Genomic DNA, 56,574 nt, shown 5'->3' on the forward strand with positions numbered 1-56,574 from the left:
ATCCGATCGTCGGCACCACTTGCGATAGGTTCGGCAGCACGAAGGCCATTCTGGGCTGGCTCGCTGTCTCCATCCTCTCCTTTGTCATGCTCATGATGAGCAGCGGCAACTCGACGCTCAGCATCCTCGCAGCAGGCGTGAACGACGTAATGTACGTCATCGCTGGCACTGCCCTGACCGTTTTGGTTATGGATGTCTTTGGCTCCCGCGATTTCGGTCGCATCTTCGCGCTGATCTGCTCCGTGGGCTATATCGTCGGCGCCTTTGGCATGCCCGTTATGATGAAGGTTTATGAGCTTGTCGGCTCCTTCCAGGGCGTCTTCATCTTCTGCATCGCATGCAACGTTATTATCGGCCTGTTCTTGCTGCTGGCAAAAAAGACTGGTAAGAACCTCTCCTGGGACGAATAGTTCGATTCGTCTTAGACATACGCTGTAGGGCTTAACCTGCAGCCGCTTTGGGGCATCGACTAACATCGGTGCCCTTTTTCATCGAATGTGACAAAGGAGCAGCCACTTTGTCACATTGAGTGGCATGTAAATCGAGGTCTAATACTTTTCCGAGAAGTGAACGGCCATACTTGGGCCTCCGAAGCATCGACATTTTTAGACGTCAAACCCGCAGGATTTGGCTGGCAAAACCGCAGGAAATTGCATCTCGAAAGTGCAGATGCTTCGGGGCCCGTTTTCACTCGTTCACTTCTCGGGAAAAGTATTAGACCTCGTTGTATGGGGTGCGGCTGGAGGGTGGTCATCGTTCAGTAGCTACCTCTTCCTTGTGAATCGCCTGAAGCGCAAGGCATAATGCATGTGACAAAGGGACGGCCCCTTTGTTGCGTTGATATGAGAGAAGAGTAGATGATCCTTTCGCTGGCCCCTATGGAGGGGATTACCGGGCATGTGTTCCGTCGCGTGCATGCGGAGTGCTTCGGTGCGCTCGATTGCTATTACACGCCGTTTTTGCCGCCGCCGCGGGTGGGAAACCGCTTTGGCGGCAAGGCGTTTAAGGAGATCGATCCTGCCAATAACCAGGGGCTCAACGTGGTGCCTCAGCTGATGTCCAAGAACGCGGACGAGTTTGTGTGGGCGGCACAGGTGCTCGCCGACATGGGCTATCGCGAGGTCAATCTCAACTTGGGTTGCCCCTCGGGGACGGTTGTCGCCAAGGGCAAGGGCTCGGGTTTCTTGCGTAATCTCGACGAACTTGAGGTGTTCTTGAGTGACGTGTGTGAGCGCTCTCCGCTGCCGGTATCGGTCAAGACCAGGTTGGGGTTGGAGAGCGACGACGAATACGAGCGCGTACTCGATCTATATTGCCGCATGCCGCTGGCAGAGCTGATCGTGCATCCGCGCGTGCAGAAGGACCGTTATGCGGGCTCGCCGCGCAAAGAGTTTTATGGCGAGACGCTGGAGCGTGCGCCGTTCCCGGTTGCCTATAACGGCGATATTTTTGATCTTGAGGATATGGATGCGCTGGTGGAGGCCTATCCCGGCACGCGCCATGTGATGTTGGGGCGTGGCCTGCTCGCGAACCCCGCTCTGGCTCGCATGGTCAAGGGCGGCCCTGCTGCAACGGCTGCTGAGCTGCAGCGCTTCCACGACACGCTGTTTGCGGCATATGCAGAAGAGATTGGCGGCAATGCGGTCTTCCGCATGAAGGAGTGGTGGTTCTACGCCAAGTGCGTTTTCGCTGATCCCGCTACCGTCCACAAGATCGTACGCAAGACCAAAAAGGTCGACGAATACCGCGCTGCCGTCGAGCGCGTCTTTCGCGAACAGCCGCTTGCACCCACAGCTCGCTTCCACGGCTAACTAGTCATCGGGGGCGTTCTTTAACGACTGGTCATTTAAGGACGTCCCCAACGACTATGTAGCAAAAAGCTGTACACCAGCATCCAAAGATGTCGAAAAATGTCGACTTTGGATGCTGGCGTACATGTTTGGGTCCGACGGGGGAGCGGGCCTAGGCAATCAGTGCATCAAGTGTAATGAGCTCTCTGAGCCGCTCCGTGCGTGTTTGCCCATGGCGTTTGGCTTTTTCGTCAAACGCCTCAAGAATCGATTCGCCCACACGTGCTGATATAACGACGCTTGGCTCATCGGAGATCGACGGCCTTCCCAGCTTGATGGTGCGACCCTTCGGCCATTCATCTTTTTCGTATGCCTTCGCGGCTTTCTCCAACTCTCCGGGAGCAAACCCCATCATCTTTTCGAGCTGCTTAGCGTCCATAGCGCCTCCTATCGATCGGCATAATGTCGAGCACAGGTCAACGGATACTCTTTTTGTATACAGTTTTCTATTTAAAAATATAAACAGTTTATCAGGCTAATTAGCTTGTTTTGACCCGCGTGTTCGATAGGAAATGAGCATTGACGGCTTCGATACTCCTTTGCTTTTCAGCTTGGAATTTGGATGCCCATTGAACTTCCGGAGGGGAGCGCTTTATTAAGCTATCGAGATTCTGGGCAGGAGCTCTCACTGGTCTTCGATAATGGGACCAGCTTAATTCGCGACACAGTGTGTCGCGAATGGGAGTAGTCGTTAGGTGTCCTTCAATGGCTAATCATATAAGAACGTCCAAGTGCCGGATTTTGTCATTTAGTGTCGTTCTCAGCGACTATTCTGGAGGGTCGTGGTCAAAAAAGGGCAAATATGAGTACTGTTGCCATTATGGTTGCATTTATTTGCTATAAATTGTAGCTCCTGATGAGATTTGTTCCCATTAAGAGCTACTTTTATTGAACATATGAGGAGAAATAACGTCGTCTGCGGACGAGTGGAACGTTGAATAGTTCCTGAAGTGATCAAAATCGCTGCTACTAAACAGGTAGCAGTACTCATATTTGCCCTTTTTTGACCACAGCCCTCTCGGAAACCTTTCCAGAGGCGTCAAACAGCCATAATCCAAAGGTCTCCTCAAACAATTAGCCGGCCAAGAGCGTCCATGACTACCAAAAAGCTGTACGCCAGCATCCAAAGATGTCGAAAAATGTCGACTTTGGATGCTGGTGTACATGTTTGGGTCGTATGGGTTGGGGCCCTGGACGGACAGAGCGTGCGTACTAGAGCAGGTTTTCCTGCACCCATGCGATGATGTCGCTTGACTCGTAGAGCGGCTTGCCGTCGATGAACAAGCAGGGAACCTGGCGTTTTCCGCCGACGGCGATGAGTGCCTGCTCAGCATCGCCGTCGATCGAGATATTGCGCTCGGGGATGGTCACACCGTTATCGGCAAGGAATCGCTTGACCTTTATGCAATACGGGCAGCTGGTCATAACGTAGAGCACGAGCTCGTGATCAGTAGCCATGGGTCTCCAATCGGTTGAGGTTTCGATTGAAATACCCAAAGCCGCCGCGGTCTATGCACGCGCCAAAGACGACTCGACGGCCTGGACCAGAAACGCCGTAGCTCCGGTGCCGCAGGGCTTGTCGTAGTAGTCGATAAAGCGCTGGTCGGCAAGATAGCCGTGGGCGAGGCCCAGGTACGCTTCGTTCTGGGGTTCGCGTCCCCAGTTGAGACCAATCCAACGACGATGCATCGCGACAAGCTTGCGAGCCTCGCTTCCATTCGCATCGCCATCGCCCATGGCAATCGAGAGTTGGCCCAAAATAGCGCGTTCAAGTTCCTTCATGTCGTTCCATGTCTCGGGGTCCATGTCCAGCAGTGCTTCGTTTGCTGCGTCGATCGCCTCGTCGCCGTAGCGCTTCCGGGCTTCGGCGCCGTAGCGCTCCTCGTTTTCCTGCACGGTGCGCCAGCGCTCCAGTTGCGGCAGGACGGCGCCCATGAGCGAGACGGCTTCGTCAAGCGACATGCCGGTGTTTTGCGCCAGGCGCGGGGCACAGTCCTCGATCATCGCCTCCATGGTGGTGGCGTAGGTGTACTTGCCGTGGTCGTAGCACCACTTGCAGTAATGGTCGGTCGTGGCGCCCGTGGCATCGGTGCCGCAGTCGTCGGGCGTGAGTATCATGCCGCAGCTCTGACAATAGTGCTCGGGCATTTCGAGCAGGTGAGACAGGGGCTCGCCGGTTACGGCGGCAATGAGCTTCATCATGTCGATGCCCGGTGTGACCTCGCCGCGCTCCCAACGGCTGATGGCCTGGCGTGTGACGAAGAGCTTGGCGGCGAGCTGCTCCTGGGTAAGGTGATGGGCGCGACGGACGGCGATGAGCTTTTCTGCAAAGGCCATAGCGGCTCCTTTCTGCTGGTTGATGGCTTAAGCATACGCGGCAGCAGGTGCCCTTCCAAGCAACCGTTGGTTGCACGACGGAGGACCGCGGCGAAGAATTGCGCGCAACGCCCCACGCCTCCATGCCGTACAATGACCGGCATGGAACCTATCGCACACATACATACCGACCTGCCGCAGAAGTTCGGCATTCCGCGCAACAGCTTTTTGGCGCCTCATCTGCAGGGACGCATCGTCTTTGAGCCGGAATTTGCCTCCAACGCAGCGGTTGAGGGCCTGGACTCCTTCTCTCACCTATGGCTGTTGTGGCGCTTCGAAAACGGAACGCCCGGCGGCACGGCTAAGGACATAGCTGCCGATGCCAAGACGCAGGACAGGTCCGGCACCAATGCCAAGTGGTCGAAAACTGTGCGCCCGCCGCGTCTGGGCGGAGCCGAGCGCGTGGGCGTCTTTGCCACGCGCAGCCCGTTTCGCCCCAATCCCATCGGACTTACCTGCGTAAGGCTCGATCACGTTGAGCTCACCGCCGACGGCCCCATCATCCATGTGCTGGGGGCCGACCTCCGTGACGGCACGCCCATCTACGATATCAAGCCCTACATCCCGTTTGCGGACTGCCACCCGGATGCGACCGGCGGCTGGATTGAGGATGCTCCGTGGCAAGAGCTCGATGTTGAGTTTCCGCAAGCTCTGCAGGATATGGTCCCGCCCGCAAAGATTTCTGGCTTGGTCGAGGTTCTACGCCAAGATCCGCGCCGCGCGGGCAGCAAGCACGAGCCAAACCGCGTCTATCACCTGGCTTACGCCGGGCTCGACATATCGTTTTCGGTCGACGAAACCCAGCTAACCGTAATCGCCGTCAACGACGCGCAAGACTAAGCAGCCATTCGTCCGCACCCGTCAAATTAAGCGCCAAACTCCGCGCCAAAATCGCCCGTGCTGGTGGACAATAACGCCTACCAAAACAATCACTTTGCACGGGGGCTCAGCATGAAATACGACTTTAGCTCGCTTATCGACCGCCACGGCATGGACTCCATCGCCGTTGACTCCTGGGGCGAGATCCCCGGCATGGCTCCGAACGCACCCGACGAGGGCTTCGACCGCATTCCCATGTGGGTGGCCGACATGAATTTTGCCACGGTGCCCACGGTCCAGGAGCACATCATTCAGCGCGCTCAGCATCCCATGTTTGGCTACTTTAACCCGCGCCCCGAGTACTTCGACCGCATCATCGAATGGCAGAGCCGCCGTAATGGCGTCGAGGGCCTGGCACCTGAGCATATCGGCTACGAAAACGGCGTGCTGGGCGGCGTCGTGTCGACGTTGCGCGCGTATGTCCAGCCGGGCGATGCGGTGCTGGTCCACAGCCCCACCTACATTGGCTTTACCAAGTCTATCGAAGCCGCGGGCTATCGCATTGTCCACAGCCCGCTTAAACTCGACGACCAGGGCGTGTGGCGTATGGACTTTGAGGACATGGAGTGCAAACTCGCCCAAAACCACATCCATGCCGCGGTGTTCTGCTCGCCGCACAATCCCTGCGGCCGCGTATGGGAGCGCGACGAAATCGAGCGCGCCATGGACATCTATCGCCAGCACGATTGCGTGGTGATTTCGGACGAGATTTGGTCCGATATCATCCTGCCGGGGCACAAGCACATCCCGACGCAGTCGGTGAGCGAGGATGCCCGCATGCGCACGGTTGCCCTCTATGCGCCGAGCAAGACGTTTAACCTGGCGGGCCTTGTCGGCAGCTACCACATTGTCTACAACGAGACGCTGCGTGACCGCATCTGCGCCGTGTCCAACAAGACCCACTACAACGAGATGAATGTCCTCTCCATGCATGCGCTTATCGGTGCCTACCAGCCGCAGGGCTACGAGTGGGTGGACGAGCTCAACCAGGTGCTTGCCGGCAATATCGAGTACTTCTGCGATTACGTGGACGGGCATTTTGAGGGCGTGTCCTATTCGCGTCCGCAGGGCACGTACATGGTGTTTCTGGACTGCACCGAGTGGTGTCGCGAGCATGGCCGCGATATTCAGTGGCTGCTCGACGAGGGGGCGCGCGTGGGCGTGGGATATCAGGACGGCCGCCCGTTCCACGGGCCCTGCCACATTCGCGTGAATCTGGCGCTGCCGCTTTCGCGCGTAAAGGAAGCGTGCGACCGCCTGGACCGCTACGTTTTTAATGCACGGTAAGTGAGCACTGCATGCGGGGCCTTCTGCCAAGTCGGCTGGAAGGCCCCACACGGTAAAGCGTCTGTAACAATTGGGTGCTCGTGTGGTTTTGTTTGCTATTATCTTTAACCATTTCAGTCTGTAAACAGGATCGTATGGAGCTCGATGAAAAGATCCCGTCGCTCGGTTGCCATTTCGTTGTTTGTTGCGCTTGCAGTGGCGAGCGCTTTTGTCGTAGCGATAGCTGGCTGCTCCGGGTCGAATGACGAGGCATCGACGTCTGCATCAAAAGGCCTGGAGGCCTCGCAGGTCCAGGACGACAATCTTAAGACGCTCAACGTTGGCAGCGACCTCTATCCACCGTTTGTGTATACCGATGAGTACGGCGATATCGTTGGCCTGGACGTCGAGATATTAACCGAGGCTTTGGCCCGCATTGGTTACAAGCCAAAATACCAGATGATCGATTGAGAAAAGAAGAAAGAGCTGCTGGCGAGCGGCGAACTCGATTGCGTCATGGGCAGCTTTAGCATGACGGGTCGCGAAAACGAATATCGTTGGGCCGGCCCGTACCTTGCGAGCCGCCAGGTGGTCGCGGTCGATCCCCAGAGCGATATCTACACGCTTGCCGATCTTGAGGATAAGATCGTGGCGGTTCAGTCCACCACCAAGCCCGAGGGCATTTTGCTCAATTGCACAAATGAAAACGTTCCGCAGATCAAGGAGCTCTACAGCTTTTCGGACGGTTCATATCTGAACCCGGCGCTCGTCGAGGGCCTGGTCGACGCTGTCGCCGCGCATGAGTCCTCGCTGCTCACCTACGAAAAAGACTATGGTGTGACATATCGCATTTTGGATGAGCCGCTGCTAAAGGTTGGTTTGGGCACCGCTTTCGATATCAACGATACGCGCGGCATCGACGTCAAGCTCACTCATGCCTACCAAGAAATGCTTGCCGATGGCACCATGGAACGTCTGGTGTCAAAGTACTTTGATGACCCTTCGCCATTTTTGAATATGGAGGGCCTGTCATGATCGATGCGCCCGACCACGCCGCTCAGGAGCGGGGCAATCGTTCGACAGGGGCATGGCTCCTTGTCGCTCTGCTGGGGATAGCGCTCTCGGTAGTTGCCGGCATGATGAGCTACGGTTACACGACGGCCCAAGCCGAGCAGCGCTTTGCCGACGTTGTCGATTACGTGGCGACGCAGAGCCTTTCCTACGACGCGTTCAACAGCGCCTATGCGACCAAAAACCTGATTCGCGTTATGGAGATTGCCGGAGAGGCTGCTCGCGATATGGAGCGCGACGGTTCGGTGGATAACGCCATGCTGGAGCAATACGCCGACCAGTTCAACGTGAGCGCGCTGATTGTGACGGATGCATCGGGCAATTTGGTGTCCGAGTCCTCGACGGGCGATGTGGGCTACGAGTCGCTCGCTACGTATCTCAAAGAATCACCCGTGCTGGAGGTGGCAACTCATCCGCTTAAGTCCTATACCGCCCGCATCACGCTTGCGGATGATTCGGTTGCAGACATTGGTTGCGTGACCCGGCGGGATGGCGAGGGTATCGTTATCGCGGTAAGGCATCAGAGCGCGAAGGCGGTTGCAAGCAATACGCTCAAACTGCAGAGTTTGCTCGAAGGCTATGAAACCATCGATAGCGGCAATATCGTGATCGAAAGCGACGGCAAGGTCGTTGCGACCAATGCCGTTGAACCCACCGTATTGGGCGTGTTCGATCTGCCTGCGACGGACGTCTTCATTGTCGATGGTATTAAGGATCGATGCCTGGCTGGTAAGGTCAGATTGGTTAACGCCGACGGCGAGTGGTATTTGGGCACATTTGGAAAAGCGCACAAATTCTATGTGTACACCTATGCCTCGGCGCAGCGCTACTTTGAGGTTGTCGCGGCTGTTGCTGCCGGCGTGCTGGTGCTCTACGGCGGTGTTATAGCCGTTGTTGTGATGGTGCGCCGCCGCGCTGATCGTCGACGTTTGACGGACTTGCTGCAGCAGGAGCGCGACTATGGAGACAAGCTGGCAAAGGCGGCGCGTGAGGCCTCGTCTGCCAACTCGGCAAAGACGGAGTTTCTGCGTCGCATGAGCCACGATCTGCGCACGCCCATCAACGGCATTCGCGGCATGGTCGAGGTTGGCGATGCCAATGCGGACGATCTGCAAAAGCAGACCGAGTGCCGCTCAAAAATCTGGACGGCATCGGGACTGCTGCTCGACCTTGCCAACGAGGCACTCGATATGAGTCGCCTGGAGAGCGGGCAGGTCGACCTGGAGCTTGTTCCCACAAACTTGGTGACCCTCAACCACGAGGTACGCGATATTCTGGAGCGCCAGGCCGAGGAGCGTCTGGTGACAATTATCTGCGACCAGCAGACGCTTAATCATCCCTATGCGCGGGTGAGCGTGACGCACCTCAAGCGCCTGTTGCTCAATATTGCCGGTAATGCCGTCAAGTACAACCGCCAGGGCGGATATGTTCGCCTGGTGTGCCGCGAGGTGGAGCCAGCGGATGGCGTCCCCGTCTATGAATACACGATCGCCGACAACGGTATTGGCATGAGCGAGGAGTTCCAACAGCACCTCTACGAGCCGTTTTGCCGCGAGGAGCAGCAGGTGGAAGGCGCTTCATCGGGAACTGGCCTGGGCGCGCCTATCGCAAAACAGCTGGTGGAGCTTATGGGCGGAACCATGAGTTTTACGAGCGTCTTGGGGCAGGGGACGACGTTTACCATCCGCCTGCCGTTCGAGAAATGCAAACGCTCCGAGATTCCTCAGGCAGTTCGCGCGGATGCGGGCGATGGCGATGCGCTCCAGGGCTTGCGCGTTTTGCTCGTAGAGGATAACGATCTGAATGCCGAGATCGCGCAGTTTACACTCAGCCGCGCCGGCGCCGTCGTGACGCATGCTAAGGATGGTGAGTCTGCCGTCGAGATGTTTGCCGCGAGCGCGCCGCACGAGTACGACGTGGTGTTGATGGACATCATGATGCCCGGTATCGATGGCCTTGAGGCCACGCGTCGGATTCGAGCGCTCGATCGCGAGGATGCCGCGCTCACGCCGATTATCGCCGTGAGCGCCAACGCCTTTGCCGACGACCGTAGGCTTTCGCGCGAGGCGGGCATGAACGCGCACCTGAGCAAGCCTGTGAGCTCGCAGGAGCTCGTTGAGGCGCTTGCACACATAGCCGCCGACGCTTCATAAGCATATGGCTCGGTTCCAAGGTGGGTTGGAACCGAGCCATATTGCTCTTGATGAGGCCTGATGAGGGGCTTACTTTTCTTGAATCTGCTTGCCGCAGAGATGCTCAATCGTAATCTCGTAGAGTTGGACGCCCTTAATGTCCTTGGCGATTTCCTCTTCGACTTCCTCGGCAGAAGGGTAGTACTTAAGCGCGAGCTGGCGGACTTTATCCTCGATAAACGCGGGAGTGTCATTTGCCAGGCGACAGCGGCCAAAGACCACGGTACTCATAACGTACGGAGCCCAGTCGCCGTCCTGGTGCCACTCGTTGCCGTAAACGGTAAAGCAGACCTTGTCATCGCGCTTAAGTGCGTCGACCTTGTGGCCAGCCTTGGCGCCATGGAAATAAATCTTGTCGTGCTCGGCGTCAAAGAAGTAGTTGACGGGAATGGCGTACGGGTAGCCATCGTCGCCGTTGACGGCAAAGACGCCGCGCTTGCAGGTGGCGAGCAGTTTGCGCGCTTCCTCGTCGGTGATGGCGCGTTTCTTTCGACGTAAGGGCCTAAACATCGTTGGCTTCCTTTCTGGTCGTGCGTGGTTGCTGCAAAAAACTATAGCGAAACGGATCCGTTTTTCTTGATGCGGGCGAGTATGTTTTTGAGCTTGTTAAAGTCGATCGGTTTGGACAGATGAGCGTTCATGCCGGCAGCGTGTGCCGCCTTGGCGTCCTCGGCAAAGGCATTGGCGGTGAGCGCGATGATGGGGATATCGGCTGCATCGACCTTCTCGCTCAGACGAATCGCGCGGGTTGCCTCGTAGCCGTCCATGCCCGGCATCATAATGTCCATCAGGATCGCATCGAAGCTGCCGGCGGGATGCGACAGGTACAGATCGACGACTTCGTTGCCGTTGGCGGCGCGGGTGACCACGACGCCTTCGGATTCTAGCAGCGCCTGGGCAATCTCGGCATTCAATTCGTTGTCTTCGGCGAGCAGCACGTTCATGTTGGCGAGCGAGCAGTCGAGCGCTCTCTCGACCGTATTCGCCCGCGCCTGGGGGTTCTTGTCGATATCGAGCGGAATCTCCACGTAGAACGAGGTGCCCGCATGGAGCTCGCTGGTGACTTCGATGGTGCCGCCCATTAGTTCAATAAGCGACTTGACGATTGGCATGCCCATGCCGGTTCCTTGGAACTTGCTACGCGCATCGTTACCTTCTTGGGCAAACGGCTCATAGATATGTTTTAAGAATTTGGGAGTCATGCCAATGCCGGTATCCGAAACGCTAAAGCAAAAGAGCGCGCGCCCGTTATCGAGTGGCTTGGTCTTTGAGCTAAAGGTGACGGAGCCGCCGTGCTTGTTGTACTTAATGCTGTTGTCTAACAGGTTGATCATGATCTGTCGGATATGGGTGGGACTGCCGACCATGTATGGCCCCGTGGTGTATGGCAGACTATTGTCCTGCATGGTGATGCCGTTATCGGATGCGCGGAGCTTGCACAGAACCAGCGTATTGTCACAGAGCTCTTTGAGGTTAAAAGGCGCATGTTCCAGTGTTATCTTGCGGTCTTCGATTTTGCCCATCTCGAGGATGTCGTTAATCAGCGAGAGCAGGTGATTGGCGGCAACACGAGCCTTGGCGCGGCTTTCGCGGGCGACCTGGATATCGCCTTCCTTCAATTCCTCGATATCGATAAGGCCCAGGATGCCGTTGAGCGGCGTACGGATGTCGTGGCTCATGCGCGTGAGGAATGCCGTCTTAGCGGCGTTGGCGGCGTCGGCTTTTTCGCGCTCGGTTCGAGCGCGCACGAGCGCCCAGATGAGCAGGACGATGCTGACCGACAACATACCGATGAGGGTGGAGGCAACGGCGGTGCGGTTGCGATAAAGGAATTGAAGCGTGTTGGATTCCTGGGCCGTGTACGACGTAGAGGAGTAATTGCTTGCGGAGAGCGATTCTCCGGCATTGATGATGCCCTTGTTGATGATTCCCAGCAGCTCGGGCTTTCCGCGCGAAATCCAGCACGAGAGCTCGCAGGTGTCAGGGAGCTCGACCGTCTCGCAGCCCTCGAGATCATAACGATCGCCGAGGGTTTTTACGCGTGAACTGGGAGCGACGACGCAGCGCGCCGTTCCCCTCCTGAGGGCATCGAACGCTTCATCGTCGGATCGGTATTCGGTCACGGTCGCTGTGGGGAACAGACTTTCAAGTACGTTTCGGTTGATAAACGATGATTTGGTACAGGCGATGTTCTGAAGATCTTTGTTCAGGTTGCTTCCGCTGTGGATGGCGGTGAGGGATATGGTCCCCAACGATACCGACTGCACAACGCCTGATTGCTCGGCAAACCAGTAATCTCGGTATACCGGCAGCGCGACGTCTATGCTTCCCTTTGACAGGGCCTTTGACATCATCTTGTAGCTATCAAAGGCGACGGTTTTGACCGTAATGCCAAATTTATCGTGCAACGTCGTCGCAAGCGATGCGAGCGAGCCTTCCATTTTGCCGTCTTCGTCTTCGTTGCAGTAGGGGAGTTTGCCCGTAATGTAGCCGAGCGTGATGGTGTTGCCATTTGCTTTGAGCCAGGAACGTTCGGGGCCGTTGAGCGATGATGAACCGCCGTTTTGGGCCGAGTAGTTAGATTTGACTTCGTCGATATAGCGTGGGTTGACGCGGGCGATTGCCGACATGGCGGTATTGATGTCGTCCATCAGGTCGGGGCGGCTTTTGGGGACGGCAAAATAGTAGTCGCTCGAACCAATGTAGAACATGGGGGAGGCGCTGGGCGACGAGGTCGTGTCGTTCATGATGATGGCATCGACCTCGTTGTTTGCGAGCGCGTCAAAGAGGGCACCGCCAGTGTCGATTTCTTTATAGGTGCAGGTAATGCCTTCGTTGGCGAGCCACTGCTGGCCAACGAAGGTTTGCATAACGCCGGGGTTGCAGCCGATGGTAAGGCCTTGGAGTGCTTGGGGGTCACCCTTGGCCAGATCGTCGCGATCGGGCTTGGCATAGATGAAGTAGCGCTCGGTGCCCTCGGGGTTCGAGGAAAAGAGCAGCTTTTGGGCGCGTTCCTCGGAGTAGGAGATGTTGGGCATGAGGTCAATCTCGCCCGCCTCGAGCATGTCCATAAGCTCGGTGAAGGTGCCGGAGACGTATTCGTACCGCCAGCCGGGCGTGTAGTACGACAGGGTCTGGAGGTACTCGTAACCCCATCCTGAGAGACGCTCGCCGGGGGTGCCGTCCTGGAAGCCCTCGTTGTTGACGAGCCAACCAACGCGGACCGTCTTGGCCTGCTGATCGGAGTCGGCGGCAAAGACAGGGGCGGGCGCGACGGCGCTCAGTACGGCGAGCGCGGCAAGCGCGACGGCCAGGGTGCGATATATAACTGAACGAAGGACAGCGGCAGCTCTCACATGCAATCCTAACGAATTGAGACATTACCGCATAAGGATACCAACTCAGCCTGCTTAGTCAGCCGCCACACCGCTAAACGGTTCCGCCCGGCAGTTGGGGACAGTCCCTTTCTGCCGGCACAAAAGGAACGTCCCTAACTGTCGGTTGTGGGACAATACCGAGCGAACGTGATTGGGCGTCTGGGAAAAGGGGTCGCGATGAACAAGTTGAGGACGCTTGCCGATGTGCTGCGACAGGCTGGCTTTGCGCGCATCACGGGCCTGTTTCTTATCTTTTACTTGCTGTGCTCGACAGCTGTCTGGCTGTCCGAGCCCACGACCCTCACCTTTGGCGATGGACTTTGGTTTAGCTTTGAGACAGTCTCGACCATCGGCTTTGGCGACATTCCGGCCGAAACACCGGTTGCCCGCGCTATTACCGTCGTCTTGAGCGTTATCAGCATCTTCTACATCGCCATGCTCACGGGCGTGGCGGTGAACTACTGCAATACGCTCATCAAGATGCGCCAAAAGGACACCGTGGCGCGCTTTATGGACGATCTTGAGCATTTGGAAGAGCTCGATCGCGACGAGCTTGCCGATCTTTCGCGCCGCGTGCGCGAATATCGGCGTCGCCAACGCTAGAGCGGGCGCCGCGCGTCACGATGAGGGGGACAAATATGAACATCACCGTGTACCTGGGTGCCAACACTGGCAATGACCCGGCATTTCTGCCCGCGGTGCAGGAGCTGGGCAACTGGATTGGCGCCAATGGACACGCGCTCGTATACGGCGGGTCCAAATCGGGCCTGATGGGTGCGCTCGCTGATAGCGTGCTCGATGCTGGCGGACACGTGACGGGTGTGGAGCCGAGCTTTTTTATCGAGGCCGAGTTTCAGCACGACGGCATCGACGACCTTATCGTGACGAGTGATATGGCCGAGCGCAAGGCCAAGATGATCGAGCTCGGCGATGCGTTCATCGCATTTCCGGGCGGCACGGGCACGCTCGAGGAGATTGCCGAGGTTATGTCCGCGGTGTCGTTGGGGCACCTGAGCTCTCCGTGCATCCTGTATAACCTGGACGGTTACTACAACGACCTCAAGGCGTTGCTCGGGCACATGATTGATAAGGGGCTTTCGAGCCCGAGGCGCCAGCACGGCATCTACTTTGCCGACGATTTGCGCGAGATTGCCTCGATTATCAACGGATGAGTCTTGAGCTTGCCCCACTATGGCTCCCAATGGTGCCGTTCGCGGCGCAGACGGTTGGCTCGTTCGGGCAACGCTCGCTCTACAATAAAACGTATCTATGTCGACTTTGACCGCGGGAGGACCCGATGGATAACCTTGCCAAACCCACGAACCGAGCGCTGTTTTTGGTCAGCGTCGCCGTGACCGGTGCACTCGCGGGTGCCGCAGTCTGGCTGTTCTTTTTTGCGATGGAGCACGGTATCGACTATCTATGGACCGAGATTCCGCACGCGCTGGGCGTCGCTTCGCCCGAGCTTGCCAGCGGCCCGTTTGGCTTTCTGCCGTACCCGTTTTTTGTCTGCCTGCTGGGCGGCCTGTTAATCGGTCTGTACGAAAAGATGACAGGCACCAAGACCGATGACCTCAACCAGGTGATGGCTAAGGTTAAGCAAGACGGGCGCTACCCGTACGACAACCTGGGCAAGCTTTCGCTCGCGGCATTGCTGCCGCTGCTGTTTGGCGGAAGCATTGGACCGGAGGCCGGCCTGACCGGCGTTATCGCCGGTCTGTGCAGCTGGGTCGGCGACCGCATGCGTCGCTTTGGCGCCGAGTTTAGGGAGCTCACGTTGCTGGGCACCCAGGCTGCCCTGACGGCGCTCTTTACCGCGCCCGTCTTTGGCTTTGTGGCGCCGCTTGCCGGTAGCACCGACGGCCAGGGTGAAGACGCCGACGATGAGTCCGCGTCCGGCGAGATCACCATCAAGCTGCCCAAGACGCAAAAGACGGTGGTCTACGGTATTGCGATTGCCGGCGGTCTGGGCACCTACCTGCTGCTTGGACAGCTTGTGGGCGGCGGCATGGGCATGCCCAGGTTCGAGTCCGCCGAGGTGGGCAACCTAGAGCTTACCTGGCTCGTCCCTCTGTCGTTGATCGGCACCGTCTGCGGCTGGCTGTACTTTGTCTCTGAGCATGCAAGCGAGGCACTGTCCCATGCAATAGGGGAGCGTCCTGTCGTCAAGGCCATGCTGGCCGGTCTGGCACTCGCCATCTGTGGCACGGTCCTGCCCTATACCATGTTTGCCGGCGAGACCCAGGCCGACGTGCTCATGGAAACCTATCTGACCATCCCCGCCGGCGTGCTTATTTTGACCGGTCTGGTCAAGGCCATGCTGACGCCCGCCCTCATCAACCTTGGTTGGCGCGGCGGTCACTTCTTCCCGGTTATCTTCTCGGGCGTAAGCCTGGGCTATGGCCTTGCCATCCTCACCGGCGCAGATCCGGTCTTTTGCGTCGCCGTCTGCACGGCATCGACGATGGGCGCCGTCATGCGCCAACCCGTTATGGTCGTGGGCTTGTTGCTCATGTGCTTCCCGCTCAAAGGCATCGTCTGTATGATCATCGCCGCCGTCATCGCTGCCGGTATTCCACTGCCCAAGCCGCTGCGCAAGTAGTACAGTGGCGCACGCCGGGGACATGCCCTTTGCCACGGATTTGCGGGGAGGGGCGGCGATCGCGTCCTTCGCGGATTGAGACTCGTGTGGCTACAGATCGCGTACTCGATAAACCTTGGTGCTGACGGTGCAGCTGATTGCGCATAGTGCGAGCGCCAGTACGGCAATTCCTGCACACAGACAGCCAAGGACGGCAGGATCGGGATTCGCCCCGGCAATCGACATAAGCCAGTTGCTGATGGGGTTGGAGGAGCTCAGCGCTGCCATGGTAAGGCATCCGAGTAGGGCAAACAGGCCAACGGATAGGCGCAGTGCCTCCATGTGTCCAAATCGGAAGAACAGCGGCTGTGCCAAGAACACCATCATGAGGGAGATGAGCATCGATGCTGCCGAGGCGGTTGCGATTTCAAAGATCGTCTGGCATGTCGAAGGGATGCCCATGGGGTCGAAGAGCGGAAGGGCGAGGATGTTCAGAAGCGTAGCCGCGCATGCCATGACGATCGAGAAGACAACGATGCACAGGTAGCGTGCGCAAATAATGTCTTTGCGCGAGAAGGGCAACGTTGCTCGATAACGTTCCCAGCCGTTTTGGTTATCGTAGCCAGCTAGCGAGTTCATGATTATGATGGGCGACATTGCGCTGACCGCACAGGCGCCGGCGCTCATGCCGGAATCGCCGTCTGTCGCGTTGGCAAGGGTCAATACGACGAATATGAACAGGCCGACGCCCGCGATGCTCGGGGCGAGCGTGCGAACGATGGCGGTCTCGGACATAAAGGCGCGTTTCATTTCGAAGCCCCTTTCAGCGTGAGGCGTAGATAGTCGTCAATGGTTGCCCGATCGCAGGGAATCTCGGGGAAGGCCTCGAGCGTTTCGCGACGGTTGGGCACGAGCACGTCCACGCTATAGGCGTGGTGGACGGCACGGGCGCCTTCGACGCAAGCCATAAGCTCGGCGGCCTGTGCTTGGGTGCAGTGGGCGATGCCGGCGCGGTCGGTAATGTCCTCGCGCGGCAGGTCAAAAATAATCGAGCCATTATCGATGCAGATGACGCGGTCGGCGGTGCGATCGAGGTCGGACGTAATGTGGCTCGAGAGTAACACGCTGTGCTGGCCGTCGGCGACAAAGGCAAGCAGCTCATCAAGCAGTTCCTCGCGTGCCATGGGATCGAGGCCCGCGGTGGCTTCGTCCAAAACGAGCAGCTTGGCATTGTGGCTGAGTGCACAGGCAAGCTGCAGTTTCATGCCCATGCCGCGGGAGAGGTCCTTGACCTTTGTCTTGGGATCGAGGCCAAATTGGCTGATGAGGTCGGCGAAGGTGCCATGGCTCCAGGCGGGGTACGCCGGTCTTACGAGTGCCTCAACTTCGGTCACCTTGAGTGTGGAAGGGAAAGGACACGTGTCCAGCACGAGACCGACACAGGTGCGCAAGCAGCGCTGCGCTTCACCGGGTGCGTCGGCGCCACAGCGCTGCCCAAACAGGTGCACCTCGCCGGCATCGAGTTTGATAAGCCCAAGCGCGGCTCGAATCGTCGTTGTTTTGCCGGCACCGTTGGCACCCACAAAGCCGACAATCTGGCCGGGCTCCACAGCGAGCGTGACATCACGCAGCGAAAAACGGTCGCTCACACGGCGTGAGATGCCTTTGAGTTCTAGCAAGTTTTGCATGGTATAGCCTTTCTTGCAGATGGCTACTGCATGGTTTCGGGGGCTACCAGGTCGAGCATCTCGTGCAGTTTGTCGCGCGTGACACCCAGGGTTTCGGCTTGGCTTGCCGCTTTCGCAAGCAGATCTTCGATATGGCAGAGCTGGTTTTCGCGCAAGAGCTCTTGGTTGCCCTCGGCGACAAAACAGCCCTTGCCCTGCACGGTGCAGATAAACCCGAGCTGCTCCAGGTCGGCGTAGGCGCGCTTGGTGGTGATGACGCTCACGCCAAGATCGCTCGCGAGCGCACGGATGCTGGGGAGTTTGGCGCCCGCAGCGAGCGTGCCCGAAAGGATCTGAGCTTTGACCTGCGAGGCTATTTGCTCGTAGATGGGCTTATCGCTCGAATTGGATAGGATGATGTCCACAGCGGCTCCTTAGCTGATGGGCTACACGTGTATATAACCGGTAAGCACAGTATATATACACTATGCACAGTTATGCAAGAGGTAAATACGGATTGCCCGCTCGTTCGTTCATCTCAATCTGTAACATCTGGAACCGATTTGGACGGCTACCTGTTATAGATTGAGATTTTGCTGGCGGGCCCCACCTGGTTGTCTCAATCTGTAACAACTGGAGAAGTTTTTGGCTGCTATATGTTACAGATCGAGACATTGGCCACCCGTCTATCCTTATATCTCGATCTGTAACAGATGGACCCGTTTTAAGTGGCTAGATGCTACAGATTGAGATCTTTCTGGGACGCCCACCTGTTTGTCTAAATCTGTAACAGGTATAGGTTCAAAAACCGTCTAGATGTTACAGATCGAGACAAATTGCTGCGGAGTGCCGCCATCGATTGCTACTCAGGCCCCAACTGATGAATTTGTCCTGATAGGCGCCCTAGAGCGAGGTTTCGCGGCTACAATAATGCGGTTACAACGACGTAATGCACTCAATGCAAGAAAGGATCCGCATGGCAAGCCTGTCGGATGAAATCTCGTCGCGCCGCACATTCGCGATCATCAGCCACCCGGACGCCGGTAAGACCACACTTACCGAGAAGCTGCTGCTCTATACCGGCAGCATTCAGACCGCCGGCTCCGTCAAGGGTAAGAGCTCGGCCAAGCATGCCGTCTCGGACTGGATGGACATCGAGAAGGAGCGCGGTATTTCCGTTACCTCCTCGGTGCTGCAGTTCACCTACAACGGCGCCTGCGTCAACATCCTCGATACCCCCGGCCACCAGGACTTCTCGGAGGATACCTACCGTACCCTTATGGCCGCCGACGCCGCTGTCATGGTCATCGACGGCGCTAAGGGCGTCGAGGCCCAGACCAAGAAGCTCTTTAAGGTCTGCACGCTGCGTCACATTCCCATCTTCACCTTTGTGAACAAGCTCGACCACGAGGCTCGCGATCCGTTTGAGCTCATGGAAGAGATCGAGAATGTTCTGGGCATCAACACCTATCCCATGAACTGGCCGATCGGCAGCGGCCGCAATTTCCGCGGTGTGTTCGATCGTCAGACCCGTCGCGTTATCGCCTTTGAGGGCGACGGTCACGCCAACGCCACCAAGAAGGTCGCCGAGGTCGAGGCTGAGCTGGGCGACCCCTCCATGGACGAGCTTATTGGCGAAGAGAACCATAAGAACCTGATGGACGACATCGAGCTGCTCGATGGCGCCGGCGACGAGCTCGACTTGGATGCCGTGGCCTGCGGCAAGCTGAGCCCGGCGTTCTTTGGCTCGGCGCTCACCAACTTTGGCGTGGAGCCCTTCCTCAAGGAGTTCCTGCGTCTGGCCCCGACGCCGCGCGCCTATACCGATACGCTCACCGGCGAGCCGGTCGATCCCTGCCGCGACGACTTTAGCGGCTTTGTGTTTAAGATCCAGGCCAATATGGACAAGAACCACCGAGATCGCATCGCCTTTGTGCGCATTTGCTCGGGCAAGTTCGAGCGTGGCATGGATGCCTTCCACATGCAGGGCAACCGTAAACTCAAGCTGGCCACGGGCACCTCGATGATGGCCGATGACCGCGCGATTGTTGACGAGGCGTACGCGGGCGATATCGTGGGCCTGTTCGATCCGGGTATCTTTAGCATCGGCGACACCGTGTGCTCTGGCAAGCGCCACGTGCAGTATCCGCAGATCCCGACGTTTGCCCCCGAGATGTTCGCTCGCATTACGCAGGTCGATACGCTCAAGCGCAAGCAGTTCGTCAAGGGTATGGAGGAGCTTGCCCAGGAGGGTGCTATCCAGATCTTCCGCGAGTTGGGTGCCGGCATGGAAAGCGTCATTGTGGGCGTGGTCGGCGTGCTGCAGTTTGAGGTGCTCGAGCGCCGTCTCAAGGCCGAGTACCGTGTTGAGGTTCGCCGCCAGCCGCTGCCCTATACGGACATCCGCTGGATCCAGAACGACCCCGACACTATTGATATCCCGGGCCTTTCGCTCACGCGCGACACGCTGCGTGTCGAGGACATGCGCGGCGGTAAGCTGCTGCTGTTTACGAGCCCGTGGAACGTGGATTGGGCAACCGACCACAACCCCGACCTGATCCTGTCGGAGTTTGGCAACGTAGCCTTTTAACGTATCGGCGCGGTGGTCCTGCGGGGCTGCCGCGCCGTTTGCTTGCCTTATGCCGTGTGAGCGGCTATTATACCCACCGTCGTCTCAAGACCGGGGCGTCCGAGCAGTTCGGGTCCGATATCCTGCTCGTTAAACCTAAAACCAAAGGAGTACATAATGATCAAGAAGGTCATGGAGGACTACAAGGTCCTGTTGCGGAGCATTCCCGCGGCAACGGTTTCGCTGTTTTTCGTGAGCGTCATCATGATGAACCTGCTGGCCAACAAAGAGCTTATCAGCCTGCCGTATCTGGCACTCGATTGCGGCTTTGTGGTGAGCTGGGTTTCGTTTTTGTGCCAGGACATGATCTGCAAGCGCTTTGGCGCCAAGGCATCCATCAAAATCTCTATCCTCGCGCTGCTGGTCAACCTGGCCGTGAGCCTGTGCTTTTGGGCATGCTCGCTCACGCCCGGTATGTGGGGCGCCTACTACGACACCGGCATGATCGAGGTCAACACCGCCCTTAACGCCACCATCGGCGGCACCTGGTACGTGGTGCTGGGCTCTTCGCTGGCAATGCTCGTTTCTGCCGTGGTTAACTCCACGCTCAACCAGTCGCTCGGCCGCATGCTCAAAAAGAATAACTTTGCGAGCTTCGCCTTCCGCTCCTATGTGTCCACGGGTGTTGGCCAGTTTATCGACAACTTGGTCTTTGCCATTGTGGTGAGCCACACGTTCTTTGGTTGGACCTGGGTGCAGGTCCTTATGTGCTCGCTGACCGGCGCTGTTGCCGAGCTGCTGTGCGAGGTTTTCCTGAGCCCCGTGGGCTACAAGGTCGTGCGCGGCTGGGAGCGCGAGAATGTGGGCTCCGAGTACCTCGAGCGCCACGCAACCGCCTAAGGAGCAAGTATGCGGGTTTTGATCACGGGCGCTTCGGGCGGTATCGGAGCCGCATGCGTGCAGCGCTTTTTGGACGAGGGCCACGAGGTCGTGGGCTTTGATCTGCTGCCGGCGGTGATCGAACACGAGCGCTATCGCCATCTGATCGTTGATGTCCGCGAGCCTGACTCGTTTCCAGGCGACCTTGAGCCTCAGGTAATCGTGAACGTTGCCGGTACGCAGGATTCGGCCGACGACATTGCTGCCAACCTGTATGGCACCATCAACGTGACCGAGCGCTACGCCTTTGTGGGAGAGGGGCTTGCCGCCAAGCCGGCGCCGGCTATCAAATCCGTGGTCAATGTGGGGTCGGCGAGCGGGCATACGGGATCGGAGTTTCCCGCCTATGCTGCCAGCAAGGGCGGCGTTATCGCCTACACCAAGAACCTTGCAAACCGTCTGGCGCCGCAGGCCATCGCCAACAGTGTGGACCCGGGTGGCGTTATCACGCCGCTCAACCGTTGCGTGATGGAAGACGAGCACCTGTGGAACCAGATTATGGAGCTCACGCCGCTTAAACGCTGGGCTACCGCTCGAGAGATCGCTGAGTGGATCTACTTTGTGGGCGTGACCAACCGGTTTATGACCGGACAGAGTCTGTTGATCGATGGCGGCGAGGCCGGCCGCACCCAGTTTATCTGGCCCGAATAGGAAACGCGCCCGATGGAAAGCCGTCGGGCGCGTTTTTGATGTCTCGATTTTTAGCCGAGGCAAGTCCAGTTGACGGGGGTCGAGCCGTGTTGTTCGAGTAGCCGATTGGCGGCAGAGAAGGGGCGCGACCCCATAAAAGCGGGGAGTTCTGCCGTGGCACGGTTGGCCGAAAGCGGCGAGGGGTGCGTAGAGGCCAGGCAGAACTTGCCGGTTGCCTTGCCCGCGCCGGTAGCGGCGAGCTTGCCTTCGACCATCTGCTGGGCAAAGCGACCCCATGCCAAAAAGACGACCGGCTGGGGCAGCTGGCAGCAGCGTTCGATAACGTAGTCGGTGAGCGTGCTCCAGCCTAGTTTGGCGTGTGAGTTGGCGGCATGCTCGCGCACGGTGAGCGTAGTGTTGAGAAGCAGGACGCCCTGTTGTGCCCATGGGGTTAGGTCTCCCGTGGCGGGAATGGGGCAGCCCAGATCGGCTTTGAGCTCATTATAGATGTTGCGCAGGCTCGGCGGCAACTTGGTTTGCGTCGCGGGGACCGAGAACGACAGCCCCATGGCCTGGTTGGGTCCGTGATAGGGGTCCTGACCCAAGATGACAACTTTGACCTGGTCGGCCGGGGTGTAGGCGAGGGCATTGAGGATGTCGTCTTGTGCCGGGTAGATAGTCTGCTCGGCACGCAAAAGGGCGATGCGCTCGAGCAGCTGGTTCGTAGTGTCACGTACCGGCTGCGGCGCATTGCCCAACCAAGTTGCTATGTTGCGGTCGCGGGTTGCGGTGTCCATGGGGCTCCTTTATGGCAGATGCTCTGTTGGCATCTATTGTAAAGGCGCACCGGTTGCCTTTATGCCGCGGCTGCATGAAGAGCGGGGTCTACGAGGCGCGCTCGGGCGCTCCTGCCATACGAGCGCGTCCATGTGCGCGGAGGCGCGGAAGCTCGACGGTTGCCGCCATGACGCCGGTGAGGATGAGAGCTGCACCCAGGAAGGCGATGGGGCTCAGGACCTCGCCGACTAGGAAGAACGAGAAGACAGCGGAGCAGACCGGCTCGAGCGAGAAGGCAAAGCCGGTGGTCTCGGCGGGCACGTGGGGCTGCACGAGCGTCTGGGTGATAAAGCCGTAGGCAGAGCAGATGAGTGCGAGCGCGACGACAACGACGATCTCGCTGGGCGTGCTGGGAAGCGTGAAGCCGCCAAAGGTGAATGCCGCGACGCCCGAGAACAAACCGCCAAAGCCTAGCTGCCAAACGCCCAGAGCCAGCGGATCGACTTCTTCGACAAAGCGCTTGGCCACGATAATGTGGCTGGCATAGATAAAGGCCGAGAGCAGCATGATGATTGCGCCGGGATTCAGGCTGGTAAAGTCGGCGCCCGAGAGCAGCAGCATGCCGCAGGTGACGATAGCCGTGCCGATGAGCACCTTGCGCTCGGGGGCGCGACGCAGCAGAGCTGCGTTGGCAAACGGCACGATCACGACCGTCAGGCTCTGCAAAAAGCCGGCGGTGGAGGCAGAGGTGAGGCTGGAGCCCAGGCACATGCAGGTGAGCTCGGTTGCCATAATGGCGCCGATGATGGCGGCACGGACCATAAGGTCGCGGTTAATGCGCAACGCGTGCTTGTGGAAGAGCAGCAGGCAGACCACAAAGGCGATGATGCAGCGTAGCGCGACGATGCTCGTGGCGTTCATGCTGTCCATGCCGATCTTCATGAGGGGATACGAAAAGCCCCATGCGACGGGAACGGAAAATGAGAGCGCGATTGCTTTTTTGCGATCCATGGGACTCCTTTTGTTACAGAACGGTTACGCAAAAAGGATTCTGCTCCCAGATGTGGATGTAGTAAAGCGAATGTATCTTCAGTATGATTAAGAAATACTAATGTAGGCAGAAAAAGCCCCGGCAAAACGTTTTACGGCTGCATTGATGTGGAGGCACGATGGCATCGCGGTATCAGATTGTTTGTATGGTGGTCGATTGCGGCAGCCTGAAACGTGCGGCCAACGAGCTGGGCTATACGCAAAGTGCGGTGAGCCAGGCCGTCAAGGCGCTCGAGCGTGAGCTGGGTACCACGCTTATTGAGCGCGGTAAGCAGGGCGTGTCGCTTACGCGCGACGGCAAGCAGTATCTGCCGTACCTGCGCCAGATCGTGACCGCCGAGGCCGAGCTCGAGAGCAAGCGCCAGGAGCTGCTGGGGCTTTCGTCGACCGATATTCGCATTGCGACGTTTACCAACGTGAGTCGAACCGTGTTGCCGCGCGTGATTCGCGACTTTGGTGCGCTGCACCCGGGCGTGCACTTTACCCTCAAGCAGGGCGATTACACGCGCAACGCCCAGTGGGTGCACGATGGCGTGGTTGATTTTTGCTTTACGGCGCGCGGATTTACCGCGGGGCTCGAGAAGCGCGTGGTCTATCACGACGAGTTGGTGGCATTGTTGCCGGCCGCGCATCCGCTGACGGCAAAGGAAAAGGTGACACTCGCCGACCTGGCGTCCGAGCCGTTTGTGCTGCTGGATGAGGGCGAACAGAGCCTGGTGCTCGATGCATTTGCGGCGCATGGGCTGTCGCCGCATGTGACGAGCGAGGTCACCGACGACTACACCATCATGGCGATGGTGGAGGAGGGCCTAGGCGTGAGCATGCTCTACCGTCGTACTGTGGAGGGCATGCGAGCCGATATTCGTGTGCGGCCCATCGTGCATGCCCCCTCGCGCGACGTGGTGGCGGCCTGGCGCAGCTGGGACACCATGCCTATCGCCACGAGGCGCTTTATCGACTATATGAGCTCGCATATTGTCAATTAATGACTGGCGTGGCGTTGGGTGCGGTGTTTAGCGGGCTGTCGCTTTGGCTTGGGTGGCGCGATAGGTGCGTGCCGGGTGGCAGAGTAGCACCGCCACGACCATAAAGAACGCCGTGGTGCCCAGGCTGATGGGGTAGACCATCATGATGTTCGCAAAGGTGCGGAAGTGCGGGAACACGCAGAACACCCAATAGAAGCGGATGCCGCAGACGCAGATCATGGTGATGAGGGCGGGCGTGAGCGAGATACCAAAGCCGCGCAGGTAGCCGGACATGTTTTCGTAGAACATGCTAAAGGCGTACGCCGGGAAGATCGAGCACACGCGGATATAGCCGATCGAGACGATGTTGGGATCACTGTTGAACAGCGACAAGATCTCACGCCCCAGGCCGACAATAACGATAATTGTGGTGAGCGCGACGATACCGCCTTCGACCAGGCAGACCTTGAGCGTTTTGGTGCAGCGGTCGATCTGGCGGGCACCGTGGTTTTGTCCCACAAAGGTGGTGCAAGCCTGGCTAAAGCTGTTGAGCAGGTTATAGCACACGTACTCCAAGCTCATAGCGGCGCTCGATGCCGCCATGACCTCGGTGCCCAGGCTGTTGATGGCGGACTGGATGATGATGTTGGCGACGGCAAAGACGGCGCTTTGGATGCCGGCGGGCAGGCCGATCTTGACGATGCGCTTGAGGGCGACGGGGTCGATAGCCAAGTCACGCGGGGTGACGCGGACGACAGAGTCGGTCTTGAGCAGGCGGATAAAGAGCGTAGCGGCGCTGACGGTGTAGGCGATGGCGGTGGCGATGGCGACGCCCGCGACGCCCCAGTGAAGTACGGGGACAAAGATGAGGTCCAGGCCAATGTTGAGGACGGTGGACACGGCAAGCGCCTGCAGCGGCATGCGGGTGATGCCGACGGAGCGGAAGATCGCGGCCTCAAAGTTGTAGAGCAAAATCGAGGGCATGCTCAGCAAAAAGACGCGTAGATAGAGTGAGGCGAGCGGCATGGTCTCGGCGGGAACGTTGAGCGCGGCGAGCATGGGCTCGGCAAAGATCTCGCCCAGAGCGATGACGACAAAGCCCACGAGTGCCATTAAAATCGAGGTATGGACGGCGCGTTTGACCATGTTCTGATCGTTGCGGCCGATAGCGTTGGCGATGACCACGTTGGAGCCAAGCGACATGCCAATAAACAGGTTGAGCATAAGACTGGTAAGCGGAACATTGGAGCCGACCGCCGCCATGGCGAGGGTTCCCTGGTCGCTCGAGAAGTTACCGATAATGACCGTGGCGATGAGGTTCGACAGCTGCTCCAAGATGCTCGTGGCGGCCACGGGGAAGGCGAACAGGGGAATATTGCGCCACAGCGAGCCGGTGGTCATGTCAATGTGCTTAGATACGGTGTCAGCCATACGCTCTCAATCTCTAACATGCTCTTTCGTGCTTATTTGCGCAGATGATGATACTCCTAATGCAACCAGTCGGCACTTGGGGACGTTCCTTTTCTGTCGGCAGCTGGGGACACTCCTTATCTCTTCTAACTAGTCATTCAAGAACGTCCCCAATGACTAGGTGGGGAAGGCGTGAGACAATGGTGGGCGTTGTGTTGTTCGCGCTAAGGAGTTGCCATGTTGTTGTGTCCCGTTTGCCATGAACCGTTGGTGGACGATGAGCGTGGGGCCGCATGTGCGGGCGGACACCGGTTTGACCGTGCGCGCGAGGGTTATCTATATCTACTGCGCTCGTCCAAGAGCGGCGACTCCATGGGCGATCCCAAGTCGCAGGCACGCAGCCGTCGTGACTTTCTAAACCGTGGCTACTATGCGCCGTTGCGCGATGCAATGGTCGAGCTGGTGCGTGAGCGGGCGGCTGGGTGCGCTGCGTCTACGAACGGCCCCATGACGTTGCTCGATATTTGCTGCGGCGAGGGCTACTACACCAGCGCCATGGGCGCGGTGCCGGGCGTGGATGCTTACGGCTTTGACCTGGGCAAAGAGATGGTGCGCCTTGCCGCCAAGCGCGGCGATGCGACCTACTTCGTGGCCAACATGAAGGACATCCCCGTGGCCGATGGCGCCTTCGATATGGTGACCGAACTCTTTGCTCCCTTTAACGAGCGCGAGTTTGCCCGCGTGCTGGCGCCAGAGGGTTCACTCTATACCGTGGTACCGGGTGCTCGTCATCTCTTTGGGCTCAAAGAGGTGCTCTACGACACGCCGTACCTTAACGATGAGAAGCTGCCGAAGACCACCGAGCTCGAGTTAGTCGGAACGCAGCGGGTGTCTGCGCACATTACGCTCCAGACTCAGGCAGACATCGAGGCGGTGTTCCAGATGACGCCGTACTACTACCGCACGCGCCCTGCCGACAAAGAGCGCCTGGCAAACTTGGACACCCTTCAAACCGACATCGACTTCATCATCGCCGAGTACCGCCACAGCTAACAACCTGCCAAAAAGGGACAGGTTTATTTTGGTAGGTTTTATCTGGGCAAACGTAAAGGGCCGACCGCGGAGATGCGCGATCGGCCCTTTTTAGCTGCTTGATAGCAGGGGCTATGGGAGACAGGTGCCTACAGGCGGTCCTTGTTCTCGGCCTTAACGGCGTGTGCCTGCTGAACAAAGAACAGGTCGTACACCACGATGACAAAGGCGCCAAAGTTGATGGCGTCGCCGCCAAACGCGGGAAGCGTGAGCACCGCTTGGGCAAGCGTGGCGACCGCGGCAACAATACCGAGCTTAAACGCGCCGTCCACCTGCGAAGGCTTGTTGGCGCCCTTGATACCGGCGACGCCTGCGGCAAGGTCGACGAGACCCTTGGCGATAAGCACGACCGCTGCGAGCGTGGCGTACGAACCGTACGTGGAATCGAGACCGCCCGTGGCGATACCGACGCCGGCGGTGACGAGGCTGGCGATGCCCAAAACAAAGTAGATGAGAGCAAGGATTTTGAGAGTCTTGCGAGTGAAGCTCATGGCTGGTCCTTTCGATACGAGTACGCCAACTTGGCGCACCCAATGTACTGCACATATCGTGAAGCACATTGTAATTCAACGGGGCGATGCATGCGTTTGAAAGCGTCTCTTGCCCGCACGGTCCAACCTTTCAAAAAAGAAAGCTGGGCGTAAGTCAAATCGATGGCAGCGTATGCGCGGCGCTGCGATGATGGGTCCATGGTAAGAGCTGGTCTCAAGGAGGAGCCATGATGTACGGAGCAGGGCAAGTGCATGAGCCGCGGTCGTTGGGAAGGCGCATGGGTGATTCTGTGATCGCTGCCGTGTGCACGGGATTGATGGCGGTGCTTTGCATTGGGATGCTGTGGGCCATGTCGCATGTGGGACAATAGAGGACGGTTGGGTGCCGACATAAACGGCGCTCGCGTATTCGTTTTGCTTGTTAAGGAGTACCCATGGGCGTCGTCGATCCCTTTTCTGTTGCTCGGTCCGCGGGGCTTGAGCTAATCGGGAAGCCCGAGGGCCTCACGCTTACCGACGGCACGATGGAGCTGCGTGCCGATTTTGGCCGCATGCTTCCACGGCTCAAGCAGGGCCGTCTGCAGCAAGAACTGCTGGTAAAGGCTGCGCGCGCAAAAGGCATCGAGAGCCCATGGGCGATTGACGCCACGGCAGGCTTTGGCGAGGATTCGCTGCTGCTGGCGGCCGCGGGCTTTAGCGTCGATCTGTATGAGCAGGATTGCGTGATCGCGGCGCTCCTCAAGGATGCCTTGGATCGCGCGGCAGATGATCCGGCGCTTGCGACAGCCGTGGCGCGCATGCGCTTACATGCGGGCGAGGACAGCATTGCCGGCCTTCGCCATACAGCTGAGCTGATCGGGCAGGGCGAGCTCACCGCTCCTGACGTGGTGTATCTGGACCCCATGTTTCCCGGACGCACCAAGAGCGCGGCGGTTAAAAAGAAGTTCCAACTCTTGCATCATCTGGAGCAGCCGTGCGCCGATGAGGAGACGTTGGTCGAAGCTGCGCTTGCGGTTCACCCGCGCAAGGTGGTTATCAAGCGGCCGGTGAAGGGGCCACTGCTTGCCGGCGTTAAGCCGAGCTATCAACTTGCGGGCAAGGCCGTTCGCTACGATGTTTTGGTTCCGCCGCGCCCGTAGCTTGCGTGCGATGGTTGGCGCTCCGTCAGTGCCGTGCCGATGCGGAGTCTATTTCCAAGGATGCGACGTCAGATGCCAGCCGCCGCAGTACTCGCATTTGTAGCAGGCCAAACCACGTCGCCCGCGGTTTTCGCAGTCGGCCATAACGGCCTCGGCCTCGGCGCGCGTGTCGTAACGGTTTTTTCGCTCGCACGACTTGTAGCGCCAGGCCTCATCTCGCTCGGCGTCCAGGGCGTCGCGGCGCTCATCCTCGCGCGCAAACAGGTCGCTCATATCGCCGCCGGTGGCAGCGCCCAAAAACTCGCTTTTGGCCTTTGACCAGGCGGCTCGCTTTTTGCTCCCCATCTGCTTCGCGCCCTTCTCCAAACGTTGGTATCATTGCTCAATCAAAGTGATACCAATAAACGTGAGGTCGCCGCGTGATGATCAGAAAAACCCTCGATACCGACATTCCCGCCGTCATGGCTATCTATGACGCGGCCCGCGCCTTTATGCGTGCGCATGGCAACGCCACGCAGTGGCCCGAGGGCACGCCTTCTGCCGAGCAGCTGGCTGCCGATATCGCCGCCGGTGGCAGCTATGTGTGCGAAGTCGACGGCCGCGTGGTGGCGACGTTTGCCTTTTTACCGGGCCCGGACGAGTGCTATGACGTCATTGAGGACGGTCAATGGCGTAGCGACACTCCGTACGCCGTGCTGCACCGTGTGGCATCCGACGGCACCGTGCACGGTATCGCGGCTGCGATGTTTGCCTTTGCCAAAGAACGTGCCGATCACCTGCGCATCGACACGCATCAGGATAACCTGCCCATGCAGGGTGCGAGCATTAAGGCGGGGTTCGAGCGTGCCGGCGTCGTGCATGTATCGGACGGCACACCGCGCGTTGCGTTCGATTGGTTGCGCGAGGCATAAGATCGAGGGCGCGCATCAACAATTCGTGCGAACGAAAATGGCCCCGGGTGGGGCTATTTTCGTTCGCTGCGCTGTTTTGCAAGCCGGCTTTCGCAAGGCGCGAACCTACGAAAATCGCCGCGCGGCAACGCGGGGCGATGAGCTCGGTCGGGGGATAGGGCCCGCTTCGCCCGCCGGCACGCAAATTGTATCATCCAGTGTGGAACGAGGACGCCCGTTGCCGCGTGCGATGGGCTTGTAATAAGAGGAGAGCCATGTCGAAGCAAGCGGTCGTTGGAATCTTGGCGCATGTCGATGCCGGCAAGACCACGTTGGCCGAGGCCATGCTGTTCAACGCGGGTCGCATTCGCAAGCGCGGCCGCGTGGACGATGGCGATTCGCATCTGGATACAAACGCGATCGAGCGCGAGCGTGGCATCACGATTTTCTCGTCGCAGGCCGTGCTCGACCATGGCGATGCCCACGTCATGCTCGTGGATGCGCCGGGGCATGTCGATTTTTCTGCCGAGGCGGAGCGCACGCTGCGCGCACTCGACTACGCGATTTTGGTTGTAGGCGCCAACGACGGCGTGCAAGGACACACCGAAACCCTGTGGCGCCTGCTTGCGCGCTATGACATCCCGACGTTCATCTTCATCAACAAAATCGATTTGGAGAATCCCGGCCGCGATGTTTTGCTGGCACAACTTGGGCAGCGTCTTTCCGAAGGCTGCCTGGATGCCAACGAACTGCTGGCGGGCGGCGCCGTTCAGGAGGACGCTGCTGCGTTGGACGAGGCGGCGCTCGAGGAGTTTTTTGAAGCGGGTGAGCTTTCCGTCGCGACGCTGCCGCGCATGGTTGCCGAGCGCAAGCTCTTTCCCTGTTTTGCCGGCTCGGCGCTCAAGGACCAAGGCGTGGACGAGCTGTTGGATGGCATATGTGCGCTGATGCGTGAACAGGCGTGGCTCCCGGAGTTTGCCGCGCGCGTCTATCGTGTCAGCCGAGGGGATCGCGGCGAGCGCTTGGCTTGGGTTAAAGTGACCGGCGGCACGTTGCATGCCAAGCAGATGATTGACGGACGTTCCGGTGCCGAGGCATGGGAGCAGAAGGTCGATCAGGTACGCATCTATAACGGCGAAAAGTATGAGCTTGCCCAAGAAGTTGCCGCTGGCGGCATCTGCGCCGTGACGGGCCTTGCACACGTTCGCCCGGGTGATGCCCTGGGCGCGGAGCCCGCGGGCAATGCACCTGTCATTGCGCCAGTCCTCACCTATACGGTGCTTCCGGGCGAACACGATGTCCATACGGTGTTCCAGGCACTGGCCGAGCTTGCCGACGAAGATCCCATGCTCGGCGTAAGCTGGAATACGCATCTCGAGCAGATTCATTTGCAGTTGATGGGCGCCGTGCAACTCGAGGTCGTGCAGCGGGTGTTGGCCGATCGTTTTGGCCTTTCGGTTGCGTTTGAGTCTGGCGGCATTCTCTATAAGGAGACTATTTCGCAGCCAGTCGAGGGCGTGGGCCACTTTGAGCCGCTGCGCCACTATGCCGAGGTACATTTGCGCCTGGAGCCGTTGCCAGCGGGTTCGGGCGTGCAGTTTGGCACCGTGACCTCGACCGACGAGCTCGATCTTAACTGGCAGCGTTTGGCGCTCACCAACGCCATGGAGCGCGATCATCTGGGCGTGCTGACCGGCTCGCCCATCACCGATGTGCGCATTACGCTCACGGGCGGCCGCGCGCATGCCAAGCACACCGAGGGCGGCGACTTTCGCCAGGCCACGTACCGCGCGATTCGCCAGGGGCTCATGCAGGCGCGTGAGGCCGGCGCGGCAGTGCTGTTGGAGCCGTGGTATCGCTTTGAGCTCGAGGTGCCGGGGGAGTGCGTGGGCCGGGCGCTCTCGGATGCCACGCGCATGGGTGCCGAGTACGAGTCGCCGACGATGGCGGGAGACCGGGCGAAGCTTGTGGGTCGCGTGCCGGCTTCCGAGGTGCAGGATTACGCGCTGGAGGTGGCTGCCTACACGAGCGGTCGCGGGCATCTGTACCTGGAGTCCGCCGGCTATGCGGCTTGCCATGATGTCGAGCACGTAATCGAGACGGCCGCCTATGAGCCCGAGGCCGATCTGCCCAACACGCCCGACTCGGTCTTTTGCTCTCACGGCGCCGGTTACACGGTCAAATGGTACGACGTACCCGCCGCGGCGCACGTAAAGATCGATCCCGCCACCTTCCGCCCCTGGCGAGCAGCAGACGCCGAGTTTTTCGGCCACATGTGACAAAGGGACAGTTCCTTTGTCACATGCTATTGGTATAACTCGGTATAAGTTGGTATAACTATTACCAGGGTTTGCCAATCCGAGGAGGCCGACATGAATCCAAATCCCTTTAAGCCAACGGCAGGCAAGCGGCCTCCGATGCTCATTGGTCGCGAGTCGGTCATCGAAGATTTCGAGGAAGGGCTCGATAACGGCGCCGGAGCGCCGGGCAGGCTCATGCTCATTACGGGAAACCGCGGCTGCGGCAAGACAGTTCTCCTGCGGGAGCTGCAACGTCTGGCCAGCGAGCGCGGATGGGCGGTTGTCTCCGATTCCGCTTCGCTTGGCTTATGCGACCGCTTGGCCGACGCGCTTCGCTCGAATAAACCCGTTGTGACGTCAATGGAGTTCGGTCCGTCGTTTGGCCGGATGTCGGTCGAGGCGGCGCGAGCAAAGGGCGAGACGTTGCGAGGGCTGGTCAACGAGCGTCTCAAGAAGCTCAGTCCAGGCAAGGGCATACTGTTTGCGATTGACGAGGCGCAATCGGCGTCTATCGAGGAACTGGCGGCTCTTGCCGTTCTCTATCAGCAGGTGCTCGGAGACCAGGATGCTACGGGCTTGCCCGATAGCGACCAGCGCGGTCTTGCGCTGGTGTTCGCCGGCTTACCCAGTATGGTTGACGACCTGCTCGAAGAGCCGAGCGTGACGTTTTTGCGGCGTGCCCAGCAGCGTACGCTGGGGGCGATATCTTTGCCCAAGGTGCGCGATTCATATGTCCAGACGGTCAAAGACGCTGGTCTTTACGTTGACGCGGAGACAGCGGACCTTGCGGCGCGCAAGAGCATGGGGCATCCCTACATGGTTCAGCTGGTGGGCTATTACATGTGGCGGTCTGCTGTCCGGCGTGGCTCGCAGGTCATTGAAGAGCGCGATGTCGAGGATGGTCATGCGGATGCCGTCTCCGAGTTCTACGAAGCGGTTGACGCGCCCCTGTATTACGGGCTGCGCAGTCCGCAACGCCTCTTTATCGAGACTATGGCTGCTGATGAGGGTAAACCGACGCGCATGGCGGATATCATTGAGCGCTGTGATCGCACCCAGAGCTGGGCGAGTAAATATCGCGCAAGCCTGATTCGCGAGCGCGTCATCGAGGCTGCCGGATATGGCCTCGTCCGGTTTACCGTGCCCATGCTGGGCGAGTATATCCGCGACCGCATTTTATGGCACGAGTAGGGTGATAAAGGTGACGGAACAGAAGATGAGCCCGCAGGCTATCGAGGTGCGTGGCGCGCGCGTCCACAACCTCAAGGACATCGATATCGATATTCCGCTGGGAAAGCTCGTGGGTATTGCCGGCGTGTCGGGCTCGGGCAAGAGTTCGCTGGCGCTGGGGGTTCTTTATGCCGAGGGCTCGCGTCGCTACCTGGAGGCGCTAAGCACCTATACCCGCCGTCGTCTAACGCAGGCCGAACATGCCCAGGTGGACGAGGTGCTGCACGTGCCGGCGGCGCTCGCATTGCATCAGCGCCCCAGCGTGCCGGGCGTGCGTTCTACCTTTGGCACCATGACCGAGCTCAACAATAGCCTGCGTCTGCTCTTTAGCCGTTGCGCCCATCACGTATGCCCGCATTGCGGGGCGCGTTTGGAGCCGAGCCTTAACGTGGCCGCAGGCCTGTCGCTCACGTGTCCGACGTGCGGCCGCGAGTTCTACGCGCCGAGTGCCGAGGATTTGGCTTTCAATAGCGGTGGTGCGTGCCCTATCTGCGGCGGCACCGGTGTCATGCGCGAGGTGGACGAGGCGAGCCTGGTGCCCGACGAGTCAAAGACCATCAACGAGGGCGCAGTGCTTCCCTGGGGTACGCTTATGTGGGATCTGATGAAGCAGGTGGCCGGCGAGATGGGCGTGCGTACCGACGTGCCGTTTAACCAGCTCACGCCTCAAGAGCGCGACATCGTGTTCCACGGCCCGGCGGTTAAGAAGCACATTCTTTACGTTCCCAAAAACGGCGAGGGTGCCACGCCGCTCGACTTCACCTATTACAACGCCGTCTATACCGTCGAGAATGCGCTCGCCAAGGTCAAGGACGATAAGGGCTTAAAACGCGTTGCGCGCTTTTTGCGCGAGGGCCCATGCCGTGATTGCGACGGTACGCGTCTCTCCGAGGCTGCGCGCCAGCCCCAGGTGCGCGGTATCAATCTGTCACAGGCGGCGGCCATGACGCTTGGTGATGCGATTGAGTGGGTGCGCGGGGTGCCCGCATCCTTGCCGCCCGAGATGCGGCCCATGGCAGCGGATATCTGCGATTCGTTTTTGGGCACGGCTCGTCGTCTGGTCGACCTGGGTCTCGATTACCTTTCGCTCGATCGCGCCGGTGCCACGCTCTCCACGGGTGAGCGTCAGCGCGTGCAGCTCGCCCGCGTGGTGCGCAACCGATCGACGGGTGTGCTTTATGTACTGGACGAGCCCTCAATTGGCCTGCATCCTGCCAATGTCGACGGATTGGTGGGTGTGATGCGCGACCTAGTGGGCGACGGCAACACCGTGGTTGTTGTCGACCACGATACGCGCGTGTTGGCGGAGGCTGATTATCTGGTTGAGATGGGCCCCGTTGCCGGAGCAGGCGGCGGCAATGTGATCGCCGCTGGTACGGTTGACGAGGTCGAACAATCGCAGGGCAGCCGCATCGCACCGTTTTTGCGCGCAGACCCCAAGCGTTTGCGCCCGCAGGTGACTGACGAGGAAATGTTTGATCAGGGCCACATCCGCATGGCAACTAATGCCATCCATACCGTCAAGCCGCTCGAAGTCGATATTCCGCGCGGCCGTCTTGTCGCGGTGACGGGCGTTTCGGGTTCGGGCAAGACGACGTTGGTGCTCGAGACGCTCATTCCGGCGCTTAGAGCCCAGGCAGCTGGCGAGCGCCTGCCAAGCCATGTGCGCTGGGTCGACGCCGAGGGTATCGCACGCGCCAACCTGATTGACGCCACGCCTATCGGCGCCAACGTGCGCTCGACGGTGGCGACCTATGCCGACATCCATGATGAGCTGCGCCGCGCCTTCGCCCGTACGCCCGAGGCCAAGGCAGCCGGCTACAAGGCGGGTGCCTTTAGCTACAACACTGGCGCCTTGCGCTGCCCTACGTGCGATGGCACGGGCTCGATATCGCTCGACGTGCAGTTTCTGCCCGACGTCGAGATCGTCTGCCCGGCATGTCGTGGTTCGCGTTATGCAGACGCGGCTTCGCATATCCATCGCGAGGGCAAGGACGGGAGTCTGCTTACGTTGCCGCAGCTCATGGACATGAGCGTGGACGAGGCCATCGACGCCACACTGGGGCTCAAGAAAGTTCAGACGCGCTTGCAGACCTTGCACGACCTGGGATTGGGTTATCTCACGCTTGGTGAGCCCACGCCGGCGCTTTCGGGCGGCGAGGCGCAGCGCCTTAAGCTTGCGAGCGAGATGGGCCGCGTGCAGGACGATGCCGTATTCGTATTTGACGAGCCCACGATCGGACTACATCCGCTCGATGTTCAGGTGCTGTTGAACGTGTTTGACGGCCTTGTTGCCAAGGGCGCCACGGTTGTCGTGATCGAGCACGACCTCGATCTTATCCGTAACGCCGATTACGTGATCGACATGGGCCCGGGCGGTGGCGACGCGGGCGGGCAAATCGTCTGCGCCGGCACGCCGGGCGACATCGCGGCCTGCTCCAAGAGCATTACCGGCCGCTATCTATAGGCGATGCGACAAAGGGGCACCCCTTTGTCGCATTGACTTCTATTTCACGCATTGAGCTGCGAGATAGTCGCGGAAGAATGGCAATTCAAATGCGACGAGCCCTCGTCCTCGCTCCCCGATGATGCCGGCGTCTATCATGCGGCGTCGGTAGCGGGAGACCTGCTGCGGCGAACGCTTAAGGCGCTCGACAAGGTCAGCGGTGGTGGACTCTTCCTCGTCATCGAGCATGGCGATGAGGAATCGCTTGTCCTCTGCCGTGAGTTCCCGATAGGTTGCCGCGAGGATTCGGTCGTCCATCTCGTCGCGCGCGATTTTGATTCCCAGGTCAAAGTCGCGTGACGAGATTTCCTTCGAATCGCTTGTGAGGTCCCAGGCACGGTAGCCTACGAGTTGCAATAGGAAGGGAAAGCCAGAGATCGAGCGAACGGCTCGATCGATTCCCTCAGCATCTGCCAGGCGATCGTTTTCCTGGATTGTGCGAATCAAGGCCTCGCGCACGTCATAGTCGGCAATGCGGCCCAGATGATATTGTTGGGCGCGGCGAAGGAACGAGACCGTCTTGTGGTTCAGTAGCGTCGATACGTTGTTGGGAAGTCCCGCCATGAGCAGGGCGACGCGTTTCCCATCGGTCACAAAGTGCTGATACGTCGCTGCGAGCTGAATCATCTCGTTGAGTGTCGGGTCCACCTCGTCAACCGTGACGAGCAGACCGGTGCCCGCCTCGTTGAGCTGGTCGATGATGTCGCTCATGCGATAACGCCAGGTTGAGGCATCGTGAACGCGATTGACCTCGATGCTGCCGAGCGGTGCAATTCCGAGACCGGTGACTTCGAAGTGGCTGGACGAGTCGATGAGATGGGCTGCGGCGCGTTTCGCCCCGAACTCGATTTCCTCAAGCATTCCCGGGAGCGCGGTCGTCTTTACGGCTATCCAGCCGTGGGATTCCGCCCTTGTCGCGAGCGACGACATGAGAGCGGTTTTACCGGTTCCACGCGCGCCTGAGAAGATCGAGGTCAATTCTGGGCGCCTGCGCTGGCTCAAGAAGGCGCGGTCCAAATCCCGAATAATCTGTTGTCTGCCAGCGAGATGGGCAGGAACCTCGCCAAAACTGGGGGTAAATGGGTTCTCGAGATATTTCACAAGGCTCTCCTTTCACACCGTCGTTTAATTTCATTTTACTTTAGTTAATTCTGATTAAAAGTGACGGCTCGTTATCTAGAGCATTAATTAGGTGTGTGCCGTCGGCGTGGCGCTTGAATGTGACAAAGGGACAGCCCCTTTGTCACATTCCCGGAAAGCCTGTTTGGCGCAGCGCCTCGTAGAGGACGATGGCGGCGCTGTTGGAGAGGTTGAGTGCGCTGATACGATAGTCGTCCGGATTGACGAAGTTGCCGCAGATATCCTGCTGAAGGATGGCCTCGTGGCTGTCCTCGGTATGCCCGAGCGATTCCTCGTGAGCTTCCCAAGCTTCGGCGTTATCGAGTGAGTCGCAATCGCGCAGCATGGGGATGCGCTCGCAGCGCTCGGGCGCCGCGGCAAGCAGTGGCTCGGGAATGCCCGAGCTCTCGCTGCCAAAGACCAAATAGTCACCGTCGCGGTAGGTGCTTTGCGCATAGGTGCGGCGTGCCTTTTTGGTCAGCAGATGCAGGCGGCCATCGGCGGGGGAGAGGCCGTTGCGCGCAAGGAAATCCTCCCAGTCGGCATAGGTCGTCACGTCCAAGTTTTGCCAGTAGCCCAGGCCGGCGCGACGTACCGTCTTGTCGTCGAGCGAAAAGCCCAGTGGCTCCACCAGATGCAGACGGGCGCCGGCGACCACGCAGGTACGGCCGATATTGCCCGTATTGGCCGGAATCTCGGGCGCATACAGCACGATATTGAACATGAATCTCCTTGGCTCAGAACGAAAAACCACCACGAAGGGGACAGGCACCTTCGTGGTGGTTTGGCGGTTACGTAGGCGGAAAAATACCCGCTTGGATAAACCTAGGCGCGGTGCCAGTCGGTCAGGCAGGCATCGAGGGAGGCGATGAGCGCATCCTTGTCCATGTGACGGCCGATGATGCACAGGCTCGTCATGCGGTCGCCCGTCTCGTCGTCCCAAATCTGCATGATTTCGGGGTTCTCGTCGATGATCTTCTGCTTCTCGCCCTCGGGCGCCGAGTCGACAAACAGGCCGTTCTCCATCAGGCGCATCTGGTGGCCGGCCTGCTCAAACATGTAGCACATGTCCGGATCGCCAGTCTGCCACAGCGGACCTTTGACGCGGATGACCTCGTCGGGCCACTCCTGCTCAACAAAATCGGTGAACTTCTGCAGGTCAAACGGCTTGCGGCGCGAGTACACAAAGGTCTCGATGTCGTACTCGAGCACCTCGGGGTCGTCGTGCTCTTCGGGATGCTCCATGGCCTCGATCCAGGCGGCGGAGTTGTAGGCGCGCATAAAGTCGAAGCGGTCGGTATCGAGCAGCTCCTCCATGGGGACCTCGCCGTTTTGGGCCTCGACGATCACGGCGTCTTTCTGCAGGCTGCGCACGATGGCCTTGAGCTCGGCGATCTGCTCAGGGCTCACGGTATCGGTCTTGTTGAGGATCAGCGTGGAGCAAAACTCGATCTGCTGGATGAGCAGGCTCTCGATGTCGTCCTCGTCGATATCCTCAGCCAGCAGGTCGCGGCCGCCGTTGAACTCGTCGTACATGCGGGCGCAGTCGACCACGGCCACGATGTTGTCGAGCGCGAGCTTGGGCTCGCCGCCCACCTTGGCCTCGTCGCAGAAGCTCGAGATGGTGTAGGCGATGGGGATAGGCTCGCAAATGCCCGAAGCCTCGATGATGATGTAGTCGAACTTGCCCGAATCGGCGATGCCCTGCAGCTGGTTAGCAAGGTCGTCCGAAAGCGTGCAGCAGATGCAGCCGTTGGTGAGCGGGATGAGGTCGTCGGTCTCGGAAAGGCCGCCGTCGGCGATGAGGCTGGCGTCGACGTTGATCTCGCCGATATCGTTGACGATCACGGCGGCGCGGATGCCGCCGTCGTTAGCGAGGATGTGGTTGAGCAGCGTGGTCTTGCCGGCACCGAGGTATCCGGTAAGCATGATGATCTTCACGGGTTTGTTGGGCATGTGCCCTCCTTTGTTAGACATGGCTTACAGTTGAATCTTATGCCAAACGCCTGCTCTTATACCCACGCGCCGGCAAATAACACAAGCTACTCCCAGGCTCCCCATACATCGGGGCAATAACCGACGGTGGCCTTTTTGCCGTTGCGCACGATGGGCTCGGCTAGAACCTGCTGGTTCTCGAGCAGCTTGTCGAAGCGCTGACTGGGGGTAAGGTGCTGGATGAGCGCGAGCGTCTCCTCGTCCTTGGTTTTGGGATTGAGCAGCTTGTCGATGCCGCCGACCGCCTGCATCACGCTCGTGAGCTCGCCCTTGCTCATCTCCTTTTCCTTAAGGTCAATAAACTGCACCTTAATGCGGCGCTCCTTAAAAAAGCGCTGCGCCTTCTTGGTATCGAAGGACTTTTTGGTGCCAAAAATCTGCACGTTCATGTATTTGTTCCGCCGTTCTACCTGATGAAGTTGGTCGTTGCTCGATCTGCCTCGGGTGCGTTGATGCCGGCGGCCTGTCCTGCCTCGATACAGCGAAGGAGCCAGGCCATGTTTTTGCCGATGTTGCGCATGGTGGCAAGGCCCTCGGCGTCCCCATTGGCGTCGCCGGGCACGCGACCAAACACGTTGTTCCAGTACGTGGAGGCAACCACGGGCATCTGGTTGATGGTGAAGTACTTGTTGAGTACGTCGAAGGTCGTCGACGTGCCGCCGCGACGGGCGACGGCGATGGCAGCGCCCGGCTTGTGCGCAAAGGCCTTGCTGCCGGCATAGAAGGCGCGATCGAGGGCCGAAAGGATGCGGCCGCTGGGGTGCGCATAGTAGACAGGTGAGCCAAAAACAAAGCCATCTGCCTGCTCGGCGGCAGCGATGAGCTCGTTCACTACATCATCGTCAAAGGTGCAGCGACCGCCAAGCTTGCCGCACTGGCCGCAACCGATGCAATCGCGAATGGGCTTGGCGCCCAGCTGAAACACCTCGGTATCAATGCCTTCGGCATTGAGCTGCTCGGCGACCTCGGCGAGTGCGCGGGCGGTGTTGCCGTTTGCCTTGGGGCTGCCATTGACCAAAAGAACCTTCATCACAAACTCCCTCTGCTTTTGGTGACTTCTGCAGAGGATTATCGCACGATGGGGGAGGCGGCGCGGGCGCGGTGCTAATCCAGTTTGGTACCTGGCACCTGCACGGCTTTCCCGAGCAACGCTTTGAGCTCGTTCAAAATGGAAACGGGCTGTCGGTCAACGCTGTTCAGATGGAGCGTGGCCACGCGAATGGGCGGCTGATATTCAAGCGAGCCGATGAGCACGGGAGAACCCAGGAATCGTTCGATTTCGTTTGCGAGCTCGTCGATTGCCTCGGGGCCGAGCTCATCGAAAAGCGCCACGAACATTGGTCCCGTCGAGCGGAACAGGCGACCCTTGCCGCGCGAACAATCCATGAGGCAGGCGGCGCTTTCGGCGAGCACGCGGTCGCCTGCATCGAATCCAAAGCGGGCATTGACTTCGGCGATATCGTCGACCTTAATGGCAATAAAGCCTGCCTTGCGCGGCACGCGACGCATTTCGCCAATGGCGTTGACCAGGGCGTGAATATCGCCCAGGCCGGTCACGGAATCGGTCGTATCTGCCAAGCTTCGGTTGATGATAATGCCCACATACATGTTGGGCTCGGTATCGGTTCCATCCAAGCGGTAGCCCGTGCAGTCGCAAAGCACGTATTTTCCAGTGGCATCCATTACGCGATACTGCATGTAGTGGAAGTGCCACGTGCCGTTTATCACCATGTCGAGCTCGGCGCGTACGTTGTCGCGGTCCTCGGGATGAACGCGGGCAAGCCACATATCGACCGAGTTAAAAGGGTGCTGGGAGGGCAGGTCAAAATCGCGCACGGCGTTGACCGACCATTGCGATTCTCCCGTATCGAGGTTAAGGATGAACGGATAGCGCGTCTCGGAGCTCATGGAGATCGCTTGGAACACTCGGTCGTTGCAGGGAAGCTGATCGACGATTGGGCGTTGCGGCGCATCATTGTCTTTCGGTTGCTGCACACGATGCATAAGCTTATAGCGATACATCTTGCAATCGGCATCCATCGTCATCTGGCGACGCGTGTCGCCGGCAAGTGGATCGACGCGCGAGCAGCCAAAGCTAAAACTGCCGATCATGGGCGCCTTGCCGCCTGAGCTCGCCTCGATCAGCCCGGCACGTACCTGCTCCAAGCGCTGCTCGAGTTCAGCCTCGTTTGCGGAGGGCGAGATGAGCACAAACTCGTCTCCACCGATACGGAACAGCATCTCATCGTGCTCCATGGTTTCGGAGAGCGTGCGGCAGATGCTCAGAATATAGCGATTGCCTTCGGCGTGGCCAAACCTATCATTGCAATGCTTGAGATGGTCGATGTCAATATAGGCGCAGGTGAAGGGGTCGCCTTTGCGCCAGAGTTGCTCGACGTGACGGTCGAGTCCGCTGCGGTTGCCCAAGTTGGTGAGCGGATCGATATAGGCGTTGCGCTCAAGCAGCTGGCGCTCTTGTTGCAGGATAGCATGCGTCTTTTGCAGTTGCTCACCAACGGCGCGTAGCTCAGCAGGCAGCGCGGCAACATCGAGTTCGGCGGTCGAGATGCCATTCGCAAGTCGCTGAAGATAGGCAATAATCAATTGCTCACCCAGGCGATATGACTCGTTCATGATGGATAACCTCCTTGGGCGGAACAATGGTTTGTATCATATCCCCAATTCGGTTTGAATTGGGGATATAAGTTAGCTAATGGAGGCAAATTCCCCCTTCGGCGGTGGCGTTTTGCGCGCGAACGTATCAGTTGTTATTGCCACCATCGAGCAATGCCTCAAAATCCTTCGCCGGCATGGGGCGGTAGTAGAGGAAGCCCTGAGCGTAGCGGGCGCCCATTTGTCGTAGCATGTTCGCCTGCTCATTTGTCTCGACGCCTTCGACCTCGACGGGTAGATGGAGCGACTGCGCCATTTCGAGCATCGATGACACGATCTGCGTACTGCGGCCTTGATCGCGGTCGGTGGGTACAAAGGCGCGGTCGAGCTTGATGACGTCGACGTTGACGTTCTTGAGCATCGCGAGCGTGGACTGACCGGTGCCAAAATCGTCCATATAGGTCGAGAAGCCGCGGGTGTGCAGGTCGGCCGTCAGTTTGTCCACGGCCTCGGACTCTTCCGTATAAGCCGTCTCAGTGATCTCGATACGCATGAGCTCGGGCGGTAGGTTGTATTGGGCGGCAAGCGCCCCCATATGTTCGGCAACGTCGCAGGCAAGGATATCCACACGCGACACATTAAGCGAAACCGGAACCACACGAAGTCCTCGATCGATGCGCTTGCGCAGCCACGAGGCGACACTCTGCCAAATGTACTTGTCGAGCGTCACCACAAAGCCACTTTCTTCGAGTGCGGGGATAAACGTTGCGGGCGAAATGAGAGAGCCGTCCTTGTCAATCCAGCGGGTGAGTGCTTCGGCGCCAATAATCTTACCGGTTTCCATATCGACCTGGGGCTGCAAGTGGTAGGTAATACGACCATCTGAGAGCGCGTACTGGAATTCGGTCAGCGTGCGGTGGAACGCGACTTCGCGCTCGTACTCCGCGGGGCAGAAAATGGCAATGCGCTCCTTAAAGTCGTTTTTTGCGCGTCGATTGGTAAACATGGCCTTCGCCTGCGCATCGATGGTGATCTCCCCATTGGAGTCGATGGGGTAAACGCCCATGGACGGCCAAAAACCTACGCCGTCGTTGTGCTTGGCTACAGCCTCGCGCACGCGCGCATAGACTCGGTGAACGAAATCGTGCTCAAAGGGTATGAGCAGACAAAAGTCGTCTTGTCCCCAGTATCCCGCGACACCCATGTCGGCGTTCTCGATATCCTTGAGCACCGTGCCCACATCGGCAAGCATACGGTCGCCTTCGGCCTGTCCATACCATTCGTTAAATAGGCGCATGTGGCCCATGTCGACGGTGGCGATACACCAAGCGCCGTCGCGCCTTGCCTCGAGAAATGCGTTGGCGCGTCGCATAAACTCGCTGGGTCGATAGGGGCCCGTGAGCGGGTCGATACGTTCGGCGATGGCGCTTTTGCGCTCCGCCTCGGGTATGGGGAGGCTGTCGTTGGGAACAAGCCCGCCGGCCGTGCGAAGGCGACGCTCGAGTTCGCCTAAAACGGCGGTCGCTTGATGGGTTAAGTGCTCGTAGAAGGCTGGGACGACAAGACAGACGGGAGTAATGGTGTCGCCCGCGATTTGAACAGGAGCGAAAACGGCCTCTTTAAGGTGGCGGGTCAGTTGCTCGAATGCCCCGTGGTCCAAATCGTTGCTGAGCACGACGAACTGGACACTTCGTGAACGGAAGACGCGACTCCTACCGCGGGTGATCGACAGCATGCGGCCTGCGTATTCGGCGAGCATGTTGTCGACAGCCTCGGCCCCGTAGAGCTCGTTGAGCTTTGTCGTGCCACGAACGCGCACCGCTATAAGGCCCGTCTCGCAACGGTCGCAACGGCAGGCGTCGATGGCGTTGGCCAGCATGCGCTGCGTTCCGAGGCCTGTGGCGGCATCGACGGTTTCGGCAAGTGAGTGGTTGACGAGCTCGCCGACATAGAGCGAGGGGACATTTCCGTCGCCGTCGATACGAAACCCGCGAGCACGGCAAAGGACGTAGTCGCCGACGGCATTGCGCACACGATACTGCATGACGCGACGGTGCTTGGTGCCGTTATAGACTTGGTCGATGTCGTTGATGTAGGCCTCAAGGTCATCGGGATGGACGCGCGTTTTCCAGTAATCGCGGCAGTTGTCTATGTGCTCCGAGGGAAGGCCAAGATCGCGCAAGGCGCCTTGTGACCAAAGGGTGCGATGTTTGTCCAAGTTCTCGATAAAGAAATAGCGGCCCTCGTTGAGCATCGAAAAGGCGTCGAAAATACGATCGCTTATTTCGAAGTCGTCGGCGTGGACTTGCGTGATATTGCGTCGATCAAGGTGCATGGCATGACGTAGCTTGTAGTCGTACATGCGATGGTCGGCATCGAGCGTCATGCGATTGGGGGCTTCGCCCAGGGCGGGGTCGGCATGCGACACTCCATAGCTAAACGAGTGAGGCATCTCGGAATCGTTGTTTTTGAGCAGGACCGTTCGGCAGTGCTCAAGACGCTCGGCGAGGTCGTCCTCGGTCGCAACCGTAGATAGGATGGCAAACTCGTCGCCGCCTATGCGAAACGCCGCCTCGTCCACCTTCATATACAGCTTGAGATAGAGGCTTACCTGCAAGATATAGCGGTTGCCCTCGTCATGTCCAAAGATGTCGTTGCAGTGCTTAAGGTTATCGATGTCGATAAACGCCATGGTCACGGGCAGTTCCTGCTCCCAGATTTCCTCTAAGGAACGGGCAAAGCCGCCGCGGTTGCCAAGTCCGGTAAGCTGGTCGGTAAAGGCAGTCCTAATCAGATCATCCTGACGCTCGAGAAGGTCGCGAACGGTCTTTTCGAGCGTTTCGGTGTAATTGCTGACAGTATCCATGTCGTAAGCGGCTTTCTGAGGTCGGGCGAATTGCGTCGGGCGAGCTCGTTGTGCACACGCGTTGTTGTTCGGCGCTTTGCGTGTATCCAGGCCCCCGCCTCGCTGCGTTGTTGGGCTAATTTACCGGCTAATGTTCGCTGTTGATAACTACTGCGTAGTATAAACAACAGCACACAATTATATATGGGTGCACATGCTGTGGGCGGCCATTATTCGACAAACGGCAGCGCGACGATGCGATGTCCGATAAAAATGCGACTGAGACGATATATGTTGACGGGTATACTTGTCCCGGTTTTAAACGCAGGAACGGAGATGGTCGCATGGCACAGCCGGATACGACGCGCACGGTGGGACTCGCGCTCGAGGGAGGCGGCTACCGCGGTATGTATACGGCGGGCGTGCTCGACGTTTGGATGGAGCACGGTTTGACCTGCGACCATATGGTGGGTGTCTCGGCGGGCGCGGCGTTTGGCTACAACTTTAAATCGCGCCAGATCGGCCGCGCCATTCGCTACAACAAGGCCTATTGTGCCGACAAGCGCTATGCAGGCGTGGCCAGCTGGCTGCGAACCGGCGATATGTTCAATGCCGACTTTGCCTATCACGAGGTGCCCATCGAGCGCGATCCCATCGACCTGGAGACATATCGCACCTGCCCCATGCGGTTTACGTGCGTGTGTACCGATATCGAGACGGGCAAGGCCGTCTACCACGATCTGCCGTATGGCGACGAGAGGGATATCGAGTGGATCCGGGCGTCGTCGGCAATTCCCGTGGCGACGCGTCCTGTCGCCATTGAGGGCCGTAAGTACCTGGATGGCGGCGTGGCTGATTCTATTCCCAGTGCATGGCTGTTTGCGCAGGGGTATGACCGCAATATCGTGGTACTCACGCAGCCGGCGCGCTTTGTGAAGCAGCCCAACAGCGTGATGCCCATGCTACGTCGCGTGTTCCGTCACTATCCGGAGTTTGTCGCAGCGCTTGAGCATCGGCATGAGGTTTACAATGCCACGCTCGATGACCTGGCACGTCGCGAGGCTGCCGGCGAAATTTTTGTGGTGCGTCCGAGTGAATCGGTGAAGGTGCCGTCGCTGTGCCGCGAGCCCGATGAACTCGAACGCATCTACCAGATCGGTCGCCGCGATGCGGAGGCGACCTTGCCCACGCTGGAAGCGTATCTGGCGGGGTAAGGGTCGCATGCGGAAAGCGCGCCCCGGAATGGAGGTCCAAGCTGGGATGCGCTTTCCGTTGCTGAAGAATATGAGGCTGCGAATCGGCTGCTCGGCTTATGCCTATGCCCGCTGCCAGGTATCGACGAGCTCCTTGGCTGCGGCGTAGGGGTCGTCGGCACTGCAGACGGCGCTCACCACAAAGAAGCCATCGACGCCGGTGGCCTTGAGCTGCGGCAGGTCGGCCGTCTTGACGCCGCCGCCCACCACGATGGGCACGGGGCTTGCCGCGTGGAGTGCGGCCAGATCCTCAAAGCTTTTGGTGATGATGGAGCCATCGGCTGCGCGTCCGCAATCGCGTTTGGTCTCGGTCTCGTGGAGCGGGCCGATGCCCAGGTAGTCGACCAGGCTCATGTCGGCGGTCTTGACGTACTCGAGCATCTCCTCGCAGCGTGCCGAAAGGCCCACGATGGCATCGGGGCCCAGAAGCTTGCGGCAGACCTCGACGGGAATATCACTCTGGCCCACGTGCACGCCGTCGACAGCAATACCCTGCTCGCGCGCGGCGAGTACGCAGTCCAGGCGGTCGTCGATTAACAGGGCGACCTGACCGGTCTTGCCAGCCTGTGCGATTGCCTGCGCGGCGTCGCCGGTCAGTGCGATGATCTCGCGGGCGCTTGCCACCTTGGAGCGCACCTGGATGCAGGTAAAGCCTGCGTCGAGCGCCTGGGCCACCACATCGCCCACGGGACGTCCCAGCGTGTTTTCGGGGCCGAGTACTAGATAGGCCGAGATATCAAGGTTGTCGCGGATGCTCATCGTGCTTCCTCCTGCTTTTTGATCTGTGCTTCCATGCGCTCGAGTTTGCCGGTCATGGTGTCGGTAAATCCGGGTCGAATATCGGCTTTGAGCACGACTTCGGTGCGGATGCCCTTGCTCGCCAACACAAAGGTTGCGTCGCGCACGACCTGCATGACCTCGTCCCAGTCGCCCTCGATCTCGGTGAACATCGAGGTGGTGTGGTTGGGAAGGCCACTCTCGCGAATGACGCGCACGACCTCGGCGACCTCGGCGGACAGTTCATCGCCGGTGCCGCACGGGGCGATGGCCACGGCGACGAGTGTGTTCATGCCGGCATTGGTTGCGGGCTCGGACATGGCTTATGCCTCCTCGAGCTCGAGTTGGTTATCGGCAATATCCTGGGCGGTCGCGCGGTAGAGCTCGTCGATAAAGGCGACCTTAAAGCTTGCCGGGGCATCGGCGACAGCGGCGGCACGCGTGCCGGCAACGTTGTAGACGGCGGTGCCGCAGATGGCTGCCGTAAACGGATCGGCAGCGCAGGCGTACACAGCCAGCACGCCACCCTGCGAGCAGCCGCAGCCGGTGATCTTGGACATGAGCGGACTGCCGCCGTGGGACTTGGCCACCGTCGTGCCGTCGGTAATCAGGTCGACTTCGCCCGAGACCACTACGGCTCCGCCGGTGTAGCGGGCGAGCGCCACAGCGGCATCGCGGGCGGCGTCGACCGTGTCGGTGGTATCGACACCGCGCACGCGGCTCAGATCAGCTGCCTCGCCCTCAAGACCCCACAGGCCGGCGAGTGCGATGATCTCGGAGGCGTTGCCGCGCACGATGGCAGGCTTGTACTGCTTGAGCTCGTTTACCAGCTGGGTTCGCAGGCTACCGATGCCCAGGCCCACCGGATCGAGCACCCAGGGCTTGCCGGCGTCGTGTGCCGCCTTGGCCGCGCGGGGAATCGTCTGCTCGTAGATGGGGAAGAGCGTGCCCATGTTGAGATAGATGGCGCCGCCGCCGGCAACGAGCGCCTCGCCCTCGTCGGGCAGATAGACCATGGCGGCCGAACCGCCCACGGCGAGCTGAGCATTGGCGACAAAGTCGATCGTCACCGTGTTGGTGATGGAGCCGGCCATCGGATTGGTGGCGCGAATCTCCTCCACGGCCTTGACCACATTTTGCTTAAGCTGTTCCGAATCAATCACTGCACATGCCTCCTTGGCATAGAAAAGGGGCGCTGTGCATAGACAGCGCCCCTGTAAAGGCGGCATGCTCCCTACGCCAGCATTAACTGACAGGTTCAAAGGATTGGGCCCCATGCCCTCTCAGCCTTGTGGTTTGCACCGCCGGCACTCCCGCATCGAATCTGTTGTTCCCTATACTAGCGCACCTGCCAAAAAGGGACAGGTTTATTTTGGCAGGTCGTTACAATAGGTAGGACCGATACGAATGGGGGCCTTATGATTAAACTTGTGCTGACCGATATGGACGATACGCTGATTCCAGCCGGGCATGACGGCGCCAGCGACTACGCCATCGAGGGCATTCATGCCATGCAGGCGGCGGGTCTGCACTTTGGCCCGGTTTCGGGTCGCCAGCCGTCCGCGATGGGCTGGATGTTCCGCAATTGCGTCGAGTGCTTCTCGACCGGCGCGTTCTGCAACGGCCAGGTAATGTTTGTCGACGGTCAGGCGGTCGCTTCGCGCGCGACCGACAACGCCGCCCTTATGCGTTTGGCTGACTACTTGGAGCAGGAGACCGACGATACGTATCTGAAGGTCTACAGCCTGGGTGATGACTTTTGGAATAACGATGCCTACTGCGTGACGAGCGATCCCGAGCGCGTACGCCGCGCCATGGAGTCGGGCGGCAACGCGTGGCTCAAGGGCGAAGAGGCCCCGTGCCGTCCCGTCGTCGATGATGCGCCGGTGTTTAAGGCGAATATTTGGAGTGCCCGTTCACGTGAGGAGCTCGTGGAGCTACGCGAGCGCGTTGCCGCTGAGGTGCCGGAACTCTCGCTTGTGTTTCCCAACAATCGAGTGCGCCTGCTTGACATCCTTCCGGCCGGTTGGGACAAGGGCTGCGCTGCACTGGAGCTGGCGCGCGCTTTGGGCCTGACGACCGATGAGGTGGCCGTATTTGGCGATTCCGATAACGATCTGCCCATGATCGATGCCGTTCCCAACTCCGTTGCAGTCGCCAATGCCAACGAGGCCGTCACGGCTGCCGCGCGCTGGCATATCGGCGCTGCGGCAGACGATGCGGTTGCCGGGGCTCTGCATCAGATTGCCGCCTGCGCCGCGACGGGGGAGATGCCGCCGTTTATGCGTCAGATGGATGCGACGGGTTTCGACGTCACGAACGTCTAGGGAGAAAGCCATGAAGCTTCAGCAGCTCAGGTATGTCGTCAAAGTTGCCGAATGCGGCAGCATCACCGAGGCCTCGCGCCGGCTCTTTGTGTCGCAGCCTTCGATTACCGCATCAATCCGCGATCTCGAAAACGAGATGGGCGTGCACATCTTTGAGCGCACCAACAAGGGCGTCATTGTGTCCGAGGAAGGCGAGACCTTCTTGGGCTACGCGCGCCAGGTGCTCGACCAGGCCGACCTGCTCGAGGGCAAGTACAAGGGCGCGTCCGAGCAGGTGCCGCACTTTAGTGTGAGCTGTCAGCATTATTCCTTTGCCGTTAATGCGTTTGTCGATGTGATCCGTGAGTTCGATGCCGCGCGCTACGACTTTACCCTGCGCGAGGAGCAGACTCACGAGATTATCGAGGACGTCGCGCATATGAAGAGCGAACTGGGCATCCTGTACTTATCCGAGCACAATCGCGAGGTTATCGAGCGCATGCTGGCGGCCAACGAGCTCGTGTTCGAAGGACTATTCTGCGCCACGCCACACGTCTTTGTGTGTGCCGACCATCCGCTGGCGGGCCGCTCCAGCGTGACGCTCGAGGACCTGGAGGACTATCCCTTCCTGTCCTACGAGCAGGGCAGCTACAACTCGTTTTACTATTCCGAGGAACTGACCTCGACGTTTGAGCGCCGCAAGAATATCCGCGTGCGCGACCGTGCGACACTGTTCAACCTGGCCATGGGCCTCAACGGCTACACGGTGTGTTCGGGTGTGATCAGCCATGAGCTTAACGGTCCCGGCATCATCTCGATTCCGCTTGATGTAGACGAGTACATGGAGATTGGCATCATCACGCGCAAGAACACGACACTTACGCGCTACGGGCAGGCCTATATCGACGCGATTCGCCAGCATATCTAGGCTGCTGTGCTCCGCGCGGGTCAAATCTCTTTATGGCAGTCCAGACTGATATAGGAAACGTCTATATCAAACTGATATAAACGTATATTTTACGATGTCCATATGAGCGCTCATACTCTGTCCCAGTAAAGCAACCAATGCAAAGGGAGATATCTATGAGCACTTCAATTCAACCGAACGCGCCGTTTCGCGCCGATATCGTCGGCAGCTTTCTTCGTCCGCAGGCCGTAAAGGACGCCCGCGCTGCCTATGCGGCAGGCACGCTTGATGCCGAGGGGCTTAAGGCCGTCGAGGACGATGCCATTCGCGATTTGGTGGCAAAGCAGAAGGCCGCCGGTCTGCAGGTCATCACCGATGGCGAGTTTCGCCGCAGTTACTGGCACCTCGACTTTATGTGGGGGCTCAACGGCATTGAACGCCGTACCTCGCGTACGGGCTATATGTTCCACGACGAGGAGACCACGGCCGATACCGCCGTGGTAACCGGTCCCATTAGCGGCGAGAACCACCCATTCGTCGAGCACTTTAAGTTTGTCAAGGCGCTTGAGGGGGAGGGTCAGGTCGCACGTCAAACCATTCCGGCGCCGATCCAGACGTTCTCTGAGGTCACGCTCGATCGCTGCGACGGCCAGCAGGAGAGCCTGCGCGCTGTCTATAAGACCGATGAGGAGCTTGCCGACGCCATTGCAGCCGCTTATCGCACGGTGATCGCCGACCTGTACGCTGCAGGCTGCCGCAACATCCAGTTTGATGACTGCACCTGGGGCATCTATTGCGATACCGACTTTGTGTCCAAGACCGGAATGAGCCCGGTTGATCTGCAAAAGGTGAGTGAGCTGGGCGTGGCGCTCAACAACGCCGCCATCGAGGGCAAGCCCGACGACCTGGTCATTAACACGCACGTGTGCCGTGGTAACTACCACTCTACCTATGCCTTTGAGGGCGGTTACGATCCCATCGCGCCGTACCTGTTTGCGCATGAGAATGTCGATGCGTTCTATCTGGAGTTCGACACGCCGCGCGCCGGCGGTTTTGAGCCGCTCAAGTACGTTGCCCCGGGCAAGAAGGTCGTGCTGGGCTTGGTAACCACCAAGGCGGCAGAGCTCGAGAACGAGGATGCCATCGTCGAGCGTATCCGCGAAGCTGCAAAGTACGTGCCGCTCGAGAACCTGTATCTGTCGCCCCAGTGCGGCTTTGCCAGCTGCGAGATTGGCAACAAGCTGACCGAGGACGGACAATGGGCAAAGATCGCGCTGGTCAAGCGCGTTGCCGAGCGCGTTTGGCAATAGCGGTAACGTTCGCAGGTGACGGCGCGTGCGAGACATGGCGCATCGCGTACAATGGTTCGGATCGTATCGTTCGGGCAGGTAATCCGCTATGCCCGATCGCCCCTCCATTCGAAAGGACATCCATGTCCCAATCCTCGACGCCCGCTGTCGCCGATGCCATCTACGATGCGTCGTCGCTTGGCCGACCGCGCATGTTCCTGCTCGGCCTGCAGCATCTATTTGCCATGTTCGGCGCCACGGTGTTGGTGCCCGTGCTCACCGGCCTCTCGGTCTCGGCAACGCTGTTGTTTGCCGGCTTGGGCACGCTGCTGTTCCACTTCTTGTCGCGTGGCAAGGTGCCGGCATTTTTGGGCTCATCGTTTGCCTTTATTGCCGGTTATGCCGCAATCGCGCCCAACGGCGAGACCGAGCTTTTGCCCTACGCCTGCCTGGGCGTAGCTTGTGCCGGTCTGCTCTATCCGGTGCTGGCGGCGCTCTTCCGCGCGTTTGGCGCCAAGCGTGTCATGCGTTTCTTTCCGCCGGTGGTGACTGGCCCCATCGTCATTTCCATCGGCTTGATCCTGGCAAGTTCCGCTATTGCTAACTGCCAGACCAACTGGCTTGTGGCTGTCATTGGCGTTGCCGTTATCGTCATCTGCAACATCTGGGGCCGTGGCATGGTCAAGATCGTGCCGATTTTGCTGGGCGTTGTGGTGAGCTATGCCGTTGCGGCTGCGCTCGGCGAGGTTGATTTCTCGGGCGTTGCCGCCGCTCCGTGGGTCGGTCTGCCCATCGTGTGGGACAACACCGTGTTTGCACTCTTTGGGCCGCAGTTCGATAGCGGTCTTGCCACGACGGCCATCATCACCATCATGCCGCTGGCCTTCGCGACCATGATCGAGCATATCGGCGATATCTCTGCTATCGGTTCGACTTGCGAGCGCAACTACATTGCCGATCCCGGTCTGCATCGCACGCTGCTCGGCGACGGCCTTGCCACGATTCTGGCTTCGCTCTTTGGCGCTCCGGCCAACACTACGTATGGTGAGAACACCGGCGTGCTCGCCCTGACGCGCGTGTTCGACCCGCGCGTAATTCGAATTGCCGCGTGTTGCGCCATCGTGCTTTCGTTCTGCCCCAAGTTCGCGGCTGTCATTGCGGCCATGCCGGCGTGTGTGATCGGCGGTGTGTCGCTCGTGCTCTACGGCATGATCAGCGCTGTGGGCGTCCGCAACCTCATCGAGAACCAGGTCGATTTCCAGAACAACCGCAATGTGCTGGTGGCGGCTCTGGTGCTCGTGCTTTCGCTCGGCATTGCTTACAGCACCGCCAGTGCCATCGTGCTGGAGCTGGGCGGCGTGACCATTTCGCTGTCCGGCATTGCCGTGGGCTCACTGGTGGGCATTGTGCTCAACGCCATCCTGCCGGGTAACGACTTTGAGTTTGATGTCTCCGAGCTTGAGGAGGCTGCTGAGTAGCAGCTGCGTTCAGCTAAAACAAGATATGGTGCCCATGCGTATATGCGTGTGGGCACCATTTTTAATGTGTCAGTATCCAGTGGATGCCGCGGGCCATGCGTAAGTCGGTTTGGGCAAAGTGATTGCCGGGGTTGAGCTCCAGCGTTGTTGGAATGCCGCGCTCGACGAGCAACACTTCCATCGCGCGTGTGTCGTCGAGTACATGCCGCATCATGCGGTTGGGCGTCTTGGTTTCCTTTTTGCCGAGTGACAGGTAGACGGCTTGCGGGCTGCCGGCAAAAGGGGCCGTGCTGGCACGGTCGACAAAGTCGGGAAACCATAGCGACCCCGATGCGCTCGCGGCGCGGTCAAAGGCGTCGGTTTGCCAGAGGGACCAGAGTGCGAAGAGGCCCGCGAGCGAGTAACCGGCAATGCCGCGCCAGGTGGGCGGCTGAGGAAGCGACGACTCGACCTGGGGGATTATCTGATTCAGCAGCTCATCAAGAAAATCGGCAGCTTGGCCGCCGAAAGGCTCGGCATCGCGTACGGTCCCGTCGCATGCCCAGGGGCTCAGCTCGCGATTCCAATCGAGCCCGCCAATGGTGACGAGGGCGAATGGCGGACAGTCGAGCTCTCGGCAACACTTATAAACCTCGCTGCCGTCGCCCACGACCACAGGAAGGTAGATGACAGGCGCGCTTTCCGTATGATTCGAATAAACGGTTATCTGCTTTTGATGCGCTTCCATGACGGGCTTCTCTCAGTGTTGTGATATCGGCAGCCCCAATTGTCGCACGCCAGCGTATGCCGGTTGGGCTAGACCAAAGACAATCTCGTGCATCCCCTGCGGACGCATATGGAAAACGCCACCGCCGGAGGGGAGCTCGGCGGTGACGTTGTTAAACGGTGCTGGGGCTCGGGGCCTTCGCGGGAGCTGCCATGTGCGCAGAGGCGTCTAAGAACGCTTACGGCTCGCCATGGTGCCTGCGGCGATAGCGGCTGTTCCCGCAAGGACGGTTGCCACGATGGCCGCACCCGAGGTGTCGCCGGTTGCCGCGAGCACGCCGGTAGTCTTGGCTTTCGTGGTTGAAGCCGCAACGGCCTTGGTCGGCTTTGAGCCCTCAGGCTTGGGGTTCTGCTTGGACTCCGCGGGCTTGCTTTCTGCGGGCTTGGTCTCGTCGGGCTTGGGGTCTTCCGGCTTGGCTACCTCGGGAGGTGCGATGGTCGTACTTTTGGCGACTGCTTTGATATAGAGGGAGTCGACCGTGGCGTCGCCCGTGCCGATGGCTTGGCCTGCCTCGTAGATGCCGTCACGGAGCTTGCGATAGTCAATGACCTTGCCGCCTTCGGGCGTCTGGATGGCGGCGTTCTCAATTTTGATGGTGCCGATTGTCTTGCCGTCAGCGCTCATGGCACGGGCAAAGATTGCCGCTGTATCTCCTTCGGCCGTTACCTTGCTGCGGATGATCGAGATGACTGCGGGTGTGATGCCCTCGCTGGTCTGGGCGATGATGCCGATGTTCTCGCCTTGGGGTTCGCGCCTCGTCTCGCCATCTTGGTTTTCGCTGTAGGGGATGGGGCCGTCGCCGTTCTCGACATAGCGGGCTATGGCCTTGACAACGGAGTCGCTGATGTAGATGTGGCCGCCCTTCTCGTTGGGTCGATCGTTTCTGGTGGAGAATGCAGCCGAAACCTCGCCTTCCGCAAACGCGTCCACGGTGGAGCCGTTCTTGACGACGATGTCGTCCTGGTAGGTGAAGAGGGCGTTGGCGCCACCGTATCTGCCTTTACTTGCACGGACCGTCACGTTTGCATGATCGAGGGTGATGCCCTTGTGGGCATAGACGCCATATTCAACACCGTTTACGTTGAGGGAGGCGTTTGTGGCTGCGAGGCTGCCCTTGGCCTCGACGGCAGCGTCTTTCTCGGAGCTTGCCTTGACCTGGCCGCCGTCCGAGATGTTGATATTGCCGCCGCTCCAAAGGGCCTCACCATCGGCTGAGCTTGCCTCGACCGTCCCGCCACCCTTGATGGTGAGGTTCTTGTCGGCTCCAATACCCTTGTCCTTGGTAGCCCTGGCGGTGACGGCTCCGCTGTCGTCAATCGTGATATTGCCGTTTGCCCTGATGCCATCCGATGCACCCGTGGCGTTGACGTTGCCCGAACCTTTGATAGCGAGATTACCTCCGGCATTGATGGCATCAAACCCAGTGCTCGTGGCGTTGACGGATCCGGCTCCGTCGATGTTGATATTACCCGTGGAGAGGATAGCGTCCTCAGTAGATGTCACGCTGAGCGTGCCGCCCTCGTCGCCTTGGATATTGAGCTCGGCATTCTCGTTAGTGCCATGAGAAACGTTGATGCTTTCGATCCATTCGGCAGTGACGATGTTGGTTCCCGAGTAATTCACGTTGAGCTTGCCTGCGGCCTGGATCTCGCCGCCGTTATAGTTGTTGAGCTTCAAGTCGTCGGCGCCGTCCCACGACCAGGTACCGGCCTCGTCGCTCGCCGCGGTGTTGTACTTGTTGCCGCCGACCTTGACCCATTCCGCTGCGAGCGAGACGCTCGGCATGAGCAGCGAGCTCACCGTGAGCGCGCACACGGCGCCCGCGACGATGCGGCGCGTCACGCGGCGCCAGCTGCCGTGCGCGAGTCCTATGCGACGGCGAACGTCGGGTTCGGCAACATGGGTTCCGGCGGTAGTGTCATTGCGTTTGGGGGTCGTGAACAAGGCTGCCATGGTTGCTCCCGTTCTCATAGGGCCTATACGACTAGATTCAGCGTATCTGCTGGATGTTGCCGGCGGTAGTGCCGTTTGGAGGGCAAAATGGCCAAAATGGGGGAGAAATAGGCCGCACGCCGGCGCAGGGACCGGCGCTAAAAGAAAAGCGCGGGGCCGCATGGCGACTCCGCGCTTTATTGTTCAGCTTTTGCAGCCTTGCCCTTACGCTACGAAGAAGTAGACGAGGAAGGCAAGGGCCGCGATCCACCCGTCCCGTGCGAAAAAGTGTTTACGAGCGCTTGCGGCTCACCACGGCGCCCGCGGCGATGGCGGCTGTTCCCGCAAGGGCGGCTGCCACGATGGCTGCGCTCGAGGCGTCGCCGGTTGCTGCGAGTTTGCCGGCGATCTTGGCTCCCGTGGCTGCAACTGCAACGGTCTTGGTCGTCTTCGTGCCCTCGGACTTGGAACCCTCGGGCTTGGTCTCGCCTGGCTTCTCCTCGGGTTTGATCTCCTCGGGAGGCGCGATGACCGTGCTCTTGGTGACAGCTTCGTTATAGGGGGAGTCGATCACAGCGTCGCCCGTGCCGATGGTTTGACCCACCACGTAGAAGATGCCGTCATCGAGTTCTTCCTTGTTGCGATAGCCAATGATCTTGCCGCCTGTGGGCGTCTGGATGGGAGCGCCTTCGATCTCGATGGTGCCGATTGTCTCGCCGTCCGCGCTCACGGCAAGGGCGAAGATTGCCGCCGTGTCTCCCTCAGCTGTGACCTTACTGCGGACAATCGAGATGGTCGCGGGCGTGATGCCCTCCTTGGTCCGGGCAAAGATGCCGATGTTCACGCCCCTATGCTCGGGAATGACCGCGCCGCTTTGGTCGTTGCTGTAGTGATCGGGGCCGTCGCTACCGGACTCGACATAGCGGGCTATAGCCTTGACAACGGAGTCACTAATGTAGATGTGACCACCCGCTTCGTTGGGGTAGTAGTTTCTGGTGGAGATTGCGGTCGAGAACTGGCCTTCTGCGAACGCATCCACGATCGAGCCGTTCTTGATGACGATGTCGTCCTCGTCGGTGAAGAGGGCGCTGGCTTCATCGTTCCCTGCACTTGCACGGACCGTTACGGTTGCGCCATCGAACGTGATGCCCTTGTAGACATAGATGCCATACCCAACGCCACTTGCGTTGAGGGAAGCGTTCGTGACCGTGAGGCTGTTTTTACCGTCGATGGCGGCGTCTTCCTCGGAGCTTGCCTTGACCTGGCTGCCACCCGAGATCTCGATGTTGCCGTCGGCCCAAATCGCATTGTCTTTGATAGAGCTTGCCTCTACCTTGCCGCCGCCCTTTATGATGAGGTTCTCGTTAGCATCGATACCCTGATCCTCGGTGGCCTTGGCGGTGACGGTTCCGCTGTTGTCGATCGTGATGTTGCCGTCGGCCCTGATGCCATCCGAATCACCCGTGGCGTTAACGTTTCCCGAGCCCTTGATGGTGACATCGCCCCCGGCATCGATGGCATCGTGCTCGGTGCTCGTGGCGTTGACAGTGCCAGCGCCGTCGATGTTGATGCTGCCGACGGAAGTGATGGCGTCACGAGAAGATGACACGTTGAGCGTGCTGGACGCGTCGCCCTGAATATTAAGCTCGGCGTTCTCGTTCGCGCCATCCTTAACCTTGATGCCGCGGCCGTCGCCGTTAGTGACGGTGTTGTTGCCCTCGTAGCTCACGTTGAGCTTGCCCGCTGCCTCGATCGCGCCGCCGTTATAGCCGTTGAGCTTCATGTCGTCGGCGCCGTCCCAGGCCCAGGTGCCGGCCTCGTCGCCTGCTGCAGTGTTGTACTGAGTGCCGCCGACGTTGACCCACTCGGCCGCGAGCGAGACGCTCGGCATGAGCAGCGAGCTCACCGCAAGCGCGCATACGGCGCCTACAACGATGCGGCGCGTCACGCGGCGCCAGCTGCCGTGTGCGAGCAGCGTGCGACGGCGCACGTCGGGCTCGACAAAATGGGCTCCAGAGGTTTTGTCATTGCGCTTGGGGGTCGTGAA

The 56,574-nt window shown here is 59.4% G+C and carries 51 protein-coding genes and 1 riboswitch (2 of these 52 cut by a window edge); of the genes, 25 read left to right on the forward strand and 26 right to left on the reverse strand.

Annotated elements, in window-relative coordinates; genetic code table 11:
• Together ACKUTP_RS08380 and ACKUTP_RS08385 are read left to right on the forward strand one after the other, a co-directional pair.
• A protein-coding gene (locus ACKUTP_RS08380; protein ID WP_022094931.1) for an MFS transporter crosses the window boundary here: on the forward strand, positions 1-410 show its final stretch. Its footprint begins 856 nt before the window's first position; the window shows 410 of its 1,266 coding nt (coding positions 857-1,266); its start codon lies beyond the left edge, outside the window; its stop codon occupies positions 408-410.
• A 447-nt stretch (positions 411-857) separates the two neighbouring features.
• Positions 858-1,811 carry a tRNA dihydrouridine synthase gene (locus ACKUTP_RS08385; RefSeq protein ID WP_409064072.1) on the forward strand — a complete coding sequence of 318 codons (954 nt, stop codon included), beginning with the start codon at positions 858-860 and terminating at the stop codon, positions 1,809-1,811.
• A gap of 151 nt (positions 1,812-1,962) precedes the next feature.
• Here the strand turns inward: ACKUTP_RS08385 and ACKUTP_RS08390 are convergent, their stop codons facing one another.
• From ACKUTP_RS08390 to ACKUTP_RS08400, 3 genes are all read right to left on the reverse strand, one after another.
• Complete coding sequence (locus ACKUTP_RS08390; protein ID WP_409064073.1) at positions 1,963-2,229, reverse strand: ribbon-helix-helix protein, CopG family; 267 nt, start codon at positions 2,227-2,229, stop codon at positions 1,963-1,965.
• Between the two features lie 833 nt (positions 2,230-3,062).
• A complete protein-coding gene (locus ACKUTP_RS08395) occupies positions 3,063-3,308 on the reverse strand; it encodes a glutaredoxin family protein (RefSeq protein WP_409064074.1) in 246 nt (81 codons plus the stop codon).
• A gap of 51 nt (positions 3,309-3,359) precedes the next feature.
• Entirely contained in the window at positions 3,360-4,187 is an 828-nt protein-coding gene (locus tag ACKUTP_RS08400) for a TipAS antibiotic-recognition domain-containing protein (RefSeq protein ID WP_409064075.1), read from the reverse strand.
• A 141-nt stretch (positions 4,188-4,328) separates the two neighbouring features.
• Here ACKUTP_RS08400 and ACKUTP_RS08405 point away from each other — a divergent pair, with 141 nt between their 5' ends.
• From ACKUTP_RS08405 to ACKUTP_RS08425, 5 genes are all read left to right on the forward strand, one after another.
• Positions 4,329-5,066, forward strand: a complete 738-nt coding sequence (locus tag ACKUTP_RS08405; protein WP_409064076.1) for a TrmO family methyltransferase — start codon at positions 4,329-4,331, stop codon at positions 5,064-5,066.
• A gap of 111 nt (positions 5,067-5,177) precedes the next feature.
• On the forward strand, positions 5,178-6,392 hold the full coding sequence (locus ACKUTP_RS08410; protein ID WP_409064077.1) for a MalY/PatB family protein: 1,215 nt from the start codon (positions 5,178-5,180) through the stop codon (positions 6,390-6,392).
• A gap of 144 nt (positions 6,393-6,536) precedes the next feature.
• Positions 6,537-6,842: a hypothetical protein gene (locus ACKUTP_RS08415; RefSeq protein WP_409064078.1), complete on the forward strand. Its 306-nt coding sequence runs from the start codon at positions 6,537-6,539 to the stop codon at positions 6,840-6,842.
• An 18-nt stretch (positions 6,843-6,860) separates the two neighbouring features.
• Positions 6,861-7,406: a substrate-binding periplasmic protein gene (locus tag ACKUTP_RS08420; protein ID WP_409064230.1), complete on the forward strand. Its 546-nt coding sequence runs from the start codon at positions 6,861-6,863 to the stop codon at positions 7,404-7,406.
• Positions 7,403-9,595 carry a response regulator gene (locus ACKUTP_RS08425; protein WP_409064079.1) on the forward strand — a complete coding sequence of 731 codons (2,193 nt, stop codon included), beginning with the start codon at positions 7,403-7,405 and terminating at the stop codon, positions 9,593-9,595. Before ACKUTP_RS08420 ends, ACKUTP_RS08425 begins: the two co-directional genes overlap by 4 nt.
• 69 nt (positions 9,596-9,664) lie before the next feature.
• Here ACKUTP_RS08425 and ACKUTP_RS08430 read toward each other — a convergent pair whose 3' ends face one another.
• Both ACKUTP_RS08430 and ACKUTP_RS08435 read right to left on the reverse strand, forming a co-directional pair.
• Positions 9,665-10,144, reverse strand: a complete 480-nt coding sequence (locus ACKUTP_RS08430; protein WP_138111761.1) for a pyridoxamine 5'-phosphate oxidase family protein — start codon at positions 10,142-10,144, stop codon at positions 9,665-9,667.
• 41 nt (positions 10,145-10,185) lie between these two features.
• Entirely contained in the window at positions 10,186-12,990 is a 2,805-nt protein-coding gene (locus ACKUTP_RS08435) for an ATP-binding protein (RefSeq protein WP_409064080.1), read from the reverse strand.
• Positions 12,991-13,188: 198 nt separating this feature from the next.
• On the opposite strand from ACKUTP_RS08435, the gene ACKUTP_RS08440 reads away from it, so the two are divergent.
• The 3 genes from ACKUTP_RS08440 (at position 13,189) to ACKUTP_RS08450 (ending at position 15,613) form a co-directional block, all read left to right on the forward strand.
• Entirely contained in the window at positions 13,189-13,614 is a 426-nt protein-coding gene (locus ACKUTP_RS08440; protein ID WP_409064081.1) for a potassium channel family protein, read from the forward strand.
• Positions 13,615-13,649: 35 nt separating this feature from the next.
• Positions 13,650-14,183 carry a TIGR00730 family Rossman fold protein gene (locus tag ACKUTP_RS08445; protein WP_409064082.1) on the forward strand — a complete coding sequence of 178 codons (534 nt, stop codon included), beginning with the start codon at positions 13,650-13,652 and terminating at the stop codon, positions 14,181-14,183.
• A 125-nt stretch (positions 14,184-14,308) separates the two neighbouring features.
• Positions 14,309-15,613: a chloride channel protein gene (locus ACKUTP_RS08450; protein ID WP_409064083.1), complete on the forward strand. Its 1,305-nt coding sequence runs from the start codon at positions 14,309-14,311 to the stop codon at positions 15,611-15,613.
• Positions 15,614-15,703: 90 nt separating this feature from the next.
• Here ACKUTP_RS08450 and ACKUTP_RS08455 read toward each other — a convergent pair whose 3' ends face one another.
• The 3 genes from ACKUTP_RS08455 to ACKUTP_RS08465 are packed head-to-tail and all read right to left on the reverse strand — an operon-like array spanning position 15,704 to position 17,684.
• Positions 15,704-16,402, reverse strand: a complete 699-nt coding sequence (locus ACKUTP_RS08455; RefSeq protein ID WP_409064084.1) for an ABC-2 transporter permease — start codon at positions 16,400-16,402, stop codon at positions 15,704-15,706.
• Entirely contained in the window at positions 16,399-17,280 is an 882-nt protein-coding gene (locus ACKUTP_RS08460; RefSeq protein WP_409064085.1) for an ABC transporter ATP-binding protein, read from the reverse strand. The genes ACKUTP_RS08455 and ACKUTP_RS08460 overlap by 4 nt, the downstream gene beginning before the upstream one ends.
• A gap of 23 nt (positions 17,281-17,303) precedes the next feature.
• Complete coding sequence (locus tag ACKUTP_RS08465) at positions 17,304-17,684, reverse strand: GntR family transcriptional regulator (RefSeq protein WP_409064086.1); 381 nt, start codon at positions 17,682-17,684, stop codon at positions 17,304-17,306.
• A 551-nt stretch (positions 17,685-18,235) separates the two neighbouring features.
• Between ACKUTP_RS08465 and ACKUTP_RS08470 the strand changes: the two genes are divergently transcribed.
• The 3 genes from ACKUTP_RS08470 to ACKUTP_RS08480 all read left to right on the forward strand — a co-directional run bounded on the left by ACKUTP_RS08470 (position 18,236) and on the right by ACKUTP_RS08480 (position 21,418).
• A complete protein-coding gene (locus ACKUTP_RS08470) occupies positions 18,236-19,849 on the forward strand; it encodes a peptide chain release factor 3 (protein ID WP_349129970.1) in 1,614 nt (537 codons plus the stop codon).
• 156 nt (positions 19,850-20,005) lie between these two features.
• On the forward strand, positions 20,006-20,728 hold the full coding sequence (locus ACKUTP_RS08475; protein WP_022093974.1) for a VUT family protein: 723 nt from the start codon (positions 20,006-20,008) through the stop codon (positions 20,726-20,728).
• 9 nt (positions 20,729-20,737) lie between these two features.
• Positions 20,738-21,418, forward strand: coding sequence for an SDR family NAD(P)-dependent oxidoreductase (locus tag ACKUTP_RS08480; protein ID WP_409064087.1), 681 nt, complete (start codon positions 20,738-20,740; stop codon positions 21,416-21,418).
• A 50-nt stretch (positions 21,419-21,468) separates the two neighbouring features.
• Here the strand turns inward: ACKUTP_RS08480 and ACKUTP_RS08485 are convergent, their stop codons facing one another.
• Both ACKUTP_RS08485 and ACKUTP_RS08490 read right to left on the reverse strand, forming a co-directional pair.
• Positions 21,469-22,194, reverse strand: coding sequence for a uracil-DNA glycosylase (locus ACKUTP_RS08485; protein ID WP_409064088.1), 726 nt, complete (start codon positions 22,192-22,194; stop codon positions 21,469-21,471).
• 88 nt (positions 22,195-22,282) lie between these two features.
• On the reverse strand, positions 22,283-23,185 hold the full coding sequence (locus ACKUTP_RS08490; RefSeq protein WP_161115293.1) for a DMT family transporter: 903 nt from the start codon (positions 23,183-23,185) through the stop codon (positions 22,283-22,285).
• Positions 23,186-23,343: 158 nt separating this feature from the next.
• On the opposite strand from ACKUTP_RS08490, the gene ACKUTP_RS08495 reads away from it, so the two are divergent.
• Complete coding sequence (locus ACKUTP_RS08495; protein WP_409064089.1) at positions 23,344-24,210, forward strand: LysR family transcriptional regulator; 867 nt, start codon at positions 23,344-23,346, stop codon at positions 24,208-24,210.
• Between the two features lie 27 nt (positions 24,211-24,237).
• Here the strand turns inward: ACKUTP_RS08495 and ACKUTP_RS08500 are convergent, their stop codons facing one another.
• Complete coding sequence (locus tag ACKUTP_RS08500) at positions 24,238-25,620, reverse strand: MATE family efflux transporter (protein WP_409064090.1); 1,383 nt, start codon at positions 25,618-25,620, stop codon at positions 24,238-24,240.
• 216 nt (positions 25,621-25,836) lie between these two features.
• Here ACKUTP_RS08500 and ACKUTP_RS08505 point away from each other — a divergent pair, with 216 nt between their 5' ends.
• On the forward strand, positions 25,837-26,652 hold the full coding sequence (locus tag ACKUTP_RS08505; protein WP_409064091.1) for a putative RNA methyltransferase: 816 nt from the start codon (positions 25,837-25,839) through the stop codon (positions 26,650-26,652).
• Positions 26,653-26,780: 128 nt separating this feature from the next.
• Here ACKUTP_RS08505 and ACKUTP_RS08510 read toward each other — a convergent pair whose 3' ends face one another.
• Entirely contained in the window at positions 26,781-27,182 is a 402-nt protein-coding gene (locus ACKUTP_RS08510; RefSeq protein WP_055286664.1) for a hypothetical protein, read from the reverse strand.
• A gap of 434 nt (positions 27,183-27,616) precedes the next feature.
• Between ACKUTP_RS08510 and ACKUTP_RS08515 the strand changes: the two genes are divergently transcribed.
• On the forward strand, positions 27,617-28,321 hold the full coding sequence (locus ACKUTP_RS08515; RefSeq protein ID WP_409064092.1) for a class I SAM-dependent methyltransferase: 705 nt from the start codon (positions 27,617-27,619) through the stop codon (positions 28,319-28,321).
• Between the two features lie 48 nt (positions 28,322-28,369).
• Here ACKUTP_RS08515 and ACKUTP_RS08520 read toward each other — a convergent pair whose 3' ends face one another.
• Complete coding sequence (locus tag ACKUTP_RS08520) at positions 28,370-28,666, reverse strand: hypothetical protein (protein WP_055310006.1); 297 nt, start codon at positions 28,664-28,666, stop codon at positions 28,370-28,372.
• A 77-nt stretch (positions 28,667-28,743) separates the two neighbouring features.
• Here ACKUTP_RS08520 and ACKUTP_RS08525 point away from each other — a divergent pair, with 77 nt between their 5' ends.
• From ACKUTP_RS08525 to ACKUTP_RS08540, 4 genes are all read left to right on the forward strand, one after another.
• Positions 28,744-29,232 carry an N-acetyltransferase gene (locus ACKUTP_RS08525; RefSeq protein ID WP_409064093.1) on the forward strand — a complete coding sequence of 163 codons (489 nt, stop codon included), beginning with the start codon at positions 28,744-28,746 and terminating at the stop codon, positions 29,230-29,232.
• A 254-nt stretch (positions 29,233-29,486) separates the two neighbouring features.
• Positions 29,487-31,490, forward strand: a complete 2,004-nt coding sequence (locus ACKUTP_RS08530; RefSeq protein ID WP_409064094.1) for a GTP-binding protein — start codon at positions 29,487-29,489, stop codon at positions 31,488-31,490.
• Between the two features lie 93 nt (positions 31,491-31,583).
• Entirely contained in the window at positions 31,584-32,702 is a 1,119-nt protein-coding gene (locus ACKUTP_RS08535; protein ID WP_409064095.1) for an AAA family ATPase, read from the forward strand.
• A 25-nt stretch (positions 32,703-32,727) separates the two neighbouring features.
• On the forward strand, positions 32,728-35,208 hold the full coding sequence (locus tag ACKUTP_RS08540; protein ID WP_409064231.1) for an excinuclease ABC subunit UvrA: 2,481 nt from the start codon (positions 32,728-32,730) through the stop codon (positions 35,206-35,208).
• Positions 35,209-35,247: 39 nt separating this feature from the next.
• On the opposite strand, the gene ACKUTP_RS08545 is transcribed toward ACKUTP_RS08540, so the two are convergent.
• The 7 genes from ACKUTP_RS08545 to ACKUTP_RS08575 form a co-directional block, all read right to left on the reverse strand.
• Complete coding sequence (locus ACKUTP_RS08545; RefSeq protein WP_409064096.1) at positions 35,248-36,348, reverse strand: ATP-binding protein; 1,101 nt, start codon at positions 36,346-36,348, stop codon at positions 35,248-35,250.
• A gap of 142 nt (positions 36,349-36,490) precedes the next feature.
• A complete protein-coding gene (locus ACKUTP_RS08550; RefSeq protein WP_409064097.1) occupies positions 36,491-37,090 on the reverse strand; it encodes a tRNA (cytidine(34)-2'-O)-methyltransferase in 600 nt (199 codons plus the stop codon).
• Between the two features lie 101 nt (positions 37,091-37,191).
• The gene (locus tag ACKUTP_RS08555; protein WP_409064098.1) at positions 37,192-38,322 is read right to left on the reverse strand and encodes a GTP-binding protein; all 1,131 of its coding nucleotides are present in this window, start codon (positions 38,320-38,322) and stop codon (positions 37,192-37,194) included.
• An 86-nt stretch (positions 38,323-38,408) separates the two neighbouring features.
• Entirely contained in the window at positions 38,409-38,750 is a 342-nt protein-coding gene (locus ACKUTP_RS08560) for an arsenate reductase family protein (protein WP_409064099.1), read from the reverse strand.
• A gap of 17 nt (positions 38,751-38,767) precedes the next feature.
• Positions 38,768-39,391 (reverse strand): flavodoxin family protein, encoded by a 624-nt coding sequence (locus ACKUTP_RS08565; RefSeq protein WP_409064100.1) that lies wholly within the window; start codon positions 39,389-39,391, stop codon positions 38,768-38,770.
• A gap of 74 nt (positions 39,392-39,465) precedes the next feature.
• Complete coding sequence (locus tag ACKUTP_RS08570; protein WP_409064101.1) at positions 39,466-40,995, reverse strand: diguanylate cyclase domain-containing protein; 1,530 nt, start codon at positions 40,993-40,995, stop codon at positions 39,466-39,468.
• Positions 40,996-41,122: 127 nt separating this feature from the next.
• Positions 41,123-43,840, reverse strand: coding sequence for an EAL domain-containing protein (locus ACKUTP_RS08575; RefSeq protein ID WP_409064102.1), 2,718 nt, complete (start codon positions 43,838-43,840; stop codon positions 41,123-41,125).
• Positions 43,841-44,163: 323 nt separating this feature from the next.
• On the opposite strand from ACKUTP_RS08575, the gene ACKUTP_RS08580 reads away from it, so the two are divergent.
• On the forward strand, positions 44,164-45,033 hold the full coding sequence (locus tag ACKUTP_RS08580) for a patatin family protein (RefSeq protein ID WP_409064103.1): 870 nt from the start codon (positions 44,164-44,166) through the stop codon (positions 45,031-45,033).
• Positions 45,034-45,135: 102 nt separating this feature from the next.
• Here the strand turns inward: ACKUTP_RS08580 and ACKUTP_RS08585 are convergent, their stop codons facing one another.
• Genes ACKUTP_RS08585 through thiM form a run of 3 tightly spaced genes read right to left on the reverse strand, consistent with a single transcriptional unit; the run spans position 45,136 to position 47,012 of the window.
• Positions 45,136-45,831, reverse strand: a complete 696-nt coding sequence (locus ACKUTP_RS08585; protein WP_409064104.1) for a thiamine phosphate synthase — start codon at positions 45,829-45,831, stop codon at positions 45,136-45,138.
• Positions 45,828-46,169 carry an MTH1187 family thiamine-binding protein gene (locus ACKUTP_RS08590; protein WP_409064105.1) on the reverse strand — a complete coding sequence of 114 codons (342 nt, stop codon included), beginning with the start codon at positions 46,167-46,169 and terminating at the stop codon, positions 45,828-45,830. The genes ACKUTP_RS08585 and ACKUTP_RS08590 overlap by 4 nt, the downstream gene beginning before the upstream one ends.
• Before the next feature lie 3 nt (positions 46,170-46,172).
• Positions 46,173-47,012 (reverse strand): hydroxyethylthiazole kinase, encoded by an 840-nt coding sequence (gene thiM / locus ACKUTP_RS08595; protein WP_343006613.1) that lies wholly within the window; start codon positions 47,010-47,012, stop codon positions 46,173-46,175.
• Positions 47,013-47,063: 51 nt separating this feature from the next.
• A riboswitch (TPP riboswitch) is annotated at positions 47,064-47,174 on the reverse strand.
• A gap of 93 nt (positions 47,175-47,267) precedes the next feature.
• Here thiM and ACKUTP_RS08600 point away from each other — a divergent pair.
• From ACKUTP_RS08600 to ACKUTP_RS08615, 4 genes are all read left to right on the forward strand, one after another.
• Complete coding sequence (locus ACKUTP_RS08600; RefSeq protein WP_409064106.1) at positions 47,268-48,176, forward strand: HAD-IIB family hydrolase; 909 nt, start codon at positions 47,268-47,270, stop codon at positions 48,174-48,176.
• Between the two features lie 10 nt (positions 48,177-48,186).
• Complete coding sequence (locus ACKUTP_RS08605; protein WP_148331535.1) at positions 48,187-49,083, forward strand: LysR family transcriptional regulator; 897 nt, start codon at positions 48,187-48,189, stop codon at positions 49,081-49,083.
• Between the two features lie 155 nt (positions 49,084-49,238).
• Positions 49,239-50,372: a 5-methyltetrahydropteroyltriglutamate--homocysteine S-methyltransferase gene (locus tag ACKUTP_RS08610; RefSeq protein ID WP_409064107.1), complete on the forward strand. Its 1,134-nt coding sequence runs from the start codon at positions 49,239-49,241 to the stop codon at positions 50,370-50,372.
• A gap of 122 nt (positions 50,373-50,494) precedes the next feature.
• Entirely contained in the window at positions 50,495-51,829 is a 1,335-nt protein-coding gene (locus ACKUTP_RS08615) for a uracil-xanthine permease family protein (RefSeq protein WP_409064108.1), read from the forward strand.
• Between the two features lie 61 nt (positions 51,830-51,890).
• Here ACKUTP_RS08615 and ACKUTP_RS08620 read toward each other — a convergent pair whose 3' ends face one another.
• From ACKUTP_RS08620 to ACKUTP_RS08630, 3 genes are all read right to left on the reverse strand, one after another.
• A complete protein-coding gene (locus ACKUTP_RS08620; protein WP_409064109.1) occupies positions 51,891-52,556 on the reverse strand; it encodes an alpha/beta hydrolase in 666 nt (221 codons plus the stop codon).
• Between the two features lie 207 nt (positions 52,557-52,763).
• Positions 52,764-54,548 (reverse strand): hypothetical protein, encoded by a 1,785-nt coding sequence (locus ACKUTP_RS08625; protein ID WP_409064110.1) that lies wholly within the window; start codon positions 54,546-54,548, stop codon positions 52,764-52,766.
• 271 nt (positions 54,549-54,819) lie between these two features.
• A protein-coding gene (locus tag ACKUTP_RS08630; protein ID WP_409064111.1) for a hypothetical protein crosses the window boundary here: on the reverse strand, positions 54,820-56,574 show its 3' portion. 12 nt of this gene lie beyond the right edge of the window; 1,755 of the gene's 1,767 nt are visible here — the last part of the coding sequence; its start codon lies off the right edge, out of view — the gene reads right to left on this strand; its stop codon occupies positions 54,820-54,822.

Origin of the sequence: Collinsella sp. wc0529 (genome assembly GCF_046116875.1) — a bacterium.
Classification (GTDB): Bacteria; Actinomycetota; Coriobacteriia; order Coriobacteriales; family Coriobacteriaceae; genus Collinsella.

What these genes read in the sequence shown, in the direction of transcription:
- ACKUTP_RS08385 (WP_409064072.1), top strand. Translation starts at nt 858, where the DNA reads ATGATCCTTTCGCTGGCCCCTATGGAGGGGATTACCGGGCATGTGTTC.
- ACKUTP_RS08390 (WP_409064073.1), bottom strand. Translation starts at nt 2,229, where the DNA reads ATGGACGCTAAGCAGCTCGAAAAGATGATGGGGTTTGCTCCCGGAGAG.
- ACKUTP_RS08395 (WP_409064074.1), bottom strand. Translation starts at nt 3,308, where the DNA reads ATGGCTACTGATCACGAGCTCGTGCTCTACGTTATGACCAGCTGCCCG.
- ACKUTP_RS08400 (WP_409064075.1), bottom strand. Translation starts at nt 4,187, where the DNA reads ATGGCCTTTGCAGAAAAGCTCATCGCCGTCCGTCGCGCCCATCACCTT.
- ACKUTP_RS08405 (WP_409064076.1), top strand. Translation starts at nt 4,329, where the DNA reads ATGGAACCTATCGCACACATACATACCGACCTGCCGCAGAAGTTCGGC.
- ACKUTP_RS08410 (WP_409064077.1), top strand. Translation starts at nt 5,178, where the DNA reads ATGAAATACGACTTTAGCTCGCTTATCGACCGCCACGGCATGGACTCC.
- ACKUTP_RS08415 (WP_409064078.1), top strand. Translation starts at nt 6,537, where the DNA reads ATGAAAAGATCCCGTCGCTCGGTTGCCATTTCGTTGTTTGTTGCGCTT.
- ACKUTP_RS08425 (WP_409064079.1), top strand. Translation starts at nt 7,403, where the DNA reads ATGATCGATGCGCCCGACCACGCCGCTCAGGAGCGGGGCAATCGTTCG.
- ACKUTP_RS08430 (WP_138111761.1), bottom strand. Translation starts at nt 10,144, where the DNA reads ATGTTTAGGCCCTTACGTCGAAAGAAACGCGCCATCACCGACGAGGAA.
- ACKUTP_RS08440 (WP_409064081.1), top strand. Translation starts at nt 13,189, where the DNA reads ATGAACAAGTTGAGGACGCTTGCCGATGTGCTGCGACAGGCTGGCTTT.
- ACKUTP_RS08445 (WP_409064082.1), top strand. Translation starts at nt 13,650, where the DNA reads ATGAACATCACCGTGTACCTGGGTGCCAACACTGGCAATGACCCGGCA.
- ACKUTP_RS08450 (WP_409064083.1), top strand. Translation starts at nt 14,309, where the DNA reads ATGGATAACCTTGCCAAACCCACGAACCGAGCGCTGTTTTTGGTCAGC.
- ACKUTP_RS08455 (WP_409064084.1), bottom strand. Translation starts at nt 16,402, where the DNA reads ATGAAACGCGCCTTTATGTCCGAGACCGCCATCGTTCGCACGCTCGCC.
- ACKUTP_RS08460 (WP_409064085.1), bottom strand. Translation starts at nt 17,280, where the DNA reads ATGCAAAACTTGCTAGAACTCAAAGGCATCTCACGCCGTGTGAGCGAC.
- ACKUTP_RS08470 (WP_349129970.1), top strand. Translation starts at nt 18,236, where the DNA reads ATGGCAAGCCTGTCGGATGAAATCTCGTCGCGCCGCACATTCGCGATC.
- ACKUTP_RS08475 (WP_022093974.1), top strand. Translation starts at nt 20,006, where the DNA reads ATGATCAAGAAGGTCATGGAGGACTACAAGGTCCTGTTGCGGAGCATT.
- ACKUTP_RS08480 (WP_409064087.1), top strand. Translation starts at nt 20,738, where the DNA reads ATGCGGGTTTTGATCACGGGCGCTTCGGGCGGTATCGGAGCCGCATGC.
- ACKUTP_RS08485 (WP_409064088.1), bottom strand. Translation starts at nt 22,194, where the DNA reads ATGGACACCGCAACCCGCGACCGCAACATAGCAACTTGGTTGGGCAAT.
- ACKUTP_RS08490 (WP_161115293.1), bottom strand. Translation starts at nt 23,185, where the DNA reads ATGGATCGCAAAAAAGCAATCGCGCTCTCATTTTCCGTTCCCGTCGCA.
- ACKUTP_RS08495 (WP_409064089.1), top strand. Translation starts at nt 23,344, where the DNA reads ATGGCATCGCGGTATCAGATTGTTTGTATGGTGGTCGATTGCGGCAGC.
- ACKUTP_RS08500 (WP_409064090.1), bottom strand. Translation starts at nt 25,620, where the DNA reads ATGGCTGACACCGTATCTAAGCACATTGACATGACCACCGGCTCGCTG.
- ACKUTP_RS08505 (WP_409064091.1), top strand. Translation starts at nt 25,837, where the DNA reads ATGTTGTTGTGTCCCGTTTGCCATGAACCGTTGGTGGACGATGAGCGT.
- ACKUTP_RS08510 (WP_055286664.1), bottom strand. Translation starts at nt 27,182, where the DNA reads ATGAGCTTCACTCGCAAGACTCTCAAAATCCTTGCTCTCATCTACTTT.
- ACKUTP_RS08515 (WP_409064092.1), top strand. Translation starts at nt 27,617, where the DNA reads ATGGGCGTCGTCGATCCCTTTTCTGTTGCTCGGTCCGCGGGGCTTGAG.
- ACKUTP_RS08520 (WP_055310006.1), bottom strand. Translation starts at nt 28,666, where the DNA reads ATGGGGAGCAAAAAGCGAGCCGCCTGGTCAAAGGCCAAAAGCGAGTTT.
- ACKUTP_RS08525 (WP_409064093.1), top strand. Translation starts at nt 28,744, where the DNA reads ATGATCAGAAAAACCCTCGATACCGACATTCCCGCCGTCATGGCTATC.
- ACKUTP_RS08530 (WP_409064094.1), top strand. Translation starts at nt 29,487, where the DNA reads ATGTCGAAGCAAGCGGTCGTTGGAATCTTGGCGCATGTCGATGCCGGC.
- ACKUTP_RS08535 (WP_409064095.1), top strand. Translation starts at nt 31,584, where the DNA reads ATGAATCCAAATCCCTTTAAGCCAACGGCAGGCAAGCGGCCTCCGATG.
- ACKUTP_RS08540 (WP_409064231.1), top strand. Translation starts at nt 32,728, where the DNA reads ATGAGCCCGCAGGCTATCGAGGTGCGTGGCGCGCGCGTCCACAACCTC.
- ACKUTP_RS08550 (WP_409064097.1), bottom strand. Translation starts at nt 37,090, where the DNA reads ATGTTCAATATCGTGCTGTATGCGCCCGAGATTCCGGCCAATACGGGC.
- ACKUTP_RS08555 (WP_409064098.1), bottom strand. Translation starts at nt 38,322, where the DNA reads ATGCCCAACAAACCCGTGAAGATCATCATGCTTACCGGATACCTCGGT.
- ACKUTP_RS08560 (WP_409064099.1), bottom strand. Translation starts at nt 38,750, where the DNA reads ATGAACGTGCAGATTTTTGGCACCAAAAAGTCCTTCGATACCAAGAAG.
- ACKUTP_RS08565 (WP_409064100.1), bottom strand. Translation starts at nt 39,391, where the DNA reads ATGAAGGTTCTTTTGGTCAATGGCAGCCCCAAGGCAAACGGCAACACC.
- ACKUTP_RS08570 (WP_409064101.1), bottom strand. Translation starts at nt 40,995, where the DNA reads ATGAACGAGTCATATCGCCTGGGTGAGCAATTGATTATTGCCTATCTT.
- ACKUTP_RS08575 (WP_409064102.1), bottom strand. Translation starts at nt 43,840, where the DNA reads ATGGATACTGTCAGCAATTACACCGAAACGCTCGAAAAGACCGTTCGC.
- ACKUTP_RS08580 (WP_409064103.1), top strand. Translation starts at nt 44,164, where the DNA reads ATGGCACAGCCGGATACGACGCGCACGGTGGGACTCGCGCTCGAGGGA.
- ACKUTP_RS08585 (WP_409064104.1), bottom strand. Translation starts at nt 45,831, where the DNA reads ATGAGCATCCGCGACAACCTTGATATCTCGGCCTATCTAGTACTCGGC.
- ACKUTP_RS08590 (WP_409064105.1), bottom strand. Translation starts at nt 46,169, where the DNA reads ATGTCCGAGCCCGCAACCAATGCCGGCATGAACACACTCGTCGCCGTG.
- ACKUTP_RS08600 (WP_409064106.1), top strand. Translation starts at nt 47,268, where the DNA reads ATGATTAAACTTGTGCTGACCGATATGGACGATACGCTGATTCCAGCC.
- ACKUTP_RS08605 (WP_148331535.1), top strand. Translation starts at nt 48,187, where the DNA reads ATGAAGCTTCAGCAGCTCAGGTATGTCGTCAAAGTTGCCGAATGCGGC.
- ACKUTP_RS08610 (WP_409064107.1), top strand. Translation starts at nt 49,239, where the DNA reads ATGAGCACTTCAATTCAACCGAACGCGCCGTTTCGCGCCGATATCGTC.
- ACKUTP_RS08615 (WP_409064108.1), top strand. Translation starts at nt 50,495, where the DNA reads ATGTCCCAATCCTCGACGCCCGCTGTCGCCGATGCCATCTACGATGCG.
- ACKUTP_RS08620 (WP_409064109.1), bottom strand. Translation starts at nt 52,556, where the DNA reads ATGGAAGCGCATCAAAAGCAGATAACCGTTTATTCGAATCATACGGAA.
- ACKUTP_RS08625 (WP_409064110.1), bottom strand. Translation starts at nt 54,548, where the DNA reads ATGGCAGCCTTGTTCACGACCCCCAAACGCAATGACACTACCGCCGGA.